The 57,671-nt window shown below is 59.4% G+C and carries 52 protein-coding genes; 27 read left to right on the top strand and 25 right to left on the bottom strand.

Going from position 1 to position 57,671, the window contains the following annotated elements; genetic code table 11:
* Nucleotides 1-16: 16 nt before the first annotated feature.
* The 3 genes from OHL14_RS12150 to OHL14_RS12140 form a co-directional block, all read right to left on the bottom strand.
* On the bottom strand, nt 17-619 hold the full coding sequence (locus OHL14_RS12150; protein ID WP_263379622.1) for an outer membrane protein: 603 nt from the start codon (nt 617-619) through the stop codon (nt 17-19).
* 312 nt (nt 620-931) lie between these two features.
* Complete coding sequence (locus tag OHL14_RS12145; protein ID WP_263379621.1) at nt 932-1,351, bottom strand: hypothetical protein; 420 nt, start codon at nt 1,349-1,351, stop codon at nt 932-934.
* Between the two features lie 136 nt (nt 1,352-1,487).
* Complete coding sequence (locus tag OHL14_RS12140; RefSeq protein WP_263379620.1) at nt 1,488-2,405, bottom strand: LysR family transcriptional regulator; 918 nt, start codon at nt 2,403-2,405, stop codon at nt 1,488-1,490.
* A 131-nt stretch (nt 2,406-2,536) separates the two neighbouring features.
* On the opposite strand from OHL14_RS12140, the gene OHL14_RS12135 reads away from it, so the two are divergent.
* From OHL14_RS12135 to ilvB, 8 genes are all read left to right on the top strand, one after another.
* Nucleotides 2,537-3,706 carry a 2-isopropylmalate synthase gene (locus OHL14_RS12135; protein WP_263379619.1) on the top strand — a complete coding sequence of 390 codons (1,170 nt, stop codon included), beginning with the start codon at nt 2,537-2,539 and terminating at the stop codon, nt 3,704-3,706.
* Between the two features lie 34 nt (nt 3,707-3,740).
* Nucleotides 3,741-4,844 carry a 3-isopropylmalate dehydrogenase gene (gene leuB / locus OHL14_RS12130; RefSeq protein WP_263379618.1) on the top strand — a complete coding sequence of 368 codons (1,104 nt, stop codon included), beginning with the start codon at nt 3,741-3,743 and terminating at the stop codon, nt 4,842-4,844.
* Nucleotides 4,845-4,964: 120 nt separating this feature from the next.
* Complete coding sequence (locus tag OHL14_RS12125; RefSeq protein WP_263379617.1) at nt 4,965-5,708, top strand: hypothetical protein; 744 nt, start codon at nt 4,965-4,967, stop codon at nt 5,706-5,708.
* Between the two features lie 4 nt (nt 5,709-5,712).
* Nucleotides 5,713-7,131 (top strand): 3-isopropylmalate dehydratase large subunit, encoded by a 1,419-nt coding sequence (gene leuC / locus OHL14_RS12120; protein ID WP_263379616.1) that lies wholly within the window; start codon nt 5,713-5,715, stop codon nt 7,129-7,131.
* Between the two features lie 72 nt (nt 7,132-7,203).
* On the top strand, nt 7,204-7,836 hold the full coding sequence (gene leuD, locus OHL14_RS12115; protein WP_263379615.1) for a 3-isopropylmalate dehydratase small subunit: 633 nt from the start codon (nt 7,204-7,206) through the stop codon (nt 7,834-7,836).
* A gap of 80 nt (nt 7,837-7,916) precedes the next feature.
* Nucleotides 7,917-9,638, top strand: a complete 1,722-nt coding sequence (ilvD, locus tag OHL14_RS12110; RefSeq protein ID WP_263380277.1) for a dihydroxy-acid dehydratase — start codon at nt 7,917-7,919, stop codon at nt 9,636-9,638.
* A 42-nt stretch (nt 9,639-9,680) separates the two neighbouring features.
* Nucleotides 9,681-10,019, top strand: coding sequence for a hypothetical protein (locus OHL14_RS12105; protein ID WP_263379614.1), 339 nt, complete (start codon nt 9,681-9,683; stop codon nt 10,017-10,019).
* Between the two features lie 4 nt (nt 10,020-10,023).
* A complete protein-coding gene (gene ilvB, locus OHL14_RS12100) occupies nt 10,024-11,826 on the top strand; it encodes a biosynthetic-type acetolactate synthase large subunit (RefSeq protein WP_263379613.1) in 1,803 nt (600 codons plus the stop codon).
* A gap of 173 nt (nt 11,827-11,999) precedes the next feature.
* Here ilvB and tnpA read toward each other — a convergent pair whose 3' ends face one another.
* Nucleotides 12,000-12,452, bottom strand: a complete 453-nt coding sequence (gene tnpA / locus OHL14_RS12095) for an IS200/IS605 family transposase (protein WP_263379612.1) — start codon at nt 12,450-12,452, stop codon at nt 12,000-12,002.
* A gap of 126 nt (nt 12,453-12,578) precedes the next feature.
* Here tnpA and OHL14_RS12090 point away from each other — a divergent pair, with 126 nt between their 5' ends.
* The 4 genes from OHL14_RS12090 to OHL14_RS12075 all read left to right on the top strand — a co-directional run bounded on the left by OHL14_RS12090 (nt 12,579) and on the right by OHL14_RS12075 (nt 15,531).
* A complete protein-coding gene (locus OHL14_RS12090) occupies nt 12,579-13,085 on the top strand; it encodes a hypothetical protein (RefSeq protein WP_263379611.1) in 507 nt (168 codons plus the stop codon).
* A 27-nt stretch (nt 13,086-13,112) separates the two neighbouring features.
* Nucleotides 13,113-13,736, top strand: coding sequence for an acetolactate synthase small subunit (gene ilvN, locus OHL14_RS12085; RefSeq protein ID WP_263379610.1), 624 nt, complete (start codon nt 13,113-13,115; stop codon nt 13,734-13,736).
* Between the two features lie 118 nt (nt 13,737-13,854).
* Entirely contained in the window at nt 13,855-14,880 is a 1,026-nt protein-coding gene (gene ilvC, locus OHL14_RS12080) for a ketol-acid reductoisomerase (RefSeq protein WP_263379609.1), read from the top strand.
* 102 nt (nt 14,881-14,982) lie between these two features.
* Entirely contained in the window at nt 14,983-15,531 is a 549-nt protein-coding gene (locus OHL14_RS12075) for a hypothetical protein (RefSeq protein WP_263379608.1), read from the top strand.
* On the opposite strand, the gene OHL14_RS12070 is transcribed toward OHL14_RS12075, so the two are convergent.
* Nucleotides 15,518-16,465, bottom strand: a complete 948-nt coding sequence (locus OHL14_RS12070; RefSeq protein ID WP_263379607.1) for a Gfo/Idh/MocA family protein — start codon at nt 16,463-16,465, stop codon at nt 15,518-15,520. The genes OHL14_RS12075 and OHL14_RS12070 overlap by 14 nt on opposite strands.
* 48 nt (nt 16,466-16,513) lie before the next feature.
* Between OHL14_RS12070 and OHL14_RS12065 the strand changes: the two genes are divergently transcribed.
* The 4 genes from OHL14_RS12065 to OHL14_RS12050 are packed head-to-tail and all read left to right on the top strand — an operon-like array spanning nt 16,514 to nt 19,789.
* On the top strand, nt 16,514-17,533 hold the full coding sequence (locus tag OHL14_RS12065; RefSeq protein WP_263379606.1) for a zinc-dependent alcohol dehydrogenase family protein: 1,020 nt from the start codon (nt 16,514-16,516) through the stop codon (nt 17,531-17,533).
* A gap of 43 nt (nt 17,534-17,576) precedes the next feature.
* Entirely contained in the window at nt 17,577-18,311 is a 735-nt protein-coding gene (locus tag OHL14_RS12060; RefSeq protein ID WP_263379605.1) for a hypothetical protein, read from the top strand.
* 27 nt (nt 18,312-18,338) lie between these two features.
* Nucleotides 18,339-18,818 carry a DUF4174 domain-containing protein gene (locus tag OHL14_RS12055; RefSeq protein WP_263379604.1) on the top strand — a complete coding sequence of 160 codons (480 nt, stop codon included), beginning with the start codon at nt 18,339-18,341 and terminating at the stop codon, nt 18,816-18,818.
* Between the two features lie 38 nt (nt 18,819-18,856).
* Entirely contained in the window at nt 18,857-19,789 is a 933-nt protein-coding gene (locus OHL14_RS12050) for an outer membrane lipoprotein-sorting protein (protein ID WP_263379603.1), read from the top strand.
* Nucleotides 19,790-19,844: 55 nt separating this feature from the next.
* Here the strand turns inward: OHL14_RS12050 and OHL14_RS12045 are convergent, their stop codons facing one another.
* From OHL14_RS12045 to dprA, 3 genes are all read right to left on the bottom strand, one after another.
* The gene (locus OHL14_RS12045; RefSeq protein ID WP_263379602.1) at nt 19,845-20,129 is read right to left on the bottom strand and encodes a DUF427 domain-containing protein; all 285 of its coding nucleotides are present in this window, start codon (nt 20,127-20,129) and stop codon (nt 19,845-19,847) included.
* A gap of 182 nt (nt 20,130-20,311) precedes the next feature.
* A complete protein-coding gene (gene topA, locus OHL14_RS12040; RefSeq protein ID WP_263379601.1) occupies nt 20,312-23,236 on the bottom strand; it encodes a type I DNA topoisomerase in 2,925 nt (974 codons plus the stop codon).
* A gap of 266 nt (nt 23,237-23,502) precedes the next feature.
* Nucleotides 23,503-24,678 carry a DNA-processing protein DprA gene (gene dprA, locus OHL14_RS12035; protein WP_263379600.1) on the bottom strand — a complete coding sequence of 392 codons (1,176 nt, stop codon included), beginning with the start codon at nt 24,676-24,678 and terminating at the stop codon, nt 23,503-23,505.
* Nucleotides 24,679-24,798: 120 nt separating this feature from the next.
* Here dprA and OHL14_RS12030 point away from each other — a divergent pair, with 120 nt between their 5' ends.
* The gene (locus OHL14_RS12030; protein WP_263379599.1) at nt 24,799-25,662 is read left to right on the top strand and encodes a menaquinone biosynthetic enzyme MqnA/MqnD family protein; all 864 of its coding nucleotides are present in this window, start codon (nt 24,799-24,801) and stop codon (nt 25,660-25,662) included.
* A gap of 115 nt (nt 25,663-25,777) precedes the next feature.
* Here the strand turns inward: OHL14_RS12030 and OHL14_RS12025 are convergent, their stop codons facing one another.
* On the bottom strand, nt 25,778-26,656 hold the full coding sequence (locus tag OHL14_RS12025; protein WP_263379598.1) for a hypothetical protein: 879 nt from the start codon (nt 26,654-26,656) through the stop codon (nt 25,778-25,780).
* Between the two features lie 181 nt (nt 26,657-26,837).
* The gene (locus tag OHL14_RS12020) at nt 26,838-27,389 is read right to left on the bottom strand and encodes a regulatory protein RecX (RefSeq protein ID WP_263379597.1); all 552 of its coding nucleotides are present in this window, start codon (nt 27,387-27,389) and stop codon (nt 26,838-26,840) included.
* Between the two features lie 188 nt (nt 27,390-27,577).
* Between OHL14_RS12020 and OHL14_RS12015 the strand changes: the two genes are divergently transcribed.
* Entirely contained in the window at nt 27,578-28,471 is an 894-nt protein-coding gene (locus tag OHL14_RS12015; protein ID WP_263379596.1) for a hypothetical protein, read from the top strand.
* 108 nt (nt 28,472-28,579) lie between these two features.
* Here OHL14_RS12015 and OHL14_RS12010 read toward each other — a convergent pair whose 3' ends face one another.
* From OHL14_RS12010 to OHL14_RS12000, 3 genes are all read right to left on the bottom strand, one after another.
* Complete coding sequence (locus OHL14_RS12010; protein ID WP_263379595.1) at nt 28,580-30,979, bottom strand: M1 family metallopeptidase; 2,400 nt, start codon at nt 30,977-30,979, stop codon at nt 28,580-28,582.
* A gap of 156 nt (nt 30,980-31,135) precedes the next feature.
* Entirely contained in the window at nt 31,136-31,795 is a 660-nt protein-coding gene (locus tag OHL14_RS12005; protein ID WP_263379594.1) for an HNH endonuclease, read from the bottom strand.
* A gap of 97 nt (nt 31,796-31,892) precedes the next feature.
* Nucleotides 31,893-32,642, bottom strand: a complete 750-nt coding sequence (locus OHL14_RS12000; protein ID WP_263379593.1) for a ComF family protein — start codon at nt 32,640-32,642, stop codon at nt 31,893-31,895.
* A gap of 605 nt (nt 32,643-33,247) precedes the next feature.
* On the opposite strand from OHL14_RS12000, the gene cyoE reads away from it, so the two are divergent.
* The 6 genes from cyoE (at nt 33,248) to OHL14_RS11970 (ending at nt 39,305) form a co-directional block, all read left to right on the top strand.
* Nucleotides 33,248-34,216 carry a heme o synthase gene (gene cyoE, locus OHL14_RS11995; RefSeq protein ID WP_263379592.1) on the top strand — a complete coding sequence of 323 codons (969 nt, stop codon included), beginning with the start codon at nt 33,248-33,250 and terminating at the stop codon, nt 34,214-34,216.
* A gap of 193 nt (nt 34,217-34,409) precedes the next feature.
* Nucleotides 34,410-34,967: a DUF420 domain-containing protein gene (locus tag OHL14_RS11990; protein ID WP_263379591.1), complete on the top strand. Its 558-nt coding sequence runs from the start codon at nt 34,410-34,412 to the stop codon at nt 34,965-34,967.
* Nucleotides 34,968-35,077: 110 nt separating this feature from the next.
* A complete protein-coding gene (locus OHL14_RS11985) occupies nt 35,078-35,305 on the top strand; it encodes a hypothetical protein (protein WP_263379590.1) in 228 nt (75 codons plus the stop codon).
* A 120-nt stretch (nt 35,306-35,425) separates the two neighbouring features.
* Nucleotides 35,426-36,139, top strand: coding sequence for a hypothetical protein (locus OHL14_RS11980; protein ID WP_263379589.1), 714 nt, complete (start codon nt 35,426-35,428; stop codon nt 36,137-36,139).
* 158 nt (nt 36,140-36,297) lie between these two features.
* Entirely contained in the window at nt 36,298-37,587 is a 1,290-nt protein-coding gene (locus OHL14_RS11975) for a hypothetical protein (protein WP_263379588.1), read from the top strand.
* Between the two features lie 98 nt (nt 37,588-37,685).
* Complete coding sequence (locus tag OHL14_RS11970) at nt 37,686-39,305, top strand: DHA2 family efflux MFS transporter permease subunit (RefSeq protein ID WP_263379587.1); 1,620 nt, start codon at nt 37,686-37,688, stop codon at nt 39,303-39,305.
* Between the two features lie 431 nt (nt 39,306-39,736).
* On the opposite strand, the gene OHL14_RS11965 is transcribed toward OHL14_RS11970, so the two are convergent.
* The 5 genes from OHL14_RS11965 to OHL14_RS11945 all read right to left on the bottom strand — a co-directional run bounded on the left by OHL14_RS11965 (nt 39,737) and on the right by OHL14_RS11945 (nt 45,778).
* The gene (locus OHL14_RS11965) at nt 39,737-41,332 is read right to left on the bottom strand and encodes an amidase (protein WP_263379586.1); all 1,596 of its coding nucleotides are present in this window, start codon (nt 41,330-41,332) and stop codon (nt 39,737-39,739) included.
* Nucleotides 41,333-41,471: 139 nt separating this feature from the next.
* On the bottom strand, nt 41,472-42,248 hold the full coding sequence (locus OHL14_RS11960) for an SDR family NAD(P)-dependent oxidoreductase (protein WP_263379585.1): 777 nt from the start codon (nt 42,246-42,248) through the stop codon (nt 41,472-41,474).
* An 18-nt stretch (nt 42,249-42,266) separates the two neighbouring features.
* Nucleotides 42,267-42,755: a gluconokinase gene (locus tag OHL14_RS11955; RefSeq protein WP_263379584.1), complete on the bottom strand. Its 489-nt coding sequence runs from the start codon at nt 42,753-42,755 to the stop codon at nt 42,267-42,269.
* A 117-nt stretch (nt 42,756-42,872) separates the two neighbouring features.
* The gene (locus OHL14_RS11950; protein ID WP_263379583.1) at nt 42,873-44,135 is read right to left on the bottom strand and encodes a tagaturonate epimerase family protein; all 1,263 of its coding nucleotides are present in this window, start codon (nt 44,133-44,135) and stop codon (nt 42,873-42,875) included.
* Nucleotides 44,136-44,503: 368 nt separating this feature from the next.
* On the bottom strand, nt 44,504-45,778 hold the full coding sequence (locus OHL14_RS11945; RefSeq protein WP_263379582.1) for a lactate racemase domain-containing protein: 1,275 nt from the start codon (nt 45,776-45,778) through the stop codon (nt 44,504-44,506).
* 157 nt (nt 45,779-45,935) lie between these two features.
* Between OHL14_RS11945 and OHL14_RS11940 the strand changes: the two genes are divergently transcribed.
* Nucleotides 45,936-46,352, top strand: coding sequence for a secondary thiamine-phosphate synthase enzyme YjbQ (locus OHL14_RS11940; protein ID WP_263379581.1), 417 nt, complete (start codon nt 45,936-45,938; stop codon nt 46,350-46,352).
* An 83-nt stretch (nt 46,353-46,435) separates the two neighbouring features.
* Here the strand turns inward: OHL14_RS11940 and OHL14_RS11935 are convergent, their stop codons facing one another.
* Complete coding sequence (locus OHL14_RS11935) at nt 46,436-46,858, bottom strand: response regulator (protein ID WP_263379580.1); 423 nt, start codon at nt 46,856-46,858, stop codon at nt 46,436-46,438.
* A gap of 309 nt (nt 46,859-47,167) precedes the next feature.
* Between OHL14_RS11935 and OHL14_RS11930 the strand changes: the two genes are divergently transcribed.
* Complete coding sequence (locus OHL14_RS11930; RefSeq protein WP_263379579.1) at nt 47,168-47,983, top strand: LexA family transcriptional regulator; 816 nt, start codon at nt 47,168-47,170, stop codon at nt 47,981-47,983.
* A 165-nt stretch (nt 47,984-48,148) separates the two neighbouring features.
* On the opposite strand, the gene OHL14_RS11925 is transcribed toward OHL14_RS11930, so the two are convergent.
* A complete protein-coding gene (locus OHL14_RS11925) occupies nt 48,149-50,764 on the bottom strand; it encodes a lectin-like domain-containing protein (protein ID WP_263379578.1) in 2,616 nt (871 codons plus the stop codon).
* An 81-nt stretch (nt 50,765-50,845) separates the two neighbouring features.
* Nucleotides 50,846-51,292, bottom strand: coding sequence for a hypothetical protein (locus tag OHL14_RS11920; RefSeq protein WP_263379577.1), 447 nt, complete (start codon nt 51,290-51,292; stop codon nt 50,846-50,848).
* Between the two features lie 339 nt (nt 51,293-51,631).
* Here OHL14_RS11920 and OHL14_RS11915 point away from each other — a divergent pair, with 339 nt between their 5' ends.
* On the top strand, nt 51,632-52,738 hold the full coding sequence (locus tag OHL14_RS11915; protein ID WP_263379576.1) for an acyltransferase family protein: 1,107 nt from the start codon (nt 51,632-51,634) through the stop codon (nt 52,736-52,738).
* A 51-nt stretch (nt 52,739-52,789) separates the two neighbouring features.
* Here the strand turns inward: OHL14_RS11915 and OHL14_RS11910 are convergent, their stop codons facing one another.
* The 4 genes from OHL14_RS11910 to OHL14_RS11890 all read right to left on the bottom strand — a co-directional run.
* The gene (locus tag OHL14_RS11910) at nt 52,790-54,652 is read right to left on the bottom strand and encodes a hypothetical protein (RefSeq protein WP_263379575.1); all 1,863 of its coding nucleotides are present in this window, start codon (nt 54,650-54,652) and stop codon (nt 52,790-52,792) included.
* Between the two features lie 164 nt (nt 54,653-54,816).
* On the bottom strand, nt 54,817-55,842 hold the full coding sequence (locus tag OHL14_RS11905) for an HAD-IIIA family hydrolase (protein WP_263379574.1): 1,026 nt from the start codon (nt 55,840-55,842) through the stop codon (nt 54,817-54,819).
* Nucleotides 55,839-57,455 (bottom strand): acyltransferase family protein, encoded by a 1,617-nt coding sequence (locus tag OHL14_RS20240; protein WP_396271397.1) that lies wholly within the window; start codon nt 57,453-57,455, stop codon nt 55,839-55,841. Before OHL14_RS20240 ends, OHL14_RS11905 begins: the two co-directional genes overlap by 4 nt.
* A 31-nt stretch (nt 57,456-57,486) precedes the next feature.
* Nucleotides 57,487-57,671, bottom strand: a 185-nt coding sequence (locus OHL14_RS11890) for a hypothetical protein (RefSeq protein WP_263380296.1), incomplete at its 5' end; no start/stop codon positions are given.

Raw genomic sequence — 57,671 nt, 5'->3', positions numbered from 1 at the left:
TTTGCTGTCGAAATCCTTAGAAGTGGTAAGCCACACCCAGCGAAGGAGTCATCAGCACATAGTAGCGATTGGTCTTGAAGTTCGTATTGCCGAAGTCAGGCGTCTTCATCACGAAACCGCGATAGCCCACGCGCACATCGAAGCTCGGGCTGATCTCATACGCCACACCGCCGCCGAACAGGCCACCGATGTTGGTGTTCTGCTTGGTGTCGAACTGGTGAGTTCCATAGTCGAGGATCGGCGTAAAGATATAGCCGCCAACGCCTACTTCCACAAAAGGGTTGTAGTTATGGTAGCTGCGCGTGTAGACATAAGCGCCCGAAATCTCCTGCATGCGGGCGTGAACCTCGCCGCTGGGAAACGAAGCGTTCTTATATGAGATCGAATTCTGGGCCCAGTTGTAGTTCAACTCCAGCTGGCTGCGCGGCGTAAGGTCGTAGCGGTAGCTGGCAAGAACGCCGCCTGTGGACGTGGTATGCATCGGCTCAACACCAAGGCCATTCACGTTCGGAGCCCATACCCCGATAAAGCTTACGCTGGCATCCTGTCGGCTTTCCTGCGCGAATCCCGCACCTGCTGCGCACAGCAGCAGTGCGCCGAGCAACATCATCTTCTTCATGCTTACTGAAATCCCTTCGCATTCGCGTCGCTGGTCAGTCCTGAGGGCGATTCTCGTACATCTTTCAGAATCCCTGAGACCGCAACGCACTCTTCGATAATTGTACCCGTTACACCGTCTGTCGAACGCATACCACCGCGATTCTCTCTGCGCCGGACGCCGATTTCCCCGAGGAAGTCGCGTCCAGCCTATTCAAAACTGCGGCTTATCCCCTTGGACGCACACCTCTCAAAAAAGAGAGGCGCAACCCAAAAGAATGCCTCAAAAGAAAAGAGGCCCCGTTTGAGGCCTCTTCCGATGATTCATTGTCCGTTATTGCGGCGGAGGAGGAGGAGGTCCACCATTGCCGCCGCCTTGTCCGCGACGTGCGCGCATCGCAGCCTGAATCTCGTCATACTTGGTCGCCTGATCCGGTGTCAGCAGAGCCTTGATTTTTGTTGATTCGTCCGCCCGGATTGCCATCATGTCTTCTCGCGATCCGCCGTTCGCGCGCGACGCCTGCATCTTCGCCATGCTGTCGGTCAGGATCGTCTTTACCTGAGCCGTCACTTCATCCGTCAACGTCAGCTGCTTCTGCAGCTGGGCTGCCCGCGTCGCCGGGTCCATCATGCGCGGTCCTCCGCCTGGAGGTGGTCCCTGCTGGGTATCTTGTGCCATCGCTGCGGGAACCAATACGGCTCCGCCCAATAAGACCGCTGCGCCCAGGGCCAAAACCTGCATCCTGATCTTCATCTGAGTCGACTCACTTCCTTTGGTGCAAGATCGCGCCGCCACTGGCCGCACATAGACTGCACTCTCAAAGACGAGCTTCACCGGCAAACAGTTCCCGGGTTTCAGAGGTTTCTTTCATCTGTTTTTTGGTTACACGCTACTCAATCCGCTCTGCCTGAAAGCAAAACGGATCGCCGTGCTGGGCCGCGTGCTCTTCCACCACCTTCAGGAACGCCTTCGCTGCATGAGACAGCGCCGCCTGCCGCCGATAGACCAGCCGCAGTTTACGTTCCACCATCAGCTCAGGCACGGAAACCGCCACCAGCAGCCCTGACTCCAACTCATTCTCAACCGTAAGCCGCGGCACAAGAGCAACACCATTGCCGCGCTGCACAAACCGCTTGATCGCATCGAGCGACGGCAGCTCCACCTCCATCTGCAGCGGCGTCTTATGCCGCTTGAACGTCGCAATCACCTTCTGCCGAAGCGGGGACGGGACGTTATGTGCCACGAACGGCTCCCTGCCCAGCCTCGTAATCGTCGCCTTGCCAGCCTTCGCCAGCGGATGCGTCGGAGCCGTAATGCAAACAAGCTCATCCCGATAGACCACCGTCGAACGCACCTGCGCGTCTTCAGGCCGAAAGCTCACCACACCCAGCTCCACCGAATGCGATAGCACCTCATCCGAAATACGGCTCGCCAAGGCGCGCTGCACGGCCACCTTGATCCGCGGATGTTGCTTGCGGAAGGCATCCAGCACCGGCAGCAGGTAAAGACAGGTGTATTCGTTGGCCGCGATACTCAGCCGCCCCATATGCAGCGAACGCAGATCCACCAGCGCCGCCTCGGCATCGCGGCGCAGGTTCAAGAGCTTCTGGGCATATTCGCGGAGGACCTCACCGGCGTCGGTTAGATTCCCGGCCGTCCGTTCCAGCAGCGTCTCACCGAGCTCCGACTCCAGCTTGGCAATCACCTGGCTGACAGCAGGCTGCGTCCGGTGCAGCCGCGCCGCCGCGCGCGAGAAGCTGCGCTCCTCCGCTACGGCCAGAAACGTCTCCAGTTGAAACAGATCCACCGCCCCATCCGTTCTGTGTCAGCTACGTGACACGCCTATACCTTCATTAGAATTCGATATACATCTGGAACTTAGCATAAGGGCGGGTTATGCTTATGTCCATAGAACAGTACGGATGGAGAGAATCGTTCATGAGCCAGAGCAACAAGGTCTTTTTCTTCGACACAACACTGCGCGACGGCGAACAGTCCCCCGGCTGCACCATGCACCACGACGAAAAGCTGCGCATGGCCCACACCATCGCCGATCTTGGCGTCGATCTCCTTGAGGCCGGTTTTCCTATCGCCTCGGATGGCGACTTTCATTCCGTGCAGTCCATCGCCAAAGCAGTCAAGGGCCCGCGCATCACTGCACTCGCACGCTGCAAGCATGAAGACATCGAAGCAGCAGCGAAGGCCGTTGCTCCGGCAGAAAAATCGCGCATCCACACCTTCCTTTCCACCAGCGACCTGCATCTCGCTGCCAAGCTCCGCATCACGCGCGAGCAGGCCATCGACCAGATCGCCGCGATGGTCGCGCTCGCGAAGACTTACTGCGAAGACATCGAGTTCTCTCCCGAGGACGCGACCCGTACCGACCCCGATTTCCTGCTGAAGGTCTGCGAGGTCGCCATCCAGGCCGGAGCCACCACGCTGAACCTGCCCGACACCGTCGGCTACTGCCTGCCCAGCGACTACGCAGAGATGTTCCGCAACGTACTCGCGAAGGTCCCCGGCATCGAGAGCGTCGTGCTCTCCGCGCACTGCCATGACGACCTCGGCCTCGCCGTCGCAAACAGCATCGCCGCCATCCAGGCTGGCGTTCGTCAGGTGGAGTGTTCTGTCAACGGCATCGGCGAACGCGCCGGCAACGCTGCGCTCGAAGAGATCGCCGCCATCCTGATGGTGCGCAAGGACAAGCTCGATTACACAAACTCCATCGTGATGGAGAAGCTCTTCCCTGCCAGCCAGGAGCTCAGCCGGTACATCAGCTTCGGAGCAGCTCCGAATAAAGCCATCGTCGGAGCCAACGCCTTCGCGCATGCCTCGGGGATTCACCAGCACGGCGTGCTGGCAAACCCGCTCACGTACGAAATCCTCACACCAGCCTCGGTCGGCTATCACGGTCAACACATCGTGCTGGGCAAGCACTCTGGCAAGCACGCCATTCAGCACCGCCTGAAGGAGCTGGGCCACGATCTCAACAAGGAACAGATCGCCGCGTTCTACGAGCGCTTCACTAACCTCGCCGATCGCAAGAAAGACATCTACGACCAGGACATTCTCGCGCTACTGAAGCCCGAAGCCGTCGCAGCAAACTAATCACTTATCACTAACCACTCATCACTGGACTCTTATGAAGCTCAAGATCGCAATCCTCGCCGGTGACGGCATCGGCCCCGAAGTCACACGTGAAGCTGTCAACATCCTCAACGTCGTCGCCGAAGCTAGTGGCCACGAGTTCACCTTCACCGAATCGCTGATCGGTGGCGTCGCCATCACCGCAAATGGCACGCCGCTGCCGCAGTCCACGATCGACACCTGCCTCGACTCCGACGCAGTGCTGCTAGGCGCAGTGGGCGACAACAAGTTCAATTCGCTCACGCCCGACAAGCGTCCCGAGGCGGGCCTGCTGCAGATCCGCCAGGAGCTCGGCGGCTTTGCCAACCTGCGTCCCTGCCTCGCGTTTGAGGCGCTCAGTGAGAACTCTCCGCTGCGTCCCGAGGTCACAAAGGGCGTCGACATCCTCTTCGTGCGCGAACTCCTCGGTGGCCTCTACTTCGGACAGCCGCGCGAGTGGAACAAGCAGACCGGCGAGGCATTCAACACCATGCGCTACAGCAAATCCGAGGTCGAGCGCGTCGCGCACATCGCCTTCCAGCTTGCACAGAAGCGCCGCAAGAAGCTCACGCAGGTCGATAAGGCCAACGTGCTCGAATGCTCGCAGCTATGGCGTGCCACGGTGGACGAGATCAAGACGCAGTACCCCGATGTAACCGTCGAGCATCAGCTCGTGGATTCGATGGCGATCCACCTGATGAATACGCCACGCAACTTCGACGTCGTGCTCACCGAAAACCTCTTCGGCGACATCCTCTCGGACGAATCGGGCGTCATCAGCGGCTCGCTCGGCATGTTGCCTTCGGCCACCATCGGCGGCAAGGTCAACCTCTTCGAGCCTGTCCACGGCTCAGCGCCAGACATCGCAGGCCAGGGCAAGGCGAACCCGCTCGGCGCGATCCTCACCGCGGCGATGGTCCTGCGTCACTCCGCCCATCTCGAGCAGGAAGCGAAAGCCGTAGAAGCTGCAGTCACCAAGGTGCTCGCAGAAGGCCACCGCACCAGCGACATCGCTCGCGGCAACACCGCAGCCAACGTCACCACGCAGCAGATGGGCAAGCTCGTACACAACGCACTCGCCGAATCCATCGATCGCCAGCAGTCGCTGCACGCTGTCTAGTTTCAATCTCTGCGCTTCGACATTGTCATTCTGAGCGCAGGCGGGGTCCCCAGCGAACGTTCTTTGTTCGTTGGGGTGCAAGCGAAGGATCTGCTTCTCGAATCACCGTAACTCCTAACCATGCGTACAACTCTCCAACTCGCCGCCGCTCTGCTGCTGATCCCCGCAGCAGCGGCGGCGAGTGCGCAGGTCAGCAGTCCCGACAAACTCGTATCTCCTCCGCCGACACACACACCTCATCAGCGTCCTCAGCCGACCGACGATCTGCAATGGCTCTGGCCGTTCACCAAGCCTGCGCCTATCGGGCGCGCCGACGATCTTCGCGTCAATGGCCGGTTCCAGTCGCTGCTGACACGCGAGTTCAAGCAGCCGCAGGCGATGTGGGGCAGCGATCCCAACCATCCGCCGGCGCTTGCTACCATCGTCCCACTCTTCATCACGAAGTACGGTGCCGTCTCCTCCAGCAGCAACCGTTACATCACCATCGACGGCTGCGTACCAAGCTTCTGTTCCGCTGCTGGCCTCTTGTGGATCGACACCCAGGGCCACGATCCGCTGATAGTCTTCGCCGCAACCAACTGGATCACCGCGGGTGCAGCTGCAAACGAACCCGGCGCAGGTTACGAGCTTTGGCTGTACAGCAACAAGAACATCGACGCCAAGTCGCTGCCCTTTGCGCTCAAAACCAGCATCGCCGACTGGAGCGCTCGTCTCGCAGCTGCACACCGCTTAGTTCCGCACGTTACCCGCGCTCTGCTGGTTGAGCCCAGCGGCGCACCCTTCGCTCTCGATCCCGAACTCGCCGGAGCCAACACCCTCGCTCCGCAACCCGATACTGTTACACCGCAGCCTACGGACAACTAAAACTATGAGCACATCCCCGCGCACTCTCTTCGAAAAAGTCTGGCATCAGCACCTCGTCGCTGAACCCGTTGGCGAACCAACGATCCTCTACATCGACCTGCAGCTCGTGCACGAGGTCACCAGCCCGCAAGCCTTCGAAGGCCTTCGCCTCGCAGGCCGCAAGCTGCGTCACCCCGAACGCCACATCGCCACCGTCGATCACAATGTCCCGACCACCAGCGTGCAGGATCGCCTCGTCATAGCCGACCAGATCGCCGACGCGCAGATCAAGGCGTTGCGCAAGAACTGCGCAGACTTCGGCGTCGAGTTCTTCGATACCGAAGACAGCCAGCAGGGCATCGTGCACATGATCGGACCTGAACTCGGCGCGACCAAACCCGGCATGACCATCGTCTGTGGCGACTCGCACACCAGCACACACGGGGCCTTCGGAGCTCTCGCCTTCGGCATCGGCACCAGCGAGGTCGAGCACGTGATGGCCACACAGACGCTGCCTCAGTCCAAGCCAAAGACCTTCCGCATCAACGTCGAAGGCGAGCTTCCCTTCGGTGTCACGGCGAAGGACATCATCCTTGACATCATCGGGCGGATTGGAACAGATGGCGCCACCGGCTTCGTCGTCGAATACGCTGGCTCCGCCATCCGCGCGCTCAGCATGGAAGGCCGCATGACCATCTGCAACATGAGCATCGAAGCGGGCGCGCGCGCCGGCATGATCGCTCCCGATGAGAAGACATTCGCCTACCTCAAGGGTCGCCGCTTCTCGCCAACCGGCGCAGCTTGGGACGAGGCCGTCGCTCACTGGTCTTCGCTGCCCACCGACGAAGGGGCAATCTTCGACCGTGAGCTCAACATCGACGCCACGAAGCTCGCTCCGTCCGTCACCTGGGGCACCTCTCCCGGCATGGTCACCACCATTGACGGCATAGTGCCCATGCTCACGGACGCGAAGTCCGACGCCGACCGTAAGGGCTTCGAGCGTGCCTACGAGTACATGGACCTGAAGCCTGGCAGCAAGGTCGAAGACATCACCGTCGACGCGGTCTTCCTTGGCTCCTGCACTAACGGCCGCATCGAAGACCTCCGCGCCGCAGCGAAGATCGTCAGCGGCCACCATGTTGCAACAACGGTGCGCGCTATGGTCGTGCCCGGCTCGCAGCATGTCAAGAAGCAGGCTGAAGCCGAAGGCCTCGACGCGATCTTCAAGACCGCAGGCTTCGAGTGGCGCGAGCCCGGCTGCTCCATGTGCCTCGGCATGAACCCCGACATCCTTGCTCCCGGCGAGCGCTGCGCTTCCACCTCGAACCGCAACTTCGAAGGCCGGCAGGGCCGCGGCGGCCGCACCCATCTGCTCTCGCCCGAGATGGCCGCAGCCGCCGCCATCACCGGACACCTCACCGACGTTCGCAACTGGAAGAAGTAGTTGTCCGTTGTCAGTTCTCCGTTCTCGGTTGGAGGCTGACGGAACACTGACAACTGAGAACGGAGAACTCATATGACACCGATCAACGAACTCACCAGCACCGCCGTTCCCTTGCCGCTGCCGAACATCGACACCGACCAGATCATCCCGAAGCAGTTCCTCAAGCGCATCGAGCGCACTGGCTACGAGGACTTCCTCTTCTACGACTGGCGCTACACCTTCGACGCCAAGGGCAACACCACGACCAACCCCGACTTCGTGCTGAACAAGCCCGAGTACAAGGGCTCGCAGATCCTCATCGCCGAAAAGAACTTCGGCTGCGGCAGCTCTCGCGAGCACGCGGCTTGGGCCATCAACCAGTACGGCTTCCTAGCGGTCATCGCACCTACCTTCGCCGACATCTTCTTCTCGAACGCAGGCAAGAACGGCATCATCCTCGTCCGCCTCTCCGAGGCCGATGTCGAAACCCTGCTGCAGCGCAGCACCGCAAATCCGCAGCACAAGATCACCATCAACCTTGAAGCCCAGACCGTCACCGACGACCAGGGCTTCCGCGCGCACTTCGACATCGACCCGTTCCGCAAGCACTGCCTGCTCAACGGTCTCGACGACATCGGTCTCACACTGCTGCACGAAGACAAGCTCGATGCGTACGAAGAACGCCACAACAAGGAGTTCTGGTCCGCTCCGAAGTATGCAGCATGACGAAATCGAAGGGGCACGGCTTCAGCCGTGCCATCACCCAGACATTGATTGGGGCTTTAGCCCCTGAGGTTAGTTCGACCATGAGCAACGTACCTGGCAAGACAAACTCCATCGCCCTCACCGAAGGCCCCTCGCGCGCCGCGGCCCGCAGCTATCTGCGCGGTGTCGGCTTCAGCAAGGAAGACCTGCACAAGCCCATCATCGGCATCGCCAACACCTGGACCGAGATCGGCCCCTGCAACTACCACCTTCGCGATGTAGCCGAGGCCGTGAAGGAAGGCATCCGCGCCGCTGGCGGCACGCCCATGGAGTTCAACACCGTCACCATCTCCGACGGCATCACGATGGGCACGCAGGGCATGAAGGCCTCGCTCGTTTCCAGAGAAGTGATCGCTGACTCTATAGAACTCGTCGCGCGCGGCAACTCCTTCGATGGCCTTGTCGTTATCGCCGGCTGCGATAAAAACATGCCTGCCGCCGTCATGGCGCTCGCCCGCCTCGACATCCCCGGCCTCATGCTCTACGGCGGTTCCATCGCTCCCGGCCGCATGCACGTCGCTGAAGACGGCAAGACCCCCGACCCCAACGGCCGCAAGGTCATCGACATCACCATCCAGCAGGTCTTCGAGGCCATCGGTGCTCACGCCGCTGGCAAGATCGACGACGCTCAGCTTGAAGAAGCAGAAGCCACCGCATGCCCCGGTCCCGGCGCCTGTGGCGGCCAGTTCACCGCCAACACCATGGCGATGGCAGGCGAGTTCCTCGGCATCTCCCCCATCCAGATCACCGGCGTCCCTGCCATGTCCGCGGAAAAGCACGCTGCTTCGAAGCAGGCAGGCATGCTCGTAATGGACGTCGTGCGCGCCGGACTCAAGCCTTCGCAGATCCTCACACGCGAGTCCATCGAAGACGCCATCAGCGCCGTCTGCGCCTCGGGCGGTAGCACCAACGCCGTGCTGCATCTCATCGCCATCGCGAGCGAGCTCAACATCCCGCTCACCATGGACGACTTCGACATCATCAGCGAAAAGACCCCGTTCATCTGCGACCTGCAGCCCGGCGGCAAGCGCGTCGCCAAGGACTACCAGGATGCCGGCGGCTCACGCCTCCTCGCACAGCGTCTCGTTGAAAAGGGCCTGCTCAAGGGCAACACGCCCACCGTCAGCGGCAAGACGCTGCGCGAAGAAGCAACCACCGCCGTCGAGACCAAGGGCCAGGACGTGATCCTGCCGTGGTCCGCTCCGCTAAAGGCCACCGGCGGTCTCGTCATCCTGAAGGGCAACCTCGCGCCCGAAGGTTGCGTGGTCAAGGTCGCAGGCCACGAGCGACTGCACCACACCGGCACAGCGCGCGTCTTCGATAGCGAAGACCTCTGCTTCGCCGCCGTGAACGACGGCAAGATCAACCCGGGCGACGTCTGCGTCATCCGCTACGAAGGCCCGCGCGGCGGCCCCGGCATGCGCGAGATGCTCGCCGTCACCGCAGCCATCAAGGGCATCCCCGAGCTCTCCGACTCCGTCGCCCTGCTCACCGACGGCCGCTTCTCCGGCGCAACCCGAGGCCTCATGGCCGGCCACGTCGCCCCCGAAGCGCAACTAGGCGGCCCCATCGCCGCCGTCCACGAAGGCGACACCATCACCTTCGACATCCCCGGCCGCAAACTCACACTCAACGTCCCCGACGAAGAGATCGCCGCCCGCCTCAAGAACTTCAAGGCTCCCGCACTCCGCTACAAACGTGGCGTCTTCTTCAAGTACGCCAACTCCGTAAGCAGCGCCAGCCAAGGAGCTGTGACTGCCTAGGTAGGTCGAAGATCATGCGATGCAGATTAGGAAGGAGGAGAGATGAAACATATAACGGCACCAAGAATTTTCACCACGCTGGTCACTGCTTCTTTCTTCTCTTTCTTTCCGCTTTTCATTTGGAAGAATAGCCAACCTCTGCTGGCGTTCGCGGGCGGACTGTCATTCATAACATTTTGCTTCATCGGAGCAGCTTGTCTATTTGGTTCAAGAGAGACAGTCATAAACATCGCTTGGGGTAAGCGTCGCAATGTTTCTGATACGAGCGCGGTACTCTTCGGACGCTTTATGGGCGCACTCTTCTTGGCTTTCATGATTTATGTGGCATGCGACATTTTTCGGAACAACGGTACATCGATTTACACCAACTTAGGACGGTAATGCAATGACATCTACCAACAACAACCAACACCCCACGCTCACCGGCGCCGAAATCCTCTGGGCCTCGCTCGCGGGCGAAGGCACGACCACCGTCTTCGGCTATCCCGGCGGCGCGATCCTGCCCATCTATGACGCGCTGAGGAAGTTCCCGACCATCCATCACATCCTCGTCCGCCACGAGCAGGGCGCGTCCCACATGGCCGACGGCTACGCCCGCGCATCAGGCAAGGTCGGCGTGTGCATGGCAACCTCCGGCCCCGGCGCCACCAACCTCGTCACCGGGCTCGCCACGGCGATGCTCGACTCGATCCCGATGGTCGCCATCACCGGCCAGGTCTCATCGAAGGTGCTCGGCTCCGACGCGTTTCAGGAGGTTGACATCACCGGCATCACGCTGCCCGTGACCAAGCACAACTTCCTCGTCACACGCGCCGAAGACATCGCCCCCACCATTCGCGAGGCATTTCAAATTGCAAGATCGGGTCGCCCCGGCCCCGTGCTCGTCGACATCACCAAGGACGCGCAGCAGGCCACAGCCGTCTACGACTTCGACGCCGCAGCTCCCGCACCGGCGCGCCCGCACCCGATGCTCAAGGCATCGTCACAATCGATGCGCGAAGCCATCGAGCTCATCAAGCAGTCCAAGAAGCCCGTCATCCTCGCAGGCCACGGCATCGTCGAGTCCGGCGCCGAGCGCGAGGTCCTCGCTCTCGCCGAGTCGCTGCAAATACCCATCGCCACCACGCTGCTCGGCCTCGGCTGCATCCCCGCCGCACATCCGCTGCAACTCGGCATGATGGGCATGCATGGTGAATCGTGGGTCAACAACGCCATCCAGGAAGCCGACCTGCTGCTCGCGCTCGGTATGCGCTTCGATGACCGCGTCACCGGCAACCTCGCCAGCTATTCGCCGAGTTCGAAGAAGATCCACATCGACATCGACCCCAGCGAGATCAACAAGAACGTCCGCGTCGACGTTGCGCTGATCGGCGACCTCAAGCAGGTACTCCAGGTCCTCCTTCCACAACTCTCTCCTTTGTCATACCGCAGCGCAGCGGAGGGATCTGCATCATCGAATCCCCGCGAATCTTCATGGATCAGCGAGATCAACGCCAGCAAGGGCAACGCTGCTGTGCGCGACATCATCAACCTCCCCGACAACGGCCACCTCTACGCCGCGCACGTCATCCACGACATCTGGCAGGAGGCCAAAGCCGCAGGCCGTCTCGAACAGACGATCATCGTCACCGACGTAGGCCAGCACCAGATGTGGGAGGCGCAGTACTTCAAGCATGAGTCGCCACGTTCGCTCGTCACCTCCGGCGGGCTCGGCACCATGGGCTTCGCTCTGCCCGCAGCGATCGGCGCCAAGTTCGCCTGCCCCGAAAAGGACGTGTGGGTCGTTGCCGGTGATGGCGGCTTCCAGATGACCGCCTCCGAGCTCTCCACCATCCAGCAGGAAGGCCTCGCGATCAACATCGCCGTCATCAACAACGGCTTCCTCGGCATGGTGCGCCAGTGGCAGGAAACCTTCTACGACAAGAACTACTCCGCCTCGCCGATCCTCTCGCCCGATTTCGTGATGCTCGCAGCAGCCCACGGCATGGCAGGCTCCAACGTCTCCAAACGCACAGACGTCATCCCCACCGTCACCAAAGCCCGCACCAGCGGCAAGCCCCACCTCATCAACTTCTCCGTCGAGAAGGAAGATGGCGTCTACCCGATGATCGCCCCCGGTGCCGCGCTGCATGAGATGGTGCGCCGGCCCAAGCATGACCCGTTGCTTGAGACTGCGGAGGACGCGTAATCATGCGTAAGGCGCACCAAAAGTATGGCACAAATGATCGCGGGGAGAATATCTACGAGAGCACATCCGTGCCGTGCCAAGCGCCGGAGGCGCGCGCTATACCAGCGTCGGGCGAAGCCCGACGTACGCCCGACCCAGCCACCAGAGGGCCAGAGGCCCGATCTATCCAAGCGTCAATCCCAAAGGTAGCGTTCTTCACATTCGATCCCATACTTCTTCAGGAATACGCGCAACTCACCCTGAAAAGTTTGCTTCGCGTGATGCGCCTCTTGCTTGTCGATGTAATGAATCAACGCATTCAAATCGGTCGGCCCTACCGAAAACGCACCATACCCGCGTTGCCACGCAAACTTTGCCAGTTTGGGCGATTGACTCTTCAACCATTTCGACGAGGACGATTTAATTTCCGCAACCAGATCCGAAATATTCGCCGTGCGATTCAAGCGAATGGCCAGATGGACGTGATCCGCAATACCGCCAGCACGAAGGCACTCGCTTTCATTGTTGCGGATAATCGTGGCCAGATAAGCGTAGAGATCGGGTTGCACAACATCATCGAGAACGGGAGCACGGTCCTTCGTGCTGAAGACAACATGGACAAGAAGAAAGCTCAGCGATCGTGCCATGGCGAAAATTATAGATCGGACCTCCGGCCCTCTGGACCAAAACGTAACCGCACGTGGGGCGTTGCCCCACGCTGGTATATCGTCTCGCCTCCGGCGCTCTTCCAGCCAGCCGCTGTCGTCAGTGCCATGACTCTTGCTCTATTTTGTGGTGCGCTTGGCTGCAAATCGGCACCATCAAAGGTTGATCCACAGATCAAGATTGCAAAGATTGACGCCTACTCCTCACGCCCCACCATCGCACCACCACCCTTCAAGATCTTCCACCAGACCGACAACTCCATCACGCTCGTCACCGATGAACACGCGACCGACGATCAGATCAAAGCCATTATCTGGCAGCTTCGCGACGCCGCACATGCGCACACCTTCGCCGCGCTGCACATCGATCAGACCGCCGTCGACAAACGCGACCCGATCATGTGGTTCCACATCTATCGCGGCAGCAAGTGCGCGAGCGAGAAGTACACCAGCGGCGCACTTCCTTGCGGAGGTGCCTACCACGCCTCCGGCGACTACATCCTCGGTAGCTTCGCCAACAAGGATCACGACGATGGCGCGCTTTTGAAAGACGAAGACCACGAGACCCATCTCTGGAACCCAGACGCACCGTACATTGCGCCCTCGAATCCCTAATCCCTGTTCTCTAATCCCTGAGGTCTTATGCTCCATACCTTCGTTGCACTCGTTCAAGACAAACCCGGCGTACTCACCCGCGTCGCCTCGCTCTTCCGCCGCCTGAGCATCAACATCGTCTCGCTCACGGTCGGCGAATCCGAGCAGGCCGACGCCTCGCGCATGACCATCGTCTGCGAGGCGCATGAGAACGCAGGCCATCGCATCAAGGCCTCGCTCTACAAGCTCGAAACCACCATCCACGTCGACGACGTCAACCGCTCCGAGGCCGTCGTCCGCGAACTCTGCCTCATCAAGGTTGCCGCAGGCCCAGACTCGCCCCACGGTCTGCACTCGCGCTCGCAGGTATTCGAGCTCGCGCAAGTCTTCCGCGCCCGCGTCGTCGATCTCGCACCCGAGTCCATCATGCTCGAAATGACCGGCTCCGCCAGCAAGATCGAAGGCCTCATCCAGGTCCTTCGCGAATCCAACTATCACATCCTCGAAGTCTCTCGCACCGGTCGCATGGCCATGCGCCGCGGCCATCACACCAACCGCGTCCTCAAGGCCCTAGGCACCACGCCCGGCGGCCTGCATCCCGCACACTTTCCCACCCTCGACCCCGACGCGCTCGACCCCGAAGAGACACTTCCCAACGAGTTCGACGACTAAGCTTTACACCACTTTTGCATTGTCATTCTGAGCGCAGCGAAGAATCCGCTTCTCGTTTGGATTGGCACCGCCTTCAACCTTCACCGACTTCATCAACCAGACGAAAGAGAAAACCATCATGGCAAAGACATACCACGACTCCGACGCAGACCTCTCCCTTATCCAGGCAAAGAAAGTTGCCATCATCGGCTACGGCTCGCAGGGCCACGCCCACGCGCTCAACCTCAAGGACTCCGGCGTGGACGTTCGCGTAGGTCTCCGCGCTGGCTCGCCCAACGCCAAGAAGGCTGAGCTCGCTGGCCTCGTCGTCGGCTCCGTTGCCGAGGTCTCCGCATGGGCCGACGTCATCATGAACCTCACGCCAGACCAGACCGCGGCGAAGGTCTATCACGATGAGATCGCTCCGAACATGAAGCCGAACGTCACGCTCATGTTCGCGCATGGCTTCAACATCCGCTTCCGCACCATCACTCCGCCTGCCACCGCAGACGTCTCGCTCGTCGCGCCGAAGTCCCCAGGTCATCGTGTGCGTGAGGTCTTCACCGAAGGCGGCGGCGTCCCGGGCCTCGTCGCTGTTGAGCAGGATGCCAGCGGCAACGCGCTCGCACTCGCTCTCAGCTACGCCAAGGGCATCGGCTGCACCCGAGCCGGCGTGCTTGAGACCACCTTCACCGAAGAGACCGAGACCGACCTCTTCGGCGAGCAGGCAGTTCTCTGCGGCGGCGCTGCAGCCCTCGTCAAGTGCGGTTTTGAGGTTCTCACCGAGGCTGGCTACCAGCCTGAGCTCGCCTACTTCGAAGTCCTCCACGAGCTCAAGCTCATCGTCGACCTGATGTACCGCGGCGGCCTGGAGTACATGAACTACTCCATCTCCGACACGGCAGAGTGGGGCGGCTACGAGGCACAGAAGCCCATCGTCACCGCTGATACCAAGAAGGCCATGAAGCAGCTGCTCTCGAACATCCAGGACGGCAGCTTCGCCAAGAAGTTCATCAACGAGAACGAGACCGGTCGCCACGAGCTCAACGCCTATCGCAAGGCCGAAGCCGCTCACCCGATCGAGAAGGTCGGCGCAGACCTCCGCGCAGCGATGCCCTTCCTCGATCCGCTCAAGATCGTCGATGGCCACGTCGTCAAGGCGTAACCGCAACACAAAAATAGGACGCGCGCGTTGACACCTCGTCAGCGCGCGCGTCCGACGTTTAAGCATCCAATACAGCTATCAGAACTTTTCGAGGCCTTCCAAATGCGCCGCATCCTCTTAATCCTGACCTTCGCGCTCCTCGCGACCACCCTGCGCGCGCAGAACACCTGGGGTGGCCTTCACTTCGGCCAGACCCGCGATAGCGCGCGCGACGCGCTTTCTCAGCAGAACATCACCGTCACCACCTCGCAGGACGGCACACTGCGCAGCGACACCGACTATTCACTCTGGCTACCAGGACTCACGCAGGCACTGCCTATGGTGGTCAGCGTTCACTTCGACACCAACAGCCACCTCAGCGATGTCACGCTGAGTCTCGACGTAGCAGGCATGCGCGGCGACTGGGGCGTACACGCCGATCCCGAGACCCTTTCAACCTTCTCCGCCGAAAGACTCACCGGGGCCCTCTCCGGCCGCTACGGTGCGCCTCTGTATCGCTCCAGCGTCTGCGACTCGCAGCCCACCAACGCCTCGCCGTTTTGCATCGTTAGCTGGCGCGGCGAAAATCAGACGGTCGAGCTTCAGCGTTCCACCTCGGCCACTGGCCCAAGACTCCTCGTTCGCTATCAGCCGCTCGCTACGAACCTGTAGGCGACCTGCGCATCACCTGCTCCGTCACCCAGTCCGTCCCCATCGCCTCACTCCCCGGACACGCCAGTAGCGCTCCATCCAGCACCGCTGCCACAAAGTTCTCGATCAGCGGCCTATGCGTGTTCTCCGGTAACGGCAGCGACTCCGAACCACCCGGCCAGCGAATCTCAGGCCCGTTCAGCGGTGTCAATTCCAGCGCACCTTCTGTGCCCACCACACGAAACTCATCGCGGCTTACACGCGAGTTCCACCGCGCATCCACCACGCCATGTACGCCGCCCGCATAGCCGATCAAAACCGTCGCAGAGTCCTCCACCTTCAACTCATGCAACGCATTCGACCGCAGCCCAACCGCCCGTTTAGGCTCCCCAAACAAAAAATTGCACGCATCGATGCGATGCGAAGCCACGTCATACAGCGGGCCACCGCCAGCCATCGCAGGATCGCGCAGCCAGCCACGCTCCTCGCTCTCCAGCCAGCCGTGATAGATCCCCTCGACGAACACCGGCTTACCGATAGCTCCGCTCGCGATCAACTCCTTCGCTCGCATCAGCTTCGGATACAGCCGCCGATAGTAGGCCACACCGAACACCTTGCCTGAGCTCTTCGCAGCATCCACCATCGCCTCTGCCTGCGCATAGTTCATCGCCATCGGCTTCTCGCACAGCACATGCTTGCCAGCCTTCAGAGCCGTGATCGTCTGTTCCGCATGGAACGCCACCGGCGATGCCACATACACAGCATCAATGCCCTCGTCGTTCGCCAGGGCCGCGTCGAGCGTAGCCCAGGCAGCCACTCCGCCGTAAGCCTCAGCCTTGCTCGCGTCGCGCGTCACAAGCCCGCGCAACGCACTTCGCGAATCCTTCTCAATCGCCGGGATCACCCGCCGCCGCGTAATATCTCCAATGCCGATAACCAGCCAGTTCAAATGCATGCGTCCCAGCATACGCCGCCAGCATCTCACTCGGTGACAGGAGTCTTCATGCAATCGAAAGCCCTCACCCTCACCGCGTTCGGTCTCGATAACATCACGCTCACCAGCAGCGAACTCGCCGCGCCCGGCCCCGATGAGGTCGTCGTCGACCTCCACGCGGCCTCGCTCAACTATCGAGACCTGATGGTCACGCTAGGCACCTACAACCCCAAGCTGGAGATGCCCCGCATCCTCGGCTCTGACGCAGCCGGAATCGTCACAGCCGTCGGCAACGACGTCACGCGCTTCAAGCCCGGCGATCATGTAGCCAGCCTGTTCTTTCAGGACTGGCTCGATGGCGAGTTCTCTGCCGCCACGGGCAAGTCCGCTCTCGGCGGTCCCATCGATGGCACCTTTGCCACAGCAAAGCTCTTTCCAGAGGACGGTCTCATCCACGCGCCGGACTATCTCTCGCACGAAGAGGCGGCAACGCTCCCCTGCGCGGCACTCACCGCTTGGAACGCTCTCATAGAGAAGGGCCACCTCATCGCAGGACAGACGGTGCTCATCCTCGGCACCGGCGGCGTCAGTCTCTTCGCGCTGCAAATTGCAAAGCTACACGGCGCACGTGTCATCGTCACCAGTTCCTCCGACGAGAAGCTCCAAAGAGCCCGCGCCCTCGGCGCCGACGACACCATCAACTACCGCACCACCCCCGACTGGGACACCGAGGTCTTCAACCTGACAGGCAAGCGCGGCGTCGATCACGTCGTCGAGGTTGGCGGCGCAGGCACGCTGCCACGTTCGCTCAAGGCTGTGCGTCCCAGCGGCCACGTGCATCTCATCGGCGTCCTCTCCGACCCCGGCGCCGGCGTCGACGTGCGCCCCATCCTCGGCAAATCCATCTTCCTCAACGGAGTCTACGTCGGCAGCAGTGCCATGTTCACCCGCATGAACGCCGCCTTCGAGCATGCCAGGCTCAAGCCCGTCATCGACCGCACCTTCCCTCTCTCCGAAGCCAAAGCCGCGTTCAAGCACCTGCAAAGCGGCAGTCACTTCGGCAAGGTCGTGCTCAGCCTTAAAGACTAGCCCTGATGCCGCAGGCTGATCGACACGGTGTATGGTGTTGCTCATGAAGATCAGCCTGCGGTTCCTCATTGCCTATTCCGCCGTCGTCACCGTCGCCTTCATGCTCACCGTCTACTTCGGCTTCGTCCACCCCGTGCAGGGAGCCTCCCGCGTCACCGACTTCGATCGCATCCGCGCGCATCGCATCGACCTCGTCGAACCCGACGGCACCGAGCGCCTCATCCTCTCCAACCGCACCGATTACCCCGGCAGCTTCTACCACGGCAAGGAGTTCGCGCGACCGGACCGCAGCGACTCCGCCGGTCTGCTCATGATGAACGACGAAGGCACCGAAGACGGCGGTTTCATCTGGGGTGGTCTCTCCAAAGACGGCAAGCCGATGAGCTTCTCCCACCTCAGCTTCGATCAATACGAGCAGGACCAGACCCTCAACCTCGAATCCTCCCTTGAAGACGGCCACCGCTTCACTGGCATTCACATGAGCGACGTCCCCGACTTTCCCATCACGCCACAGATGATGGCCGACTACACCACGGCAAAGTCGATGCCCGAAGGACCAGCGCGCACGGCTCAACTCTCGGCCCTGCAGAAGAAGTACCCACCGGCGCACCAGCGCATCGCACTCGACCGTTCCCGCGACAACTCTGTAGGCCTTACTCTCAGCGACGCCACCGGTCACCCTCGTCTCAAACTCTTCGTAGCAGCCGACAACACTCCGCGCATCCAATTCCTTGACGCGACCGGCAAGATCACGCGCACCCTATCCACCGTACCCTGACGCACTCAAACAGTTCCGAGAGAACACATGAAGCGAATCGCACTCACACTCACCCTCCTCCTAGGCACCTCCCTCATGAGCGCCCAAAATGCACACGCAGGCCCCTCACCCGTCACACTCCGCAGCCTTCGTGATCAGCACCGGGCATTACTTATCTTCACTTCCGGCACAAATGCGCAGTTCCTCGACCAGATCAGCGCTCTGGCAGCCAACGCGAACGATCTCCGCGAACGCGATATCGTCCTCACCCCTATCCTGTCGCACGAAGACAACAAGCCCTGGAGAGAGACTTTCAGACTCGACACGATTGTCACCCTATCCGCACCCGAGCAGACAGCAGCCCGCAGGCGCTTCCACATCGCACCCGACGCCTTCACCGTCATCCTCATCGGCAAGGACGGTGGCGAAAAACTTCGCTCCTCCTCACCAGTCTCCCTGGACAGGCTCCTCAGCACCATCGATGCGATGCCCATGCGTCAGGACGAGATGCGCCAACGGAAGCGCTGAGCAAGGAACTTTCGAGCACATAGCTCGTATTAGTCTTTATGCTCTCGAAAGCCCCGCACGTTCTCCTCATAGCCTGCGCTACGGTTACCTGTTGCCTCGCCCGCGCCCAGCAGCCTGCGCCGACGGCCGAAGCCATCATGGCGCGTGTCGCTGCCAACCAGGACCGGGCTGAAGCCGAGCGCGCTCACTTCATTTACGTCCAGCACGCTCACACTATGTCGCGTAAAGGCAAGACCATCCGCTGCGAAGAGATCACCGACGCGCGCGTCACACCCTCTGACAAGGGCTCGCACCAGGAACTCCTCAAGCTGGATGGGCGCCTCCTCGTCAAAGGCAAATACCTCACCTACAACGCGCTGCCAACCCCAAAAGGAAAGACCGATAACGCCGACCCCGACAGCAAGGATGAGAGCCTCGACGTCAGCATAAAGGCCGAAGACGACAACGAGAAGATGGACCGGGACCTTGTCGAAAACCTGCGCCATAATCTCCTCGACGCCGATTCAAAGGACGGCGTCGCCGCAGGTCTGTTTCCGCTCACTTCCAAGGCCGCACCGCACTATCTCTATCGCCTGCTCGGCCGCGAACTTCGCAATGGTCGCGATGCTTTCCACATCTCTTTCACCCCGAAGGACGATGAATACGACTGGAAGGGCGATGCCTGGATCGATACCACCGCGTATCAACCTATCGTCGTCCGCACCAGGCTAGATAAAGATATTCCCTTCGCCGTCCGGCTGCTGCTTGGCACTAGCCTCCCCGGTCTCGGCTTCACCGTCACCTACGCGCCCCAGCCCTCCGACACGCCCGATGCCCTCTGGTTCCCCATCACCTTTGGCACGGAGTTTAAGATGAATATCCTGTTCTTTCTCCACCGCACCATCGTCCTTGACGCGAAAAACAGCGACTTCGAAAAGACCCACGTCAAATCCACCATCCTGCCGAGCTCTGAATCCTTCCGACAGCAATAGGAAAGGCTCCCATCCGGGAGCCTTTCTTCACATCTATTCCACAGCTTGCTAAGAGCTAAGCCGCAATGATTTCAACACCGCGCCAGAAGGCCACATGGCGCTTGACCGACTTTGCCGCAGGCTTCGGATTGGGGTAATACCAGGCTGCATCGGGGTTCTCCTGGCCGTCCACCAGCACCGTATAGTAACGCGCCTGTCCCTTCCAGGGGCAGTTCGAACTTGTGGAGCTGGGCTTCAAAAACGTCCGGTTCACCGTCTCTTCGGGAAAGTACACATTCCCCTCGATCGTTTCAACCTTCTCGCTCTCAGCGATAGTCTGTCCGTTCCAAATAGCCTTCATGTCCGCCTTCCAATCTTTTCAGTAAGATACGGCTCGCAGAGTGTCAAACAACACAACATTCAACACCGACCGTTCGTGGTGGCCTGGTACTTGCTCTACTTTAGCACACATCTACTGGAAACGGAAGTCTCTACCGAAGCACCTACCAAAACCCGTAGTATGCTCCGGCTTTGTGAAGAAGCCTAGGCTACAGCCAATGGCCTTGTCTTCTCCGGATCAGGCTTCTTGAGCGTCACCGGCTCAGCATCTGGATCAACCTTCGGCTTCGGTGGTCCAATCTTCTTCTCGAAGCTGCACGCCTGCGTCTTCGGAGCCTCCTCAGGCGCTCCCTTCTTGGCACGCTTCTTCGGCATCGAATCGTGGTTATTCGGACACACCAGGAATATCCCCTCAGCGTTCGAAACCTCCACCAGATACGCCGAATCGCACTTCGGACACGTCTCGTTCATCAGCAGCTGGTTGCTCGTAAAGTCGCACTTCGGATACCGCGTACAGCCGTAGAACGTATCGCCGCGACGGTTCTTGCGCACCGCGATCTCGCCGCCGCACTTCGGGCAAGGTACGTCAAGCAGGTCCTGCTTCACGTACTTGCACTTCGGATACCCAGAACAAGCAATGAACTCACCATACTGGCCATCTCGCTGCAGCAGCGGTTTGCCACACTTCGGACAAGGCTCTTCCAGCACGACCGGAGGCTTCGACTGCACCTTCTGCGTCAGCTTTCGGATCGTCTTGCACGGCGGATCCTCGTTGTATCCAGGACATGCCATGAAAGGTCCCCACGGCCCATTGCGCAGCACCATCGTACGTCCGCAGTTATCGCAGGCCTCGTCTTCCTGGTCCGCAGCATCCGCTCCCGGAGTCGTCAAATCTGGCTTCGCCGAAACATTCTCCTTCGTGAAGTCGCAGCTCTCCGGCTCAACGACCAGCTTGCCGCCAATCTTCTTCGCCTCCTCCGCCGCGCGCTGCAAAGCCTCCAGCAGCTCCTTCTTCTCGGTCACCTCGAGCGACAACTCCGTCATGTCGTCGTTCATCACCTTCACATGCATCGGGAAGCTGAACGCCTCGGTCACCTTCTTGATCGCGACCTTAGGATCTTTCTTCAGCGGCCCCAGCGCGACCGTCACCGGCTTTGCCTTCGTGAAGTTCGAGCACGAATAGAAGCTGCCGAACTTACCCCACTTCAGGATCAGCGGCGCTCCGCACTTCTCGCAAATCTCGTCGGACGGCTTCTCCCAAGCCTTGATGTCCTCCATCTCGACCTCGGCCACCTTTAGTTCTTTCTCAAGGTGTCCGTAAAAGCCCTTCAGCAGGTCCGTCCACTTCTCGGTGCCATCTTCCACAGCGTCCAGCTCGTTCTCCAGCCCCGCCGTGTACTCCACCTTGAAGATATACGGGAAGTTCTTCACCAACAGGTCCGTCACCACCATGCCAATCTCGGTGGGCACTAGCTTCTGCTGGATCTTCTTCACATAGTCGCGTTCCTGAATCGTATTAATGATGGACGCGTACGTCGAAGGCCGACCAATGCCGTTCTCCTCCAGCGTCTTCACTAGGCTCGCTTCATTGAACCGCGGAGGCGGCTGCGTAAACTTCTGCTGCGGATCGAGCTTGTTGCACGTCAGCGGCTGAGCTTCCTTCAACTCCGGCAGACGGCGGTCCGCCGAGCTGTCTTCGCTCGTCGAATCCGACGCCGACTCCTCATCCTCGCTCTCCGCCGCCGCAGCCTTCGCCTCTGCCTCCGCGCGAGCAGCCTTCGCCTTCTTTGTCTCTTCATCGAAGCGCAGCCAGCCGTCAAACTTCAGGATGCTGCCCGTAGTGCGGAAGTCATAGGTCGCATCCGCTTTCGCCTCGATCTCCACTGTCGTCTGGTCGAAGACCGCAGGCATCATCTGGCTCGAAACCGCGCGCTCCCAGATCAGCTTGTACAACCGGAACTGTTCGTCGGACAAGTACTTACGCATCTTGTCTGGCGTGTTGTCCACGCTCGTCGGTCGGATCGCCTCGTGGGCCTCCTGCGCGTCCTTCTTGCTCTTGTACGCGTTCGGCTTCTCCGGCAGATACTTGTCGCCAAACTTCTTGCCGACCCACCCGCGAATCTCCGCCACCGCATCGGCACTCATGTTCGTCGAATCGGTACGCATGTAGGTGATCAGACCGACCGTGCCCTCGCTGCCCAGCTCCACACCCTCATACAGACGCTGCGCCACACCCATCGTGCGCCGCACATTGAAGCCGAGTCGTCCAGCCGCCTGCTGCTGCAGCTGGCTCGTCGTAAACGGAGCCTTCGGGTTCTGCCGGCGCTCGCGCTTCTCGACACCCTTCACCCGCCACGTCGCCTTTTCAAGCTGCGCCATCACCTCATCGACGGCGCCCTTGTCCGGTAGCGCATTCGCGAGAAATTGCTCCTTGCCATCGGCATCCACGCCGTTCGAGACCCGGATCGGCTGCCCGGCCACGCCCACCATGCGAGCGGTGAACTGCTGCCCGTTCTTCTCCGGAGAAAGCACCGCATCTATATTCCAGTACTCCACCGCGTTGAACGCGTTGATCTCCCGCTCCCGCTCCACGATCAGCCGCAGCGCGACTGTCTGCACTCGTCCTGCGCTCAGCCCGCGCTTGACCTTGTCCCACAACAGCGGCGAGATCTGGTAGCCCACCAGGCGATCCAACACGCGCCGCGTCTGTTGCGCATCCACCAGGTCCTCGTCCACGTCGCGAGTGTGCTGGAACGCCGCGATCACGGCCTTCTTGGTGATCTCATTAAAGGTGACGCGGCGCAGCTTCGTCTTGTCCTTCATCGAAGGCAACAGCTGCATCTTCAGGTGCGCGGCAATCGCCTCGCCTTCGCGATCAGGATCGGCGGCCAGAAACACGCTGTCACTCTTCGCGGCCAGCTTCTTCAGCCGGTCCACCACCTTCTCTTTGCCTGGCGATACGATCAGCGTCGGCGCAAACGTCCGCATCTTCAGCTCGACACCGATATCGTTCTTGGGCAGGTCCATGATGTGCCCAATCGAGGCCTCCACAACATAGTCGCTACCGAGATATTTTCCAATCGTCTTCGCCTTCGCCGGCGACTCTACGATGACCAGGTTCTTTGCCATACTGCACACCCATTCGGAGAGCCAACGGCCGAAGCCTTCTCTCCGCTTCCAATTCCTATGCAAACTAACACGGACTGCCGAGGCCAAGTCAAATGACGCTCTTCTCCACCTAAGCCGTTAGACGCGACTCTCACCTCTTTACTGTTTGTCATTCCGGCAGGGAATCTGCGTCTACAATCTGCCCTTTCGGCCTGTCATTCCGCTCTTCTTGGCTTGTCATTCCGCAGCGCAGCGGAGGAATCTGCATCTACATTCCGCGACAGCCTTTAAAAGCACCGCACATAATTCTTGCCCGGCATCTGCCTCACTTTGCCCGCCAGTTCCAGCTCAAACAAAGCCGTAAATATCTCACCTGACGCGAGTTTCGCCTCCAGCCGTTCGATCAGCGCATCCAGTTGAAGACCCTCGTCCTGCCGTAACTCTTGTATCACGAGCCGCTCATGCTCACTCATCGGCGGCCCTTGAGCCATGTCGGTGAATAGAGATGCGGTCCCCCCACCAAACGATTCTTTCTGCCCGTTCTGGGCTGCCAGCTCATCCTCCAATTGCACCCGCACCTGCGACGGCAGATCCTCCCAGATGTCCTCCCACGTCGCCGTCAGCTTCGCCCCCTGCTTGATCAGCGTATTCGGCCCCCACGACCCCTTGTTCGTCGCATTCCCCGGCACCGCGTAGACATCGCGACCCTGCTCCAGCGCACACCGCGCTGTTATCCGCGTTCCCGAATACTCCGCAGCCTCCACCACCAGCACTCCGATGCTCATCCCACTCAGCGTCCGGTTGCGGATGGGAAAGTTCTGCGGCGCCGGAAACGTCCCCAACGGAAACTCACTCACCACCGCCCCGCCCTGCGCTACGATCTGCTCGGCAAGCTTTTTGTTTTCTTTTGGATAGATCACATCGATCCCCGTTCCCCACACCGCCACCGTCGCCCCTCCGACATCGAGCGCCCCCTTGTGTGCGCACGTATCCACCCCGCGCGCCATCCCGCTCATTACAGCCATGCCGCGCTTCGCCAGCTCGCGGCTCAACATCTCTGCCATCCCCGCTCCATACGGCGAAGGTTGCCGTGTCCCCACCACCGCAATCCCTGCGCGCGACAGCTGTCGCACCTCGCCTCGCACCCACAACACCGCAGGCGGATCGTAGATATGCAACAGCCGCTCCGGATAAGCCTCATCCTCAGGAGTGATATACACAGCCTGCTGTTCCGCCGTCCGTTCAGCTTCCTTCAACGCAGCCGTCCGAGCACGCCCGTCGAACACAAACTGTGCCGACTCCGCGGGCATCCCTGTGCTCTCCAGCTCTGTCAACGACGCCGTCAGCACCCGCGCAGCCTCACCCAGCCGCCGTATCGTCCTTGCCGACCGGGTAGGACCCATCCCGGGCGTCAACGTCAGCGCAAGCCATCCCAGGCGCGCCTCTTCGTTCGCACTCATCATCACGCGTACCTCTCTGCTGCGTCGTGCGCCCATCCTACCGCATCCAATCCGAGGCCGTATCCTTAGAAATCAGTCTTCTTTTTCCTACTCCCCATTCCCTATTCCCGAATCCCTGCCTCTATGCCCCTCCGCGTCGCCGCCATCTCGTTTCTGAACCCCGCGCCTCTGCTCTACAACTTCGAGCACGAACCCGCAGCCACAGACCTTCGCACCCGCTACGACGTTCGCTACACCCTTCCCTCCGCCTGCGCACAGCAGCTCCACGACGGCACCGCCGACCTCGGCCTCATCCCCATCGCCGCCCTCACCCCCCAGCTCGCCATCGTCCCCGGCTGCACCATCGCTTCGCTGCACGCCGTCCGCAGCATCCTGCTGCTCATCAAGAACCCCGATCATCTCTCGCAACAGGCCGCCCTCGAATCCGTCCGCACCCTCGCAGCCGACACAGCCAGCCGCAGCTCTGCCGCCTACGCCCGCATCCTCTTCGAGCACTTCCATGACTCTCGCCCTGTCTTCATCGAACATGACGCCGATCCTATCCCCATGCTCGCCGCCAACGATGCCGCGCTCCTCATCGGAGACCCCGCGCTTCTAGCCCGCGAACATCGCGCACAGATCGACGCAGCGCACCCCGACCTCATCTGGATCGACCTCGCCACCCTCTGGCGCGAACTCACTGGCCTGCCCTGGGTCGCCGCCGTCTGGGCCGTCCGCCCCGAAGCCCTCGCACCCAACAACATCACCTCAGCGCAACTCATAGCGGATCTCATCGCCAGCCGCGACGCAGGCATGGCCAACACCGAAACCCTCGTCACCGAGTGGACCCCACGGATCGCAGTCCCCCCCGCAACGATCCGCACCTACCTCACCGAAAATATCCACTACGTGCTCGACGAAGACTGCGTCCGCTCCATCGAGCTCTTCCGCGAACTAGCCACAAAGATCGGCGCCCTGCCACCGATGCCGATCCTCAACCTGCTCTAAATCCACCTAATCACCGTTATTCTGAGCGAAGCGCGCAGCGCGTAGTCGAAGAACCCCGAGGGTCTACATTCGCCACAGTAGCTGGAAGCTTTCACGCGAAAGCTCTCCGTGTTCTTTACGGCGCCCAGGTCCACCCCTCCACCTCATGCAGCGGATCCCGCGGCTTCGGCAGCGTCGCAAACTCCGCGCGCCGCTCCGCCATCACCATCGTGCTCACCAGCGCATCGAACGCATCCTCCCCCGCCAGCGCCCTCTGCAGCACACCACGCCCCAGCCCTGAGTATCCCTTCGCCTTCAGGTAAGCCTTCCGTGCCTCCGCATTCGACTTCTTCACCGGCCCCGTCATCAGCCGCGTATACATCTCCACCACCAGCGGCTGCGGCCTCTTCAGCGCAAGCCCCGGCGCGTCGAACGGCCACACCCGAAACCCGGCGCCACGCAGTCGCTCCAGCACCGCAAACCCACGCAGCGAAGCCGTCCCCACACTCCCCGCCCCGCCAATCTGAAACACACTCTTCGGAGTAATCCCCTTCACCCGCTCACGCCGCTCTTCCTCCGGGATATACGCGGCCAGTTTGCAATCAATATCCGTAGCCCGCAGCATCCGGTGCAGATGTTCCCCACTGAACTCCGCCGGTCGCTTATGAGGCTTACCCCAGAACCTCGCATCCTCATACCCCGTCGCCAGCCATCGCTCTGCATGTTCCTCGCGAGACACCAGCTCCCAGAACGCTGGCCCCGTCTTCGCCCCTTGCTCATCCCGCACAAACCACGCCGGAAACCCGAAGCAGAAATCGAACCCCACCACCATCCGCGGAGTCTCCTTGGCCAGCTCAATCAGCCACTCCGCAACCTCTGCTCGCGTCCTTCCGGCCTCCAGCCGAACCTTCTCACCCCGCGTCCACACTCCAGCCCAGATATGCCGCCGCTGCCCCGCCGCATCCACCCGCCCCGACCAGTCAATCCCAACCACCCGCTGTACATCGTTCTGCATGATCGCCTTTATTGTCATTCCCCTGAGCGAAGTCGAATGGGGAATCTGCTTCTGCATTTGCTCCTGCCTTCTCCAACCCCACCTAAGCTCAGTACCCCGATGCTTTTTAGCATTGGGTCTCATCGTCAGCAAAGAAGGGAACGGGCTTCAGTCCATAGGTTTGCTGTCTCCTGTCCGAGCCTCACTCCTCCATTCCTTCGACATCCACCTCCTCCACCTCTGTCCCCCACCCCCGCAGCACCTTCCACACCGTCCCCACACTGAACCCCGCGCCCACCAGCCGACGCATCGCCCGCGCAATCTCCTTCTCGCCCTCCGGCTTCTTCATCCGTTTGCGTTCGACATACTGCCTCGCCAGCGCGACCTCGTCCACATCCTCATAGGCTGTCGTCAGCGTCGCATTCGCCAGCTCATTCGGAATCCCCTTCTGCATCAGCCCTTGCTGCACGCGCCGCTTGCCGAACTTCTCGTTCTCCTGCCTCATCCGCGTGTACGCAGCCGCAAAGCGCTCATCGCTCAGGTAGCCATACTCCTTCAACTTGAGAATCACCGCGTCGATCGCCGCCTGCCCCGCCTCGCCCGGTTCCGCGCGGTCCCGCATCCTAAACCGCATATCGCGTTCGCTCTTCATCTTCGACGCCAGCGACCGGACCGCATACTCCAGCAGCCCAGCCACCCCCAGCGGCTCGCGCGGCTTCTTCACCCGTGGCATCTTTGCTCTATCAAAAGCCATACCGCAGTCTACGCCGCCCCCTAACCCATTTCCCGCGCGAACCCGTCTATCCTGTTGAAGAACGGCAGTAGATCTCCGTCATTCTGAGCGAAGCAGCCTGGGCTTTTCGCAAGCTGCGCAGTCGAAGAAACCCGAGGATCTCCTCTAGCCACAACCGTTAAGTCATTTCTAACCGCCACCTCTAAGCGATGCCCGCACATCCAATGAAGCTCACTCTCCTTCTGCTCGCCCTCGTCACTACCCCGGCCCTCGCTCTTACGGCAAATGCCCAGGGCTTCGGCACGCTCGACCCCACACCACCCACCGGCATCACCCTCCCGCAGATCCTCGAAAAGATGGGCCAGCAGGAGTCCGCCTTCTCTGCCGCGCGCAACGATTACACCTTCCGCCAGGACGTAAAGTTCAACACCATCTCCGACGACACCAATCGCCCCGACGGCGAGTACCACCAGATCACCGACATCTCCTTCGATAAGGACGGTCGCCGCGTCGAGCACGTCGTCTTCGCTCCGCAGAACACCATCGAAAAGGTCATCATGACCGAGAACGACTTCAAGGACATCGAAAAGAAGCTGCCCTTCGTTCTCACCGCCCCCGAGCTGCCCGAGTACAACCTCACCTACCTCGGTCGCCAGAAGGTCGACGACCTCGATACCTACGTCTTCGACTGCGCCCCCAAGACCCTCGTCAAAGGCAAGCGCTACTTCCAGGGCAAGGTCTGGGTCGACCAGCAGGACAATGAAATCGTCCTCATCAACGGCCTCACCGTCCCGCAGGACACCCGCGTCGGCCACGAAGATCTCTCCCCGCCCTACACCACCTACTACCAGCAGATCGACGACAAGTATTGGTTCCCCACCTACACCAAGGCCGAGGGCATCCTGCACTTCGCCGCACAGCACGGAGCTCTCTCACAGGACGTCCACGTCCGCACCGTCGTCCGCTACACCGACTACAAGCGCTTCAAGACCAGCGTCACCATCCACTACAACGGCGAAGACATCACTAACAACAAGCCTGACGATGCTGGCAAAGAGAACGACGCCAACCCCATGTCCACCCCACCCGCCAAACCCCACTAAGCTCAACCCACCAAGCAGACAAAGGACGCTACGGAACTCGTGGCGTCCTTCGCGCTTTCCTGAGCGCCCTTTGCTCTCAATGCCTCTATCTTCGCGTTCCGAAGCGCCCTAATTACTCAAAATGTCCTCGTAATAATTCGCAATCAGCTTCTTGGCAGGCGACGGCACCTTGCCCAGCTTCACCGTGCGCTCCACCGTCGAGTTCCCCTTGATCGACAGGTTGAACAGCCGCGGCGTGTGTCCATCCTGCATCTGCAGGTACAGCGGCAAAATCATCAGGAAGCCATCGGACACATGGCTCTGCGTCACCTTGAAGTGCATCGTCGTCTCGCCATTCTCTACCGTAAAGTCCGACGCCACGTCGTAGTGCGGCAGCTCCGTGCCGTACACATACTCGTTGAAGAACCAGTCCAGCTTGCCGTCGTGCGCAACATTCATCCACGGCGGCATCGTGCGCTCGAAGCTCGCCTTTAAGTCCTCCGTCGATGCCGCTTTGCCCGCATACTCCTTCACAAACTCCTGCATCGAGTGCTTGAACGGTGCCTCGCCTTCCTTCGGCGTCCAATACATCACTTGCAGCATGTGCATCACATACGCGCCCTTGCTGTAGATCAGGTCCTGATACACATTTCCCGTCTTCTCATTCGCCACACGCTGGCCCATCGTCAGCGGCCCTGCATCGATCGGCCGCACCCCCATCGCGTTCTTTTCCACCAGGTTCTTCTTCTGCTCCTTCCAGAAATCGTTGAACGGCTTCAGGTCCTTGTTCGTCGCCACTAGGTACAGGCTCACCGAAAAGTTCGCGAAGCCCTCGCTCATCCACTGGTCGCGATAGCTGTCGAACCCCACCTCCTGCCCCCACCACTGATGTGCCACCTCATGCGGAGTCACCTCCTCCCAATAGCTCGGATCGTGCTGCAGCAGCCCCATCTGGTGCTTCACCGTGTCGTCGAAGAAAGCACACACTGGCAGATACACCAGCATCGGCCAGCTCTGTCCGAACCCGCAGGCACTCTGCTCCGTAAGCGCCACGTGATCGTACGGCAGCTTGCCGAAATACTCCGAATACACCTGGATCGCCGCGCTCCCCTGCGATAACTCGTACTTCAGCGCCGAGCTTGCCTCCATCGACCCCATCGTGCCGCCTTCCATCCCCTTCATCGAATCTGGCAACTCCGTATTCGCATACGCCAGTACCTCGAAGCCCTGCGGCGTCTTCAGCTGCGTCGAAGCAAACTCACCCAGGTTGAACCCCGCCACCGCTATCGGCGTATCCGTCGCCCACACCACCTTCTGCCCGCCATCCTCTTTCTCGGAACTTACCCGCTTGCCGGTCGCAACAATGTCCAGGTTCTTCGGAATATGAAACGTCATCCTGTAGTTCGCGAACCCGCCTAACGCCTCATCGCCCGCCGGATACCAGCTCTCACGCGCGCCCGGCCGCAGGTAGTACATACCATCACCATCGCGCCGCACCGCATCCGGCCCGCTGTACTTCGTCAGCACATGCAGCGTCGCGCCCTTCGCCACCGGCTTCGGCAGCACAATCGCAAACTGCGGATCGTACTCCTTGTCCTCCTGCACAAACTCCAGCGGATCACCGTCGCCGTCATACACACCCGACACACGCAGCGTCGGATACAGGTTCAACGGCAGCACACGCAGCCCACCGAGACGCATCGTGATCGTCGTCTCCACCGCGTTCGTCATCTTGCCCGACCGTTCCATCCGCACATCCATCACCTGTTCGGAGACATGCAGCGGAACGCCTCGCTCCACCGCCGCATCCTTCATCTTGTAGGCCGCCCACGTGTCATAGTTCGAGCCGTCCCACGTCGTCAGCTCCACCTGATCAGGCACGCGCTCCGGATCCACCTTGAACAGCACATTCCTTCCGCTGAACATGCCTCCCATCCGAAACGACGCCAGAAAGAATCGCTCTCGCGTCGACGCCTCCGGCCCGGCCGTCACCTCTCCCAGCAGCCTTAGATCGAAGTTCTCATGCAGCGTCGTTCGAAACTCCTTTGCCAGCCCGGACGCAGCTGCGCTCGCCTGCGAAGCCAACGGTCCCGCACTGCCCGCGGAAGCCTTGCGGATCTCCTCCGCCGTGTCGTCGCTGAAACGCAGCACTACCGTCGAAAACTCCTGCGACATCACACCGCTCTTCGTCAGCAGCGCCAGCGAGTGCTGCTCGTTCGCCTCTTTTGGAGCCAGCTCGAACCGTCCATGCCCCAGAAACACCGCGCCCGTCTCGCGACCGCTCACCACTCCATAGAGATAGAAAGCACCGTCGGTAAAGTGAAAGATGCCACCCTCACGCTCCAGAGTGAACTCCTTCACCCGCACGCCCTCACCCACCGGCCCCGCCGTCCGCAGCGCTCGATACACCCCATCACCGTTCGCTGCACGCGCCGCACCACGCGGCTCAATCGGATGCTGCGCATACCCGCCCACACCACACGCAGCGAAAACCACCGCCACAACCGCAACCCCAGTTTTGCTGAACATGGCAGCAGCCTATCAGCAATCTATCGCGCCACCAATCCCCTCCACAAAGTGCAAAGGACGCCACCTGACTCGTGGCGCCCTCTTGCACTCTGGCTCGTCATTCCCCAAGCGCGTCCGCTTTTGCTTCTCTACTCCCTGTTCCCTACTCCCTGCCTCTCAAGCCGCTGTCTCATTCTCAAAGTACAAATACTTCCGCCAGTTCGCATCCGCCGACCCAATCATCCGCATAATGTGCCGTGACGTGTGCAGCGAGAACGGTCTCGGCTCACGCAGCAGCTTCATGTCCGTCAGCTCATGCAGCATTTGGCTTCCCTTGCGACGGTTACAGTCCTTGCAGCACGCCACGAGGTTCTCCCACGTGCTCAGTCCTCCGCGACACCGCGGCAGCACGTGGTCCAGCGTCAGCTCAGCAGCGATCAGCACCTTCTGGCAGTACTGGCACGTATTGCGATCGCGCAGCAGAATATTCTTTCGGCTCAGCGCGCGCGTCTGGTGCGGAATCCGCCGGTACTCCAGCAGCCGAATCACGCTCGGCATCTGCAGGTTCATCTTGTGCGAGTGCAGCATCGCTCCCTGCTCTTCCTCCGTGCGCGCCACGCCCTTCAGCACCAGCACCAGCGCCCGCCGCGCGCCGCATATGTTGATCGGCTCATAGCTCGCATTCAGCACCAGCACCGGCGTCTGCATCGCTGGCTGCCGAAACACACCCATGCGAATATCAATCGCCTCCGCCCGCGCCGTTCCCGGCACCGGATGGGTTGTGTGGTGTCTATTCCCCGTTCGCTTCGTCCGCGTCCTCGTATCGCCTGCGTGCATCCCTGCCTCCGGTCAATAAGTACGTTGTCTTACGAAACTCTCTCCGACTACTAAAAAATCTGGGTGCCCTATGGCTCGATTCTGAGACATCGGAGACTTACCAAAACTCTCTCCGTTTGGAAACATCCGGCGACTTTATTACCGACCCATCCGACGACTTCACTGGGTGCCCCATGTCTCGATTCTGAGACGTGGGAGAACTACCACCAACACTCCACATCGCCACATCCGACTCCCGATACACCGCCACACTTCCAGCAGGCTGAGCCTTCGCCGCCGTCGCGACCCAGACCTTCGTCGCTCCCGCCCCCTTCAACACCCGCGCACATTCCCGAGCCGTCGCTCCGGTCGTCATCACGTCATCGACCAGCAGCACCTCGCGGCCAATCACCGCATCAGGCCTTGCCACCCGAAACGCCCCGCGCAGGCTCGCTCGCCGCTGCTTCGGGCTCAGCATGTACAGCGGCCGAGTATCCTTCACCCGCACCAGCACACCAGCCGACACCTTCAGCTTCGGACTCATCCTGCGGACCGCAGCCTTCGCCAGCAGCTCCGCCTGGTTATACCCACGCTCCCGCTCGCGGGCCGCAAACAGCGGCACCGGAACCACCACCAACTCCTTCGCCGCATCCCGCAAAAGCGCGATCGCCGCCGCCAGCCGCTCGCCCAGCAAAACCTCAGCCACAGCACGCCGCCCCGCAAACTTCAGCAGGTGCAGCATCTCTCGCATCTCTTCGTCGTAATCGTCCGCAGCCACCGCGCGTTCAAACTCTGGAGGTGCCAGCCTGCACATCGTGCATTCACTCAATCCCATCGCCGCCATCATCCGCGCCGACTCAAACCCCATCGCGTCCCCACAACGCGAACAAACCGTCTCATCTCGTCCAGCCGTGCGAGCACCCACCAGCGCCACGCATGCCTCACAAACCCGAACCCTGCCCAACGAAACCATCGCCGCGCCACACAAACGGCAATCCGAAGGCATCACAACATTCGCAATATCGGCAAAAGATCCATGGGCAGTCCCACCCGCCCATTCGAAACAACTTCGGAGAACGCGCGTCACCGCACGCCATCCCTCCGCCTCGCGACCGACCGGCCGCGGCCCTGAGGGCAACGTACCCGGCGGTCCAGGAGGACCACCACTCTCGAGTTGGAAATCCTTCACGCTTTCGCTGCTGAAGACCTACCTACCCGTGACACCAGCAAAAGAAGCTCCAGCTGTGTCGTTGCGCGTAGTCTACCACTGCCCCATTCCCGCTGCAATCCACAGCACTGACTTCCAGCCTCCACTCGGGTACCCCGAGGCTTCAGCCGCGGGTCTCATACCGCGCAGAGAATCAGGGCTTTAGCCCTGCGGTTTGCGCTCCTCCCCGCAAACCGAACATCGCCTACTCTCGATTTACGACTCCCTACTCCCTACCTCCCCCTGTATCCTGATAAGTAGCTAACGTGACCCCCACCGCGACCATCCCGGCCACCGCCTCCGCGCCCAAGACCGCGACGCGCCGCCACACCCTGCTCTCCGACTACGTCGCCCTCGCCAAGCCTCGCGTCTCGCTGATGGTTGTCATCACCGCTGGAGCCGGTTTTTATCTCGGCTCGCTCGCCTCCTCGATTCCTCCCTTCAATCTGCTTCTTCTCAAGACCCTCATCGGCGTCGCCATCGTCACCGCTGGCTCCGCCGTCCTGAACCAGGCTCTCGAACGCTCCACCGACCTCCTGATGCCGCGCACCGCCTCGCGGCCCATGGCTCAACGCCGCATCGGCCTCGCCCACGGCCTGCTCCTCGGCTTCGCGCTCACCTGCCTCGGCTCCATCTACCTCGCCTGGGCTACGAACCCCATCACCGGCATGCTGACGCTGCTCACCGCCGTCGGCTACGTCGGCATCTACACACCGCTCAAGCGCATCACCACCCTTAATACCTTCATCGGAGCCTTCCCCGGCGCGCTCCCTCCGCTCATTGGCTGGACCGCCGCCCGCGGCCTCATCGAGTGGCCCGCCGTCGCCCTCTTCGCCATCATCTTTGTCTGGCAGTTCCCGCACTTCATGGCCATCGGCTGGATGTACCGCAACGACTACGCCAGCGCCGGCATCCGCGTCACTTCCACGCAGTCCTCGATTGACTGGGCCGCCCGCTCCTCTGCCCTGCAGTCGCTCTTCTACGCCGTCCTCATGATCCCGGTCAGCCTCTGGCCCTACTGGCTGCACATCTGCGGCCTGCCCTACGCCATCGTCGCCACCGGGCTCGGCCTCTGGTACCTCGCCGCCACCATCCGTTTCATGACCATCACGCGCCACCCGCAGGACACCAAGAACCGCACCATCGCCCGCCACCTGCTCAAAGTCTCAGTAATCTATCTCCCACTGCTCCTCGCCGCCATGATGCTCAACGCCCAGGGACGCCTCATCTTTTAATCTGTCTTGTAATTCCCGCAGGGAATCTGCTTCGCCCGCTTTTGTTTGTCATTCCCGCAGGGAATCTGCTTCATCCGAACCACCTCAACTTTGTCATCTCGACCGAAGCACCGCAGTTTTATCGCGGTGCGCAGCGGAGAGACCTGCAGTTCGCCCCACCAGCACCGCCACCCGCTACACTGAAACCACCACCATGACGACCGCGCACGACACCAACACCTACCGCACGCCCCCCTCGATCATCGCCACGATCATCGGCATCAGCCTCGTCGCGTCCCTCTTTCTCAGCTGGCTCGTCTACTACCACCAGCCGACCGACGTCGCCGGAACGCAACTGGCCTTCCTGCCCGCGCTCAACGCCGCCCTCAACGGACTCTGCACGATCTTCCTGCTCATCGGCTTCAGCAGGATCAAAGCGCGCCAGATCACGGCCCATCGCAACGCCATGTTCGCGGCCTTCATCGCCTCCAGCCTCTTCCTCGTCAGCTACATCCTCAACCACGCCATGCACGGCGACATGAAGTTCCCCGCCGGCCACCCGACGATCCGCTTTATCTACCTCTGGATCCTCCTGCTGCCGCACATCCTGCTCGCCGTAGTAGCCCTGCCGATGATCCTGATCACCTTCTTTCTCTCACTCACCGGCCGCTTCCCGGCCCACAAAAAGATCGCACGCTACACCTTCCCCATCTGGCTCTACGTCTCTGTCTCCGGAGTCGTCGTCTACGCCCTGCTCGCCGCCTACAAGTAACCCGCGAGCCCCGATAACTGCCGATAGCCTTGTCATCCTGAGCCGCAGGCGAAGCACCTGCTTCTCGCTCTTCACTACTGTCTACTCACTACTGTCTCCCCACTGCCCTTATGCAATCCGACACCCGCAAGCTCCTCATCACCGGCTCTCTCATCTTCGCCACCGGAGCGATCTCCGCTCTGCTGATGGACACCGTCTTTGGCGGCGTAGGCCACCAGGGCCCGCACACCAACGGCGGCTGGCTCACCCTGATGATCGCGATGGGCTGCCTCCCCACCGGCCTCCTCACCCTCCTCCTGGGCATCGCAAAACTAGTCGGTGACCTCCGCCGCGACTAAACCCGCGCATGGCAGTCATATCCTAAGCGAAGGCAAGCCAAAAGCCCTCATCTCACTCTTGCATTTGCTTGTCATTCCCGAAGGGAATCTGCGTGTCGGATCGCCGCCCCAACTTCCGATATGCCGACTTCTCGTCAGCAATCAGGCTGGAGCAGTCATCTGTCCAATATGCCGTTGTCTGGACAATCGCCTTGGCTGAGCCGTCCAACGGGTGCTTTTGCGAAGGTAGAGGATAATGGCTTCATGCCAACAGAGATTTCAGTCGGTGAGACGGACGATCCCTACTTCATTGCGATGCTCAATGCGATGGTGAAAGGGCTCGCCCGCCGGAACAGATCAGACGAGTTATGGGTCATCAAGATCGACAACTGGTTTGACCATAAGTGGCTGAGGTTTTCAGGTAAGGGAATAGTGGATTTCAACTGGGGCGGCGTGACGAATCGGTTCGATGCCGCCCTGGATGAGTTCTATCAAGATAAGGTGACCTTCCCACCCTTTAACCCAAACAGAATTGAGGGGCAATGGTCTTTTTTGCGGGCTGGCGACCATTACGTTGAATCTCCGTTGCCCGAGATGCCGCACCGATCCGAGAAGCAACCCAGCGAATCCAATCTACTCAGGCGTATTCAGGACTTCAGCCGATCGGCATGTTTTGTCTGGTATAGCGGGAACACGGTAGCGAACGGCAGGGGCAGCGTGATGGTCTACGAACTATCAACTGATCGGGTTGACTGCTGGTATGCTTCCTTCAGTCGGCGGCAGGAGTGGAAGTTACAGGCCACGAAAGGCGCGCGCCGCGAGGACGTTGAGCGGTTGCTGCACTTGTCCAAGTAGTCGGCTGTTCGGACGCCCACTTGATTAGTCCTCATAAACGCTCATAGCGGAAGCAACAGACTTTGTCGCGACAACCGCTTACATATTTGCTCTTTTCGTTCCCATCTCCTAAAGTATTAGGAGAATTACTCAATCTCTCCCGCCTCGTCCAACCACCGATGCCTCCCAAATCCCTCATTCTCGCACTAGCTCTCTCCGCCTCGATCGCCGCCGCCCAAAGCGGGGCATCGCCCACCCCCGCTCCACAGCTCTCCCCCAAAGCCGCCTACGACGCGGCCATGCACCCGCTCGACCTCACCCGCGCCTCCTTCGGCAACTGGTCCGACACCGAGCTCGCCGCCCTCAAAATCACCATCGCCCATGCACAAACCGAGTGCGCCGCCCGCGACCCAAAGACCTTCGCCAACGACGACCTCATCGACCTTGCGCACCTCTGCGCGCTCGGCCAGTCCTGGCCCGCCGTCATCGACGCCACCTCCCTCTACATCGCAGCCGACACCCCCAGGCCCCGCCTCAAGGACGCCTACGCCAGCCTCATCGACGCCCAGCTCCACGCCAAAAACGAGCGTGCCGCCTTCAAGTCCGCACAAGCGATGCTCGCGGCCATCCCCGACAAACTCCCCTACGACTCCGTCGCCGCCGACACCTTCACCGAAGCCATCGCCTACATGCAGTTCACCGACACCGAGGATGCCCTCGCCCTCAGCGCCGCCCGCCAGCCTCTCCTCCTCGCGAACCTGCACGCGGCCGCCACGCCTCCCACACAACAATCCCCCTCATCTCAATCAGTCCGCGAGCTCTACGCCGACGGCCTCACCCTCGCCATCCTCCAGCAGCTCTCCAGGCAGTCCCCCACGGAAACCGTTGCCACCCTCGACGCCGCGCTTCCCCCTCAGCTCGCTCCCGACGACGCCATCCCCATCGCCGCGCTCCGCCGTCGTTACGCCCTGCTCGGCCAGCCGCTGCCAAAGCTCACCCCCGCCAGCTGGCCTGGCGCACGACCCTACCTGACCAGCACGCGTCAGGCGCCGCAGGTGCCCGCCCTCCACGCCATCACCGCGCTGCTGCTCTTCCCCGACTGGTGCGCCCAGTGCATTCGCATGGGCAGCAAGTTCCCGGAAACCGTCTTCACCGTCTCCGGCCATGAAGCCTACTTCTACGGTCTTCTCGCCGAAACGATGCCTCCAAACAAACCACCCACCAAGCCGAACCCCAGCTTCAGCCCCGCCGACGCCGCCAACTACCTCACCGGCACACCCACCTTCGCTGTCGATGCCTCGCTGCTCAGCCTCTTCAGCGCCAACGACCCACCCTTCGCCATCATCACGGATAGTCAAGGCATCATTCGCGTCGCTCAACCCGTCACCGAAGACGCCTTCAACTTTGGCAACACCATGGACTCTGCCATCGCACTCGTCGGCAAGCAGTTTCCGCTCCCCGCGCGCTAATCGGCTCAGCTATACCAATATCCGCCCGCCAGCGGAACCTGCTCCCGGATTCCCGCATCGAATCTGAAGACGCGGCACACCGCACGGAGACCCAGCCCTTGGCAGCCACCGCCACCGCGCCCCAGGATCATACAGACCCGGCCCACGCAGAATCGGCAGATCAGACCGCCGATCTCACCAGGGGCGTAAACCCGTGGCTCATCGCCGCGGCGGTCATGCTTGCCACCTTCATGGAGGTCCTCGATACCTCCATCGCCGCCGTCGCTCTCCCCTACATCGCCGGTTCGCTCTCCGCCTCCAATGACGAGGCCACCTGGGTCCTCACCAGCTACCTCGTCTCAAACGCCGTAATCCTTCCGGCCTCCAACTGGTTCTCGCTTCGCTTCGGCCGCAAGCGCTTCCTCATGACCTGCGTGGCCATCTTCACCGTCGCCAGCTTCGCCTGCGGAGCCGCGCCCACCCTCGGCCTGCTCCTCATCTTCCGCGTCGTCCAGGGCGCCGGTGGGGGCGCCCTGCAGCCCCTCTCGCAGGCCATTCTGCTCGAAAGCTTCCCGCCCGCCAAGCGCGGAGCCGCCATGGCCGTCTTCGCCCTCGGCGTCGTCGTCGCCCCAGTCCTCGGGCCCACCCTCGGCGGTTGGCTCACTGACACCTACTCCTGGCGCTACGCTTTCTACATCAACGTTCCCATCGGTGCCGCGGCCCTGTACATGATCAACACGTACATCCACGATCCCAGCTACATCAAGAACGCCAAGGTTCCCCGCTTCGATAACCTCGGCTTCGGTGCTCTCATCGTTTGGACCGGCTGCCTCCAGGTCATCCTCGACAAAGGTCAGGAAGTCGACTGGTTCGCCAACACCTGGATTTGCTGGGGCACCTTCGCTCTGGTCATCGGCTTCTCCGTCTTCGTCTGGCAGTCCATCTGGGGCAAGTCCCCCCTGGTCAACCTCCGCATCCTCAAGGACCGCAACTTCGCCGTCGGTTGCGTCCTGATCTTCCTCTTCGGAATCGGCATCTACTCCACCACCACAGTCCTGCCGCTCTTCTATCAGGAACTCCTCGGCTATACCGCCTTCACAGCGGGCCTTGCCGTCGCTCCCCGCGGTATGGGCGCCATCTGCGGCATGCCGCTCATCGGCTTCCTGTCGAACAAGGTCGACCCGCGTTACCTGCTCACCTTCGGCTTCGGTCTCTTCGGCCTCACCACGCTCTACTTCGGCTCGGTCACGCTCGACATCTCGCCGACCACTCTCTTCCTGCCGATTCTCCTCACCGGCTTCGCTCTCAGCTTCATCTTCGTGCCCATCAGCACGGCCTCTTACGGCACGCTCAGCAACGAGCAGATTGGCAACGCCAGCGGTCTCTTCAACCTCATGCGCAACGTCGGCGGCTCCATTGGTATCTCCATCGCCACCACCCTGCTCACCCGCCGCGCCGACTCCCACCAGAACGAGCTGACCAACTACATGCCGCAATCCGGCGCCGCCTACCAGAACGCCATCAGCGGAGCCCAGCAAGCCCTCACCAACCAGTTCGGCGCCACCCACACCCTCGTCCCCGCCCAGGTCACGCTCTACCAGCAGCTGCAGCGCCAGGCCACCCAATGGTCCTTCGTAGACGTCTTCCGCCTGCTCGCCGCCCTCTGCTGCGCCTGCGTCATCGGAGTCTGGTTCCTGAAAAAGGTAAAACCGGGCAAACCCCCAGCCGGAGCCCACTAACCCCTTCCTTTCTTCTTCCGCAGCCACTCTTTTTTGTCATTCCGCAGCCACTCTTTTTTGTCATTCCGCAGCGAAGCGGAGGAATCTGCATTTCGAACCAACACGAAAGCCCCATCGCCCCATGTGCCCCGTTCATGACAGCCTCATCTTGAAAAAACGGGAAGCACACGAGTGCCCGCCTCTTCAAATCCCTGTCAAGCCCCCACCTCCTCCCCGAAATCGAAATCCCCAACAACCACGCACCTTTTAGCCCCAAAAAGTAATTGCATGTTTACCCCTTCGGCCTCGCTATAATGGAAATAGAAGGAAAAAGCCGCCTCGCGCTAACGCAGAGGCGGCTTTCCTGTTCCAGACTTATGACCGCAGGCTTCACACCCTAACCCACCGCGAATGAAGACTTTGACACCCAAAGTATGTGGGGAGGGGGGTATTTACTTCTTGTCGTCAGGCGGCTGCTTGCCCTCAACAATCGGAGGAACCGCCATATCCGCCGTCAGCATCGGCGTCCGCGTATGCCAGTCTGTCGCCTTCTGATACGCATACGCCAGCGCCAGAACAGTCCCTTCTTTGAAGTGCGGAGCCGCAATCATGATCCCGATCGGCAGCCCGCTCTTCGAGAACCCGCAAGGCACCGTAATCGCCGGAATTCCATACACATCGAACGGCGAAGTATTCGAGCAAGCCGACGTTCCATCGAACCAGTCATAGATCTTCTTGTTCGCCTCCGCACCCGATGATTCCCGCGCCAGCGAGTCGTTGATCTTCGGCGGCATGTTACGGATCGTCGGCACCACGACCACGTCGAAGTCCTTGAACACGCCATCGATCGTGTGCCGCATCAGCGCCAGCCGCTGCCGCGCTCGCGCATCGTCTGCAGCACTCGCCACCTTCGTTCCAGCAGGCGGATTCATCATCCGCTCGAACCGCGTTCTGTCAGGAGCCATGTAAGAAATACCGTACTGCCGAATCAAATCCTCGTGATACGCACTCGCATCCCCGAGATTGCCGCTCACGAGGCTGAACTCCATCAGCGGCGCGTCCGAAGTCACACCCTTGGTCATCTTGCTCAGCACCGCAAGCGCAGCCTTGATCGCCTCTTCCACCTCAGGCTCCATGTGGTCGTAGAACGAAGCAGGCGTCCCGATCCGCAGCTCCGCAATCGGAGTCGTCTTCATCGCCTTCACATAGTCAACCGGCTCGCTCGGAACACTGTAAAGATCCTCAGGATCGTAACCCGTCATCGATCCCAGCATCAGCGCCACGTCCTCGACGTTGCGCGCCATCGGCCCGCAGTGGTCAAGGTCGATCGCACAAGGAATAATCCCGCGAATCGAAACCAGTCCCACCGTCGGCTTCAGTCCCACAATGCCGCACCACGCCGAAGGAACCCGAATGCTTCCACCTGTATCCGTTCCCAACGCTCCGTAACAAAGATCAGACCGCACCGCAGCGCCCGAACCCGAAGAAGATCCACCCGTCACATGATCCAGCGCCCACGGATTGCGAGCGGGCCCAAAGTATGACACGTCACCAGTGCAGCCAATCGCAAACTCGTGCAGGTTCAGCTTGCCCAGGATGATCGCGCCGTTCTTCTTCAGCCGCGTCACAATATCCGCATCCTCGGTCGGAATGCGGTCCTTGAACATCGGGCTCGCCGCCGTCGTGCGCGTTCCTGCTGTATCAATGTTGTCCTTCAGCGCCAGCGGAATGCCATGCAGCGGCCCGCGAAACTTGCCTGCCTTCTGCTCGGCATCCAGCGTCTTCGCCTGCTCCAGCGCCTGTCGTCCCATCACCGTCACATACGCATTCACCTTGGGATTGATCGCGTTGATGCGGTCCAGCAGCGCCTGCACCAGTTGCGTCGGCGTGACGCTCTTCTCGTGGATCATTGCTGAAGCCGCAGTCAGCGACTTCGCCGTCAGCGCTTCACCCGTAACCTGCGCGGTCACAGACCAACCACGCAACGCTACCTCGGCGACAGCGGCTCCACCACACAGTTTCGTAAACCCACGACGCGAAAGCTTCATGCAGACTCCAGACAGTGAAAGGGATTTCCGTCAGCCTACTACAACGCCGCCCCACAACTCACGGCAAATAGAAAAGGCCAATCGCAAACATCACGATTGGCTGATCTACTCACTTCTGTCTTCTCACTTCTCACTTCTTTTACTGATTCACACCGCTCGCCAGGAAACCGCCATCGACCACGATGATCTCGCCCGTCACAAACGAGCTCGCATCGCTGGCCAGGTAGATCGCCGCGCCAACAGTCTCTTCCGTCTTGCCGAAGCGGTTCATCGGCGTACGCATCTTCAGCTCGGCCCCACGCGGGCTTTCATCCAGAAGCTTCTGGTTCAGCGCCGTGCGGAACACGCCAGGAGCGATCGCATTCACAGTGATCCCCTGCGAGCTCCACTCCACCGCCAGCGAACGCGTCAGCGCGCCCACAGCAGCCTTCGAAGCAGCATACGCAGTCACTTCTTTCAGGCTCACGAAGGTGTTCAGGCTAGCGATATTCACGATCTTGCCGTAGCCGCGCTCCAGCATGTGTTTGCCAAAGATCTGGCAGGAGCGCAGCGTTCCCGTCACGTTCGTGTCCATGATCGAGTTCCACTCGTCCTCAGGAAAATCGACCGTCGGCGCGCGCTTGATCTTGCCCGCGCTGTTCACCACGATATCGACCTTGCCAAACGCCTTGATCGTCTCATCGCACAGCGTCTGCAGACTCGCGCGATCAGCCACATCGCTCGCAAGGCGCAGCGACTTCACACCCTTCGCCTCGATCGCCGCGGCCGCTTCCTCGCACTGCTCCAAGCGGCGGCTTGTTGCCACCACGTCAGCACCGCTGTCCGCAAGTCCCAGCGCAATCGCCAGTCCGATACCCGAAGTTCCACCCACAACCACAGCCGTCTTACCCGTCAGATCAAACAACTTCGATGCCATCTCGTATCGCTCCTGTAATTACTTCACCTGCTGCAAAATCTCACTCACCACTTCATCGGGAGACTTATCGTTCACCACGCAGATCGCGTCCTTCGGCTTCTCCAGCGTCGCAAACTGCGTATCCAGCAGCTTCGGGTTCATGAACTCATGATTGCGATGCGCTAGCCGCTCCGAGATAAGCTCCTTGCTGCCATCCAGCAGCACAAACTTCACCGCGCCTCCAGGCATGCCGTTCGCCAGCGTCTCACGGTACTTTTCTTTCAACGCCGAGCAAGCCAGAACTCCGCCCTTGCCGCTCTCGTTCCAACCGCGCATCAAGCCATTCAGCGTCTCGAGCCACGGCTGACGATCTTCATCGTTCAGCGGATGTCCCGCAGCCATCTTCGCCTTGTTCGCAGCCGGGTGATAGTCGTCCGCATCGGCAAACACCGTTCCCATGCGCCCAGCGAGCAGCGTTCCAATGGTGGTCTTGCCCGATCCGCTTACGCCCATCAACACAACGATCATCCTTACTCCCAACTCCGAATCAAATCGTCCCAACACCATATCAGCCAGCAAATAGCATCGGCTCTGGACGCCCGCCTCTCACGTGCGAGACAGACCTTCCAGAGCCGCTGCTATCGATTACTGCCCCAGGAACACCGGCTTGATGTGCCGATCGAACAGGTTCTCCGTCACATTCTTCGCAACGATCGCCTCATTCGCTTCCAGGGCCTTCAAGTACTTGTCGCCCATCTTCGCCGCCACCTTGAAGCCCACATGCAGCAGCTGGCGGAAGCTCGGGTTGTACGCAGGGTTCTTCTGATCGTGCCGCAGAGCATCCGTATACTGCTCGCTCGTCCAGCTGTTCACTTCCTCCACACTCGGGAGCTTTGCGTAGTCGATATCGATCACCGTCGCATACGGCTTGCAAAGCTCTTCGGCATGAGCGAACGCCTCGGCATAGACTTCCTTCGCAATCGCCAAACCGTCACCACCCGCTTCAGCCAGGCCGATCAGCTCTTCCAGCCAGGTTGTCCCAGCGGTCTTCAAGTGCAGACCGGCATCGAACTTCACCACCGCATCGTGGATCGCCTTGTAGATCGAGAACTTGTCCGAACCCGAGTGAACGCTGAGCTTCAGGTTCTCCGGCAGCCCGTAACGCTTCACCGCAAACGCGATGGTCGCAATGTCCTCTTCGAACTCCTTGGTGAACTGCGGAACGTCGCCCACGTAATCGACGCCCTTGTTGAAACGGCCAGTAAACTTCGGCGCAATCGTCTGGATCGGGATTTTCTCGTCCGCAATCGCTGCCAGGATGATCAGCAGCTCAACCGGCGTCTGGGGCAGATCGGTCTCGTCCATCGAGATCTCGGGTACAAACTTGCCTTCGCCCTTCACTTCGACCAGATGACGGTAGATCTTGCCCGCATCCTGCACGGCTGCGAGGAACTTGTTCGCAACGCCCTTCACAAACGCCACATCCGTCTTAAAAGGAGCTGCAATGCGCGGGATCGAAACATCGCCGATCAGCTCAGGATGGCGCTCGACGAATGCGTTGACATCGCTCTCCGCAGCTGGCTTGCCAATCTCTTCAGCTACATCGAGCGTGAAGAAATCGCACGGCTCTACAAAGCGGTCCACGGTTTTCAGCGTGATGTGATCGGCGTCCAGAAAATACGAATTCTTCCAGCCCAGCGCGCTCACTGCTGCATCCGCAGCCTTGCGCGTCTGGCTCGGCTCCGTGCCGATGATCGTGTGCTCACGGTTCGACTTGTTCCACACCGGAACAACCTCAACACCTGCATCCGCAGCCTTGATGCACGCCGCCAACTGCGCCTTCGCCTGATGCGCGAACCGGTCGCCAACTCCTACCGAAAACCTCGGCAGCTTCAATCCCTCAGCCATAACCATCTCCTAAACAACATCAAGATCGACATCCACCGGATCACAATCTCCAGACTGGACAACGCCCTTCAGCATAATCCTCACCAGTAAGACCGCGCAAATCTTTCGGTCAGACAGCATAAAGACTTTTAGTTAGAACGCACCAACTCTGTATAGAAATAAGCCGACGAAGAAGACACCACCGAGGAAGTACCCCGCGATACACCACCAGAATCGTTTTGGCTTCTCAGACTGAAAAGTCCACCCCTCAAACCGTACATAGACCTTCCCCATAGACGCATAAACACCAGACAAAATTATGAGAACGGCACCAGCTACAAGCCAGCCCACGTACGGCTCTTGGCGAAGATAGGAATAGATAGACATTCCTAGTCCTTAAATCGCCCCTCGTACGCCCACAACCCCAAACCTGGGTTAGAGATATAGAAAATCTCCTCGCCGCCGACTACATTCCATCCATCCTTTAGCGTGGTCGGGTACTTCGCCTCGTATTCGGCCAGGTCGCCGTATTCGAAGTGAACGCTCTCGATCTCCTCGCGCGTCAGATGACCCGGACAATACCGAATCGTGAACCGCCCCTCGCTCGAGCCATGAATCAGATGCGCCGCAGCACTCAGATTTCCAGCAAGCTCAGGATCGGTCTTCACATACTCCAACGTCTTCGGTGTACCGCAGTATCCATAACGTCGAATCAGTTCGTCGATCTTCTTGTCTTCCCCAAACTCATGCACCCCTGGAGCAATGACGATCAACTCGGCATCGTCCGCCAGCGCCATGCGCGTGCGATAGACGCTCTTGTTGCCCAGCCAGGTCGAATGGAACTCATGCGGATCGAGATAGACCACAGCCTTCTTGATCTCGCGATCCATCATCAGGAAGTTGCACTTCAGGCTAAGCTCAGCGGCCTTCTCAAACGGCTCCGTGCCATCGCCGATGTAGAGCCCGCGCACCACTAGCTCGCCTTGGTCGTTCTTGTTCACGACGGTCTGCACGTACACGATCGGCGGCAACTGATCGGCATAGTGCTCGCTCGCGTAGTCCAGCACACGGCGCACCGGAGTATCGGCGCGACCCATCATCCGCTCCATGCCATAGACGGCACCGAGGAAGTGCGACCGATGAATGCCCATCACGCCGCCCGTACCGATGAAGATGTTCTTCGAGCCGTTCGCCATGCCCACGACCTCGTGTGGCACGACCTGCCCAATGCTGAGGATGAGGTCGTGACCACCATCGCGCAGGAGCTTGTTCACCTGCGCAGGCCAGGTGTAATCGAGCTTCCCCTCGCTGACCTCCTGCATGAACTCGCTCGGGATCTCGCCCAGGGTGACGATGTCGTTGCGCCAATCATGCACCCGGAACAGATCGCGCGGCGTCTTGCCAAACATCGTCGCAATCTGGTGGTCGGGCATCGGGGTATGCGTACCCAGCGCGGGCAGGACATCGATCAGCTTGTCGCCGTAGAACTCCCACGCCATCTCCGTCAGCACGCCACTTTGCGAATGGAACCGCGTGAAATCAGGAGGCACCACGAGCACGCGCTTGCGCTCGCCTAGCTGGTTGAGTGCTTCAAACAGCCCTGCCTTTATCTCGGCGAGGGACATCTCGGTGGTGGGCGATCCTGCTGCAAAAAGGAGACTCATAGAGCCTCCATTGTATGTCGCTCGTGCTTTCAAAGGCCAAGCAAGTGACCTCAGGCTCAGCACATCACCGTAAACAGAAAAACCGGTCCCCTCTAGTTCCGCTAAACATCTATGCTTAGGACGGGGTTGCAGATCAGGGGAACGCGAGGCAGCGAGATTGAAGCAGTCAGCACACAGGTTTGATATATCTACCCGGGGCCAGGGGCTGTATCAATGTACGGCGACGATTGAAGAGTGGGTGCGGCGCCAGACTTTGCAGGTCGGCCTTCTCACCGTCTTCTGCCGACACACCTCAGCCTCGCTCCTGATCCAGGAAAACGCCGATCCGACGGTGCGTCTCGACCTCCAAACCTACTTCGACCGTATTGCCCCTCAGAACGGATCCTATATTCACGATTCGGAGGGACCGGATGACATGCCAGCCCACCTGAAGACGGCGCTGACCCAGGTACAGCTCACGATCCCCATGATGAACGGCGGTCTCGTTCTGGGCACGTGGCAGGGCATCTATCTCTTCGAACACCGTACACGCCCCCATCGGCGAGAGATCGTACTGCATCTGATCGGCGAATAGGCCGAGTAACGACCTCCAGGTCTACTTCAACCGAATCAGATCAGGTTCGCACTTATGGCAATCACCCCCGCCAGCACGAAGCGTCAATTACAAAAAGCATGTCCGTCTGCGTCACTATTGGGTGACGATAGCAATGTTTGCTCGGCCAGCTTCAACATCACACTCGGATGCACAGGCTTGGCCAGGATGTCGAAGGAGTGGCCGGCCCGCGCGGCCTCATCCAGAAGACTTGCTGTAGCCGCCTGCCCTGAAAACAGCGAGATACGGCACTGGGGATACTGAGCCCTCAGCAGGATCGCCAGATCGATCCCATTCATGCCCGGCAACCGCACATCCAGAATCGACAGGTCCGGCACCCAAGTTTCCACTAATTGCAATGCTCCCTCAGCAGAGTACGCGCCAACCGCATCATAACCATCATGCCTAAAGATCGTGACCAGCGTATCGGTGATGATACGTTCGTCATCCACCACCAGGACGCGTTTTCGTTTCTCTGCTACATGCATGCGGCAATTCCTTGAAGAATGGAACAGTTTGTCTGGTCTTAGGCCCGTACTAAGAGGAAGTTGTTGGATCGCAAGACTTGGCCCAGTCAGATCCTGACGCCGAGGAGTGCGGCAGAGGGTGGCACGAGATCGTTTCTACGTAACGCAGTGACAGCATAGGTTTTCCGTCTCATAAACAGCCTTAACCACTTATTTGGACGATTTCTGATATTCCGTCAGACGCTGATATCCTTAGCGCTGTTGCCAGTAAGTCGTTGATTTTATTGATGAAATTGCACGCGTGAAATCTCCAGACCCTGGGAGGGCCTGATGCCAAACCGAGCCGAAGGAACTCCCGAATGGTCCTCGCGCATTCTTGACCTACTCAAAAAACTGAGACTTTCGCAGGCCGGCCTCGCCACTCGACTCGGTGTCTCACCCGCTACGATGACGCGCTGGGTCAAAGGCACCCATGAGCCTACCAGCGCCTCGTACCTGGCCATGGGCAACCTTGCCGGACTGCCAGCCGGCACCTACTTTTGGGAGCGCGCAGGCGTCGACCCAGCCAACTTCCCAAGCTCCGACCTTCAGCTGAAGCTCACCTCTTTACGTGCCAACATCAAGGACTTTCGGGTCGTCCGTGGAACGAAGTTGGCCCGCGGCGTGGCCGCCGGCGAAGCCAACGGCGTCCTTCTGCCGCTACTCAACATAACCGCGTACGGAGACCGCGTCCCTCCACCACCGCACATCACTCTTTCGCAAGCGAATGTAGTGGATCTGCTGGTGGCCCCGCTCGCCTGGTGCCCACACCCGGAGAATATGCTCTGCATGCACATGAGCGGTGACTCCATGTATCCGCTCATCCCCTCCGACTCCGTCATTACTGTAGACACCGCCACGACAGGCCGAGATCAGCTGGATAAAAAGATCGCTGTCTTCTCGCACCGCGACCTCGGCTTCAAGGTCGCCCGCTTGCAAAGGCTATCCGCCGCAGACATCCTGGTCTCGGCAAACCACCAGGTCCTGCCCGTAGACGTCACTGATCAGTCGAAGTGGAAAGCGATCGGTCAGGTGGTCTGGTGGGTATCAAAAGACGTGGTGACTGAACCGGCCGCCAGAAAAACTCAGCTTGATGTAACAATCTGACGCGGCCACTCCGACCACAAGCCGGGCATAGCTCGAGCTGCCTTCCTGCAGTATCCAAGACGTCAGATCTCCGCCTTGTCACCGTGCCATCCGGCATCGCTCACGCGCGTGTGAGTCCATCCGCCTTTCGCTTCAGCTTCCAAGCATCTGATAGACGGCCTGAGTTTATGGAACAGGAAGCCCAATGACTTTGAGGTTGGAGATGCTCGTTCGCTCCCAGCAAAGCCCGGTGCCTGAGGTTAAGTAGAGATAAGCTGCAGACGGAATCTTGATCGAACCCGAAAGAATCTGCGCCCCGTCCATGGTCACCGTCATCACACCCTTCACAATGGAGACGACATAGTCATGGGCGATAGTTTGCCCATAGGCCGCTAAAGGCGGGATCGCGCTATTCTCCGCCAGATAAGGGTTCTCGAACAAGTTGGCCTGGGTGCGCGTGACGCCGATGTACGGCACGGCCGGATCTCCGGGGAACCCCGGAAAGTTACCCGGCGAATCGTAGTAATCATCAAAGTTTATGGAGACACCGGGGATGCCAAGAGCGCCCAGACCAACTCCGTACACCCCCATTGATTGCAGGGTCGCACCCAGCGTCGGGTCACCGAAGACCACTGCAAAACCGTCGGCGGGCTGGGGGCTGGTGTCACTGATCGCGGCGGTAAAACTCATCTCCAGGTTGTCCGTGGACACCAACGTAGGCAAGACGATAGAGCCCGCCTGCCAAGGCTCCGGAGCGGTCAGCTGATAGTTGCACCCGTCTGTCAGGATAGGGCCATTGGTGATCCAGTCACAGCCTGAGAGCGTCTCCGGCTGATCGACGAAGAGCGTTGCGGTTGTGCTTTGCACCGATACAGTCGCGCCGTTGCTGACGACGACATAGAAAGACGATCCGTTCTGAGCCGAGTTCGCTGCTGGCGTGACATAGGTCGCCTGATCTGCGCCCGCGATCGCGGTAGCGCTCGCCCCAGTCAGACTCACCTGATACCACTGGTAGGTCAGCGGCAGGAGCGAGATAGCACTGATCGAGAAGCTGCCCGTTTGGCCAGACGAAATATAGTCGTTCGACGGCTGCTTCGTGATCGAGATGCCTCCACCGACAGATAGTGTGGCCTGAAGCGAGGAGGCCGTGCCGTAAGCGTTTGTAACGCTTGCATAGTAGCTGTCCTGGTCATTCAGTACAGAGGTAAGACTTGCAGGGAGCGAGAGCGTCGTTGCAGTTTCACCTGCAAGGGCTACACCCGTTGTCTGGCCGGAAGGCACGCGATACCACTGGTAGCTGAGTGTTGCGCTGCCCGTTGCGTGAACCTGGAAGCTCGCCGAACCGCCGGCAAGGATCGTGAGGCTTTGCGGCTGCGCATCGATGACCGGGGGTGAAACCGCTTGCGTTACCATCAGGGTCGCGGGGGTGCTGGTGAGCAGGGTCCCACAACCATCGTTCACCACGGCGTAAAACTGCGTTCCAGACTCCGCGTAGAAGGTCGCGGGCGTGGTGTAGCTGGCCGTGGTCGCGCCCGGTATCAGCAGAGGCGCGCCGCCGCCCGGAGGGATCGCAAACCACTGGTAGCTTAGGTTGGTAGAAGCACTCACACCGAACATAAAGCTCACCGTTTGCGGTTCCAATACCGAGACACTGATCGGGTTTCTTGTGATCGTCGACAATGCTGGCAGGGTAGCCGACGAGGATATGACGGAGCCTGCCTTGTTTGAAACTGTGACGGTATAAAAATCGCTCGCGCTGCGGAGCGACTGTGCCACGACGAAGGTCGAGTTCGTGGCTCCAGGGATGGGAACACCATTGAGGTTCCACTGATACTGGGTCGCGTACTTCGCAACCACACTAAGATAAGACGAAGGCAAAACGCAGCCAACGATGCTCACTGGCTGTTGAACAATGACCGGCGCGCTCACGTTGACGCTCGTCGTTGCCGTCTGCGTGCTATCGTCGACACTCTGTGCGATGACCTCATAGCTTCCTATGCTATTTGGAGAAGTCCAGACGTTTCCGTTGAAACTGCCGCCCGTCGCGCTCCAATGGATGCTTCCAGAGACGCCGCCGGTGACCACAGCTGAGTACGTCTGCGTACCAGGCGCCATCGTAATGTCCGCGGGGGTGACAGCGGATATCTGGACCGCCTGTGAAACGTTCACGATCGTTGTGGCGCTCCCGGCAGCATAGTTCCCGCTTGGCGGCTGGCTGGCAGTTAGGAGGATCGGCCCCGCGCCAATAGCCTGCAGAGTCGAACCAGAGAGCACCCCCGGCCCGCTTACCAGCGCATAGGCTACCGGAGCGGGAGACGCAGTTACCGTGCTCACGGATACGGGCGACGCACCAGAGGACATCGGAGGAAGCGGGATAAACACCAATCCAGGATTGAGCGGTGTCACGGTCAGGGTTGCTACCGTACTGCTCAGCGACTTCCCGCCAGAACTTACCGCCACACACAGTTGAGTTCCTGACTGAGCGAGAGCTGCATTCGATATGGTATAGCTCGACCCCTGTGCTCCTGGTATGGGAGATTTGCCGCTGTACCACTGGTAAGCGACCGGAGAGTTCGACGTGGCAACAATTGAGAAGGTCGCAGACCGCGCTGCCTGAATCGTCTGACTTTGAGGTTGCTGGGTAATAGCAAGAGAGACTTCCTGCACAATTTCGTGCCACGCTGTGGCACAACCCGACAGGCAAAAGAAAAGACCCGTGAAGAAAAGAACAAACATGCGCGTGTACGTCTTTGGAATCTGCTTATGCATCCGGTAAAACCATGCTTGCGTCTGGAAAGTCATAGAGCATCTCCATTTCTGACTGCGCGTAGTCTCGCGACAACTTCGCGCACAGCCTTCAGTAGCAACGACGTAGGAACCCGGCTAGAGGGAATGCATGCTATCGGGGGAGTATGGGTGACCGTGCTTCAGGTAAGGGAGATGGAAAGACAAACCGAGCGTCAGGGGTAGAGCCAGAGCGTGTCTGTTCGAGGTCACAGGTGAGCTCAGGCGTTCAAGCTGCTGGTCGAAATAAATAGACAGCGTCGGCGTTAGATCGATAGAGGTTCCGAGCCCGAACATATAAATCGCACTGCGTGACTGCGTATATGCGACAGAACCCTGAGGCACAGAGATTCCCTGACCCGCATAGTCCATTTGAGCTCTTCCATAAAGAACGTCGCCCCAAAGACGAACGGGACCATCCTGCCGATCAATCCTGATTCCACCCAGGGCATTGCTTTCTGTCACCTCTGAAGCATTCATCGGCGCCGTCACTCTCGCTTCTGTTGCGACACTCAAGGCAGGCATCGCGAAGACAACGGTATCCACGCAGAGCGTGAGACCCAAAGACCGCTGATGTGCAAAGCCGGAGTTTGTCGACGTCACGCCAGAGTAGGTCGAGATATCTATAGGTCGAAGTGCGGTGACGGACGCCTGCCCGAAACAAATTGATGAACCCGGCAAAAACGAGATAGCAAGCGAAGTGAGGAGTATACGGATCACGTTGCGGTTCCTGGCGCAAGATGGCTACCACTCTCTTATCGGATCTTTTGGCATTTCGTTGATAGCTGCGGCTGTGCTTTCTCCGTATAGGGAGGTCTGCAGGGAGATAACTTCGACAAATCGACGCCCGTAAATCAACCTGTTCGCTTCCGGTAGAATCCATCCATGGCTCATACCAGCGTCGCTTCTGAAGAGACACTTCCAAGTCCTGCAGAAGCTCACAGACGTTCCGCGCTACGCGGTCTGCAGGCATTGCGCGGTATCGCCGCCGTCATGATCGTTCTTGCACACGCTGGACAAAATGTAGAAGAGCGCCTGCAGCGCCCAAGCCGTTTCAGTGGGCCCGCGACCCTTGGCGTAGATATTTTCTTCGCTCTCAGTGGCTTCGTGATGATCTATTCCTCGCTGCAGCCAGGTAAGCACAGACCTCGGCCCCTGCAGTTCATCGAGCGTCGAATCATCCGGATCGTGCCACTCTATTGGGTGGCGACGACGCTCAAGCTGATCGCTCTCGCTGCCAGTCCCAGACTCTCATTGCACACCAGGCTTTCGGGTTGGGCAGCGCTGGCCTCATATTTATTCCTGCCCGTCCGAAACGCTGATCAAATGTTCCGGCCATTGTTAGGTGTGGGTTGGACTCTAAATTATGAGATGTTCTTCTACGTCTTGTTCGCACTGGCTATCGCTTCCAGGCTAGCTTTGATTCCCACCTTAGGCACTGTGCTTATCGCATTGGCAATCAGTTCATACTTCCATGGGCCGAGCGGGCACGCAATTCTCTTTTACAGTGATTCCATTGTTCTGGATTTCTTATGGGGTATGTTTGCTGCCTGGCTCTTTTCAAAGAAGAGAAAAACAACGGAGTGGTACGAAGCGGTTGCGGTGATGTTGATCGGTTGGGTCATCCTCTTTACCCCGACTCCATTTAGACCCACCATCGGCATTGGAGCGGGCCTCATCGTCTATGGTGTAGTGCTTTTGGAGCCATACCTTCAGTCTCTTCCCTGTTGGATGATCTATTTAGGGGAGGCCTCTTATGCCATCTATCTCTTCCAGTCTCTCGCCATGCCGCTTTTGCCCATAACCATGGCGCGCATGCATGTGTCCTATGTTGGAGTCGCTGTGGCCGGAGGAGTCTTTTTGGGAGTAGCAGCAGGATGCGCGGCACATGAATGCTTAGAGCTACCAATAATGCGCTATCTAAAATCTCATGTCGAAAAGGGCGCGCGTCCGCATATTCCCCTCGAACCTGTGATGCCCCGAAAGCCATGATCGAGCTACAGCGCTACCGCTGAGCGAGAACCAGAGTAACCTGACAGATTTTTATTCGATTGGTATGGAGACGTACAGATGATGGACGAAATCGGGCATGAGCACGACGGCGTTGGTTACTGGACCCTCGATCTTTACCGTCATCTGCCGAGAAGGTCCTGCTGTCGGTTGCGCATTGGCACGCGGATTGAGGGTGTAAGTGAATCTGTATCCTTCACTTCTCCGCTGGATAGTCCCTTCGGGTAAGCCTGGCACCTCAAAGAATTGGTGCCCGCCGCAGCCCTCTATCACCGAGTGGACGACAAATTCATTCAAACTTTTGCGAACAGCTTGTACTGCGAGCTTTACTGGAGGCGGACCGCTCGCAGGCATCTGAAAGCAACTTGTCGCAAGGTCATTGACGCGGATGACCTCGACCCCCAGACCAAAAGCACGACGAAAACTCTCCGTGTTGTTCTCTCCGCCCGCAACATCGTCCACAAGGAAAATTGGACCTCCTGGGTTTGACTTGATCTTTGATAGAAAGCTTTGCTCAAGCTGCCCCATGCTTCGATATACATATGTGCCGTGCGTCATATCGCTTGCCCACAACGCGAGCCCGTTTGAACCGACACCTGCCAGAAAAATCCAGGCAAGCACTCGCTGCCAACGGATTGTAGAGAAAGTGATCACAAGAGCCGCGCAGAGAAAGAGCAAGGGATAGGTTCCAGCGGCGTACCTTGGAGGTGATGCGAAGCGCAGGAGGAATGCCAGCCCCGAAAGAGCCAGCCCCAAAATAGAGAAGCGATTGGCATAGCAACGATCCCCCGAAAGCCGGATGCGCCGTATAGACATCCTCAGAGTTTGCAGATGCAACGAACCGTGAGAACAAATGATAAACAGAAGTCCAGTGATCACAACTGCTAGCCAGAACGTAATGTTAAACATGATAGCTACGCGGTAAAAAATCCGAAGGAGACGCGGTTCATACTGAAACGAATCCAACATCACGCCAAACGGCCATGACAGCAGTCGCCCAGAGATAGCCATCAAAGAACTAAGGGATAATGCTGTCGTTGCATGAGACAGAGTATTACCACTATGCACAGCGAGAACCGAGCTGCTATGAATAGTCGAAGCTGCCCTATCGCTTTTGACGACACCTTGTAGGCCAAACGCTTGAACTCGCAGGCAAAGCATCGCTGCCAGTGGCAATAGATAAGCAAGACCCCCGGCGAAACGACGCAACCTTGAGCGGTCCGCAAAGCAGAAGAACAGAATTGCCATTCCGATAGAAAATGGCCATGCCGTTTCCTTTGTTCCAACGGCGGCGGCAAGGAATAACCAGGCCAGCAGATAGTTTCGTCGCAAAAAGAACATTGAGGCAGCGAGAATCCAAAAAGCCGCCAGCGGGTCGGGAGCGAACGTAACTGAAAAACGCTCCTGCTCTCCATTCGCAGGCGAGAGAAAGACCAAGGCCGCGAGCATGTTTGAAAGAGCGAAAGGAAACTCAAGAAGTTCCACAGCGATGTAGAACGTGATGCCGCAGAGCCCTGCCATGCAAAGGTAGCTGCCCATCAGATAAGCGGAAAAATCAGCACCGAAGAGTAATGACCAAAAATAGTAGTCCAGGGCCACAACCGGACGAATCAGGTCCCGCGACAGGCTTGTCCACTCGGCATACGACACTGAATATCTATTTACAGGGCCAAAAAATAAATTTACCAAAGGTGGATGGTACATGTGCGTCGTATTGACGAGCTCTGCAAAGGCTGACTCGACGTAATATGGCCTCACCTTTAGCACCCAGAACACAAAGAGGGAAGCAAACGTACCTAGGAACCAGACCAGCGCAAGCGTAAGATTCCTTCGGCTCACCAGCTTGACACCCGCTCTGGTTGCAAGCAAAGTGTCTTCCTCACGTTTCGGTTGCACCTTGTGAAGCCTCGCTCGTCTGACATTCGAAACTAAGGATCGTAGTGTGATCGGATTTTAGCAAAATAGAGACACTGGCAAGACGACGGGGACCAGACAGAGAGCCTGACAAGAGTCAGATCCCGACAGCCGGACCAAAACTACCTTCGCTTGTTTCGTTCAACTCAGCAGAGTCCAGTGGAAGACCTTCTGGTTCGTATCAACATGATCACTATCACGCCCACGAAGACGCCCATGGTATCGATGAGGACATCGCTGTACTCGATCGGGCCGTGGAACCTAAGATGTTCATAAAATTCTGTTGCGAACCCCAGAGCGACTCCCCCAAACACTGAAATCAGGCGTTGGCTCAGCCTGTCCCAACTGAGTAAATTCAAAGCGCCCAGCACAGCAAAGGCACCCAAATGAACGCCGACGTGAACAATCCCTATCGTCCTCAATCCAGCCCCTATTTTATGATCGCGAAGAATTGCAGCTGTTGCGATGCCAAGAGCCCAAAGTACTGTTAAGAGGCGCACGATTTTCTTGCTCATACGTCTCATTATATTTATCGACAGTCGTCGCCCTGGCCTCATCCAATGGGATTCAAGGATCAATCGAGTGGCTTCGAGAAGATTTCGGGCATCAACGTTCGGCGGGTACTCTTCACCTTTCAACGAAGGAGGATGATCTGGAGCAACCTTGATGGTTCGCACCTTCGCCTTCTTACCGCATTCGATATCCGTATCCCGATCGCCAATCATCCAGGAACGTCGCAGGTCTATCCCATGTTCTGCAGCAGCATCAAACACCATACGCGGTGATGGTTTTCGGCAGTCGCACGAACGCAACGACGGGTCACGCGCGCGAGGATGATGGAAGCAGTAGTAGCTAGCCGTCAACACAACCCCTTGCTTTCGCAACGCTCCTTCCATCCCCTCGTGGACCTCCGCCAGCTCGTCTGTTGTGCTCTTTCCTAAAGCTGCGTTTGGCTGATTGGAAATCACAATCAGAGAATAGCCGGCGTTCTGTAGGAGCAGCAGCGCATCCGATGTCCATGGATACAACACACAACGGTCTGCGGTGCGTGGTGCCTCCCACAGACCTGAGTCCTCATAAAAAACATTAGCAATCAATACGCCGTCGCGGTCCAGAAAAACTGCGGGCCGAGCGCCTTCAGGATTCGTCTGCAGATCATCTATGGCAATCAACGCGTATCCTCCAGTTGACCGCCACTGCCGCTCGCACCTTTAGGAGCTAATACCGTGGTCCATCGATCAGCGAGCAGCAGGTTTTTAGCACCAAGTCCTGAAAGATGCTGGCGATCTTCGAAGAGGGGCATGCCTTTATCGATCACCTTGCAGGTGAAGCCATCGCAAAGAGGTTCGTATAGACTCACGAGTTCGCTCTTTGACTGTGTGGCCACGTCCAATAAGAGCGAGTGCATGCGCCTCTCTTCCGCCGTGATGGGGTGTGCTTCGCGCTCGTTCCACGAGGGTGCAAGTGCCAGCCATCGACCCAACAAAGCGCGCGACGGAATTGTATTGCCAACGGCGAGAAGATGAGGGTCATACATGGAAATGGGAACGTCTTCGACCAGCACTACTTTCTTGTGTGCGTTTTGTAGAGACAGACAGAGCGCCAGCAAACCGTCGCGAAGATTTGTCCAACTATCTTCTTCACTCGTTGCAGCGTAGTAGCGGATAGCTGTAACGTAGCGCATCTGGTGCGTCACGTCGTAGGAAGGATTCAGCCAGTAGCCCGCAACGACAACGGTGCTCACACTCGGTTCTGCGACGATGCGCTTCACCGCATCGCCTTCGAAGGTCGAGCATCTGTCCGGTCCCGAGTCACGAATCGTAACGCCCAATAGCGGAGGGCAGGACGACTTCATGATCAACTCCAAGTCCGGATTCAAGTCTTTGACAGCCTGCGAGAGCGCGGCAGCATGGCTGTCTCCAATAAGCGCGACCGAGGGCTCAGGCGACCTGCAGGCAGGGGGGATTTTAGCAACATTTGCAATGTCTGGCATGAGGCACATCCTCGCTAAGGCATCTCCGCGCACTGCGGTTTCGATAACCGTTGCAGCAGGTCGACGCTGTGGGAAACCGTGCGTAAAGACCAATGCTGAAGATAGCAAAATGACTACACTTCCCATCGCAGCAAGAGCCGTACCAGCTTGAGCTTTGCTCCGAGGTCTGCGGAATGGCCTTTCTATGTAGCGATAGCAGACCTCTGCAAGGACGAACGTGAGCGCAAGCATCACCAAACGCCCTCTCAGGGCCAGATAGCCGGCACCGCAAACGTATCCAAGACTAAGAAGGGGCCAGTGCCACAGATACAACGAGTACGATCGGCGCCCTATCCCGGAGAACGCTTTCAAGGACAGCAGGCTGCGATTGACCCAGCTTTTTGCGCTCATACAAAGCAATACCGCCGCCGCAACGGGCACTACAACAGGTGGGAACAATAGCAGAGCGGTGGGTTCGGGAAGATCTATGGATACCAGAACTCCGAGTAGGCCAAGCAGTCCACATATCTCAGAAATGGCGCTCGTGCGTATGGCAAATGATGAGCCTTTATCTGCTTGCACCGTGCCCAGCAGCACCCCCACCGCAAGCTCCCACCATCGCCCACTTAGAAGAAAGAAGGCGCCGGACCAGCCTCGATGCATCGCGAAGGTCGCGTAACTAAACGACAACAACAAGAACAAAGTCATCAGGCCGAGAAACACTCTTTTCGTGCGCCGATAGAGTCCAACCGCGATGAGCGGCAACAGCAAGTAAAATTGGACTTCGATCCCCAGCGACCACGTCATGAGCATTGTTTGGAGTCGGGCATTCGGAGAAAAATAATTAGTCGCCGCCCAGTAGTAAAAATTGGATAGCGATACGGTAGCAGCTCCGGTCTGCTTGGAGTGCCCGGCGTTTTTTGAACCAGTTGCTTTGATAGAAACTGGCAATCAAGGAGCGAACGATGGCACGGCGGAAGAAGCATACGCCTGAGCAGGTAGTGAACCTGCTGCGGCAGATAGAAGTGG

It is taken from the genome of Granulicella paludicola, from assembly GCF_025685545.1.
Classification (GTDB): Bacteria; Acidobacteriota; Terriglobia; order Terriglobales; family Acidobacteriaceae; genus Granulicella; species Granulicella paludicola.
The sequence above is the reverse complement of the archived record's forward strand: the minus strand, read 5'-3'. Positions and strand labels throughout refer to the sequence as shown.

Bases quoted from the DNA above. Each gene is read 5' to 3' on its own strand.
- OHL14_RS12150 (WP_263379622.1), bottom strand. From the start codon at position 619: ATGAAGAAGATGATGTTGCTCGGCGCACTGCTGCTGTGCGCAGCAGGT.
- OHL14_RS12145 (WP_263379621.1), bottom strand. From the start codon at position 1,351: ATGAAGATCAGGATGCAGGTTTTGGCCCTGGGCGCAGCGGTCTTATTG.
- OHL14_RS12135 (WP_263379619.1), top strand. From the start codon at position 2,537: ATGAGCCAGAGCAACAAGGTCTTTTTCTTCGACACAACACTGCGCGAC.
- leuB (WP_263379618.1), top strand. From the start codon at position 3,741: ATGAAGCTCAAGATCGCAATCCTCGCCGGTGACGGCATCGGCCCCGAA.
- OHL14_RS12125 (WP_263379617.1), top strand. From the start codon at position 4,965: ATGCGTACAACTCTCCAACTCGCCGCCGCTCTGCTGCTGATCCCCGCA.
- leuC (WP_263379616.1), top strand. From the start codon at position 5,713: ATGAGCACATCCCCGCGCACTCTCTTCGAAAAAGTCTGGCATCAGCAC.
- leuD (WP_263379615.1), top strand. From the start codon at position 7,204: ATGACACCGATCAACGAACTCACCAGCACCGCCGTTCCCTTGCCGCTG.
- ilvD (WP_263380277.1), top strand. From the start codon at position 7,917: ATGAGCAACGTACCTGGCAAGACAAACTCCATCGCCCTCACCGAAGGC.
- OHL14_RS12105 (WP_263379614.1), top strand. From the start codon at position 9,681: ATGAAACATATAACGGCACCAAGAATTTTCACCACGCTGGTCACTGCT.
- ilvB (WP_263379613.1), top strand. From the start codon at position 10,024: ATGACATCTACCAACAACAACCAACACCCCACGCTCACCGGCGCCGAA.
- tnpA (WP_263379612.1), bottom strand. From the start codon at position 12,452: ATGGCACGATCGCTGAGCTTTCTTCTTGTCCATGTTGTCTTCAGCACG.
- OHL14_RS12090 (WP_263379611.1), top strand. From the start codon at position 12,579: ATGACTCTTGCTCTATTTTGTGGTGCGCTTGGCTGCAAATCGGCACCA.
- ilvN (WP_263379610.1), top strand. From the start codon at position 13,113: ATGCTCCATACCTTCGTTGCACTCGTTCAAGACAAACCCGGCGTACTC.
- ilvC (WP_263379609.1), top strand. From the start codon at position 13,855: ATGGCAAAGACATACCACGACTCCGACGCAGACCTCTCCCTTATCCAG.
- OHL14_RS12075 (WP_263379608.1), top strand. From the start codon at position 14,983: ATGCGCCGCATCCTCTTAATCCTGACCTTCGCGCTCCTCGCGACCACC.
- OHL14_RS12070 (WP_263379607.1), bottom strand. From the start codon at position 16,465: ATGCATTTGAACTGGCTGGTTATCGGCATTGGAGATATTACGCGGCGG.
- OHL14_RS12065 (WP_263379606.1), top strand. From the start codon at position 16,514: ATGCAATCGAAAGCCCTCACCCTCACCGCGTTCGGTCTCGATAACATC.
- OHL14_RS12060 (WP_263379605.1), top strand. From the start codon at position 17,577: ATGAAGATCAGCCTGCGGTTCCTCATTGCCTATTCCGCCGTCGTCACC.
- OHL14_RS12055 (WP_263379604.1), top strand. From the start codon at position 18,339: ATGAAGCGAATCGCACTCACACTCACCCTCCTCCTAGGCACCTCCCTC.
- OHL14_RS12050 (WP_263379603.1), top strand. From the start codon at position 18,857: ATGCTCTCGAAAGCCCCGCACGTTCTCCTCATAGCCTGCGCTACGGTT.
- OHL14_RS12045 (WP_263379602.1), bottom strand. From the start codon at position 20,129: ATGAAGGCTATTTGGAACGGACAGACTATCGCTGAGAGCGAGAAGGTT.
- topA (WP_263379601.1), bottom strand. From the start codon at position 23,236: ATGGCAAAGAACCTGGTCATCGTAGAGTCGCCGGCGAAGGCGAAGACG.
- dprA (WP_263379600.1), bottom strand. From the start codon at position 24,678: ATGATGAGTGCGAACGAAGAGGCGCGCCTGGGATGGCTTGCGCTGACG.
- OHL14_RS12030 (WP_263379599.1), top strand. From the start codon at position 24,799: ATGCCCCTCCGCGTCGCCGCCATCTCGTTTCTGAACCCCGCGCCTCTG.
- OHL14_RS12025 (WP_263379598.1), bottom strand. From the start codon at position 26,656: ATGCAGAACGATGTACAGCGGGTGGTTGGGATTGACTGGTCGGGGCGG.
- OHL14_RS12020 (WP_263379597.1), bottom strand. From the start codon at position 27,389: ATGGCTTTTGATAGAGCAAAGATGCCACGGGTGAAGAAGCCGCGCGAG.
- OHL14_RS12015 (WP_263379596.1), top strand. From the start codon at position 27,578: ATGCCCGCACATCCAATGAAGCTCACTCTCCTTCTGCTCGCCCTCGTC.
- OHL14_RS12010 (WP_263379595.1), bottom strand. From the start codon at position 30,979: ATGTTCAGCAAAACTGGGGTTGCGGTTGTGGCGGTGGTTTTCGCTGCG.
- OHL14_RS12005 (WP_263379594.1), bottom strand. From the start codon at position 31,795: ATGCACGCAGGCGATACGAGGACGCGGACGAAGCGAACGGGGAATAGA.
- OHL14_RS12000 (WP_263379593.1), bottom strand. From the start codon at position 32,642: ATGGGGTTTGAGTCGGCGCGGATGATGGCGGCGATGGGATTGAGTGAA.
- OHL14_RS11990 (WP_263379591.1), top strand. From the start codon at position 34,410: ATGACGACCGCGCACGACACCAACACCTACCGCACGCCCCCCTCGATC.
- OHL14_RS11985 (WP_263379590.1), top strand. From the start codon at position 35,078: ATGCAATCCGACACCCGCAAGCTCCTCATCACCGGCTCTCTCATCTTC.
- OHL14_RS11980 (WP_263379589.1), top strand. From the start codon at position 35,426: ATGCCGACTTCTCGTCAGCAATCAGGCTGGAGCAGTCATCTGTCCAAT.
- OHL14_RS11975 (WP_263379588.1), top strand. From the start codon at position 36,298: ATGCCTCCCAAATCCCTCATTCTCGCACTAGCTCTCTCCGCCTCGATC.
- OHL14_RS11965 (WP_263379586.1), bottom strand. From the start codon at position 41,332: ATGAAGCTTTCGCGTCGTGGGTTTACGAAACTGTGTGGTGGAGCCGCT.
- OHL14_RS11960 (WP_263379585.1), bottom strand. From the start codon at position 42,248: ATGGCATCGAAGTTGTTTGATCTGACGGGTAAGACGGCTGTGGTTGTG.
- OHL14_RS11955 (WP_263379584.1), bottom strand. From the start codon at position 42,755: ATGATCGTTGTGTTGATGGGCGTAAGCGGATCGGGCAAGACCACCATT.
- OHL14_RS11950 (WP_263379583.1), bottom strand. From the start codon at position 44,135: ATGGCTGAGGGATTGAAGCTGCCGAGGTTTTCGGTAGGAGTTGGCGAC.
- OHL14_RS11945 (WP_263379582.1), bottom strand. From the start codon at position 45,778: ATGAGTCTCCTTTTTGCAGCAGGATCGCCCACCACCGAGATGTCCCTC.
- OHL14_RS11935 (WP_263379580.1), bottom strand. From the start codon at position 46,858: ATGCATGTAGCAGAGAAACGAAAACGCGTCCTGGTGGTGGATGACGAA.
- OHL14_RS11930 (WP_263379579.1), top strand. From the start codon at position 47,168: ATGCCAAACCGAGCCGAAGGAACTCCCGAATGGTCCTCGCGCATTCTT.
- OHL14_RS11925 (WP_263379578.1), bottom strand. From the start codon at position 50,764: ATGACTTTCCAGACGCAAGCATGGTTTTACCGGATGCATAAGCAGATT.
- OHL14_RS11915 (WP_263379576.1), top strand. From the start codon at position 51,632: ATGGCTCATACCAGCGTCGCTTCTGAAGAGACACTTCCAAGTCCTGCA.
- OHL14_RS20240 (WP_396271397.1), bottom strand. From the start codon at position 57,455: ATGCTCATGACGTGGTCGCTGGGGATCGAAGTCCAATTTTACTTGCTG.